The following is a 57,671-nucleotide window of genomic DNA, read 5'->3' as shown; positions in this document are numbered from 1 at the left end:
CATCAGGGCCAAGGCCAATCTTGATTTCACCATGCTTAACTTCTGGATGCTTCTTGTAATAAGCCGCCATTGTCACAATTTCGGCGACTCCTGACTTATCATCGGCACCCAATAAAGTTGAACCGTCAGTAGTAATTAACGTATCACCCTGGTAATTCTTCAAATTAGGAAATTCTGCAGTTGATAAAACATAGTTACCATCTTCATCAAGTTGAATATCACTCTGACCATCATAATCTTCAACAATTTGTGGGTTAACATTATGGGCATTAAAATCCGCTGTGTCAACATGTGAGATATAGCCAATTGTTGGAACATCATGGTCTAAGTTACTTGGAATCGTAGCGTAAACGTATGAACATTGCGGATTAATATGAACATCACTTAATCCTAAATCTTTTAATTCTGCTGCTAATTCATTTAAGAATGCCGTTTCCTTAGGGTCAGAAGGAACAGTATCTGAATCAGGATTAGAACGGGTTTCTGTCTTTACATACTTTAAGAAGCGTGGTAATAAACCTTCATATTTTTCTTCTGTCATTATTAATTCTTCCCTTCATTATTAACCATAAAATTAAATGGATCAGTATTCAGCTGATTTTGTACAATTGTGAAATCCCAATTATTTTCCTGTTTCCACTGGTTAAAAAGTTTTGCCAATTGCGGTTCACAGATCGCCTCAATGTGGTGTCCTGGATCGATTACCATTAGATGATTGGCAACCATGTCATGGGCAAAATGGTAGGTCACATCACCAGTAACATAAGCATCCGCCCCCTTATCAACGGCGACTTGCCAAAAGTCTTGACCAGCACCACCAAGAACCGCGACCCGGTGAATCGGTTTATCCAGATCTGTTGGTGCAGCTACCCACCGTAGCCCATTAACATTGAAAATTCGCATACAGTATCGGGCAAATTCTTTGGCGGTCATCAAGCCATTTAAGGTTCCAATTCTTCCCATCCCAACTGGTTGATCAGATACAGGATCAATGCCGGCTTCAACAAGCGGTTCCAGATTAGTTAACCGTAATCTAGCTGCTAGCCAATCATTCATCCCCCCATTAGCCGTATCCAAATTAGTATGGGCAGCATACACCGTAATTCCATGATTAAGTAGCTGCGCATACATTTCATTCTGCGGAATTCGGGTATCCAGATTTTTTGCTGGATGAAACATTACCGGGTGGTGAGCAAAAATAAAATCAACATCTTGCTTAATTGCTTCATGGACAACTTCTGGCCGAACATCAAGAGTCGTCATCAACCGTTTAATTGGCCGATCAGGATTCCCTAATTGCAATCCGGGATTGTCCCAGCTTTCTGCAAGTTGCGGACTCGCAAATTGTTCAAAGCGCTGAATTAATTCATTTCCTGTCGTCATTAATTGAGGACCTCCCTTATCAAGCTAATGTATTTCTCCTGTTGCTTAATTTTAGCAACTGGTGGTTTACTAGCTCGTTTAATTTGCTGGAGAACATTCTCTTGCCGCTGCAATTCATTTTGCCACTTTTGGGCAAATACGGGAGAACGCTGTTCAAGCAAAAACGGTCCAAAAGTTAACTCATACTTACTATAACGAAACGGAACAATTGACGGCTCAGCAACAATTACTTCATAAATATGACCATCTTCAGCAACCATTCTTTCAGCCATAATTTGAAATTGATGGTTCATTAACCATTCTCTTAAACGGGCCTCACCAACATTCGGCTGTAAAATTAATCGAGTTACCCCTATTAATTTTTCTGGATGAGCATCAAGAATTTGGGTAATTAATGCCCCGCCTATCCCAGCAATTGTAATTGTATCGATTCGATCACTATCTTTAATTGCTGCTAGCCCATCAGCTAGTCGTGCTTGGATAATCTTTGCTAAATCTAACTTCTTAATCTCACTAACTGCATTTTCATAAGGCCCCCTTACAACTTCACCAGCAACTGCGTATTCAATCTGACCTTGCAGTGCTAATGCTGCTGGCAAGTAGCCATGATCTGACCCAATATCGGCTACTCGTGCGCCTTGAGGGACAAATTTAGCAACAGTTGTTAACCGCTGGGATAAATTTTGTGCATCCACTATACCATTTCCTCTCAACATTTCTTTATACATTAAGTATAGCAAATGTTTAACCAAAGAGGAGGGAACTGTGACATAAGGACTTTTACCAAGCCCAAACACGAACAATGCGGTACGCAAATGGGTTCCAGTGCCCGGTATAGCCGAACTCTGGAACCCTATTTGCGGTCGCGGGGCATGAAAGCGAAGTCATAAATGACTTCTATCACGCTCCCCCCTCCCCATTAAATTTCAACCTAATTATTAATTATTCAATTCTTTTACAAACTTACCAATCCGATTAAGGGCTTCATGAAGATCCTCATCAGAGGAAGCATATGAAAGACGAACATAGCCTTCGCCCCCAGCACCAAATGCACTCCCGGGAGTAACGCCGACCTTTGCTTGATGAGCTAATTCAGTAGCAAACTTAACATCGTCCTTACCAAATGATTCTGGAATCTTAGCAAAGATATAGAATGCTCCTTCTGGCGTTGACATTTCAAAGCCAAGATCACGTAGTCCTGCAGTCACAAAGTCACGACGCTTTTCATAGGTCTTACGGAATTCAACTGGATCTTCCTGACCATTATTAAGTGCCTCAACGGCTGCTGCCTGAACATTATCAGTAACAGTTGTTACCAAGAAGGCGTGCATTTTACCAATACTGCTCATAATCTCTTGAGGACCAGCCACATATCCTAGACGATAACCAGTCATTGCATGTGACTTCGATAGCCCTGAAATAAAAATTGTTCGTTCCGGAATCATTGAAGTTAACGAATAATGTTTAACCCCGTAAACAAGATCACTATATATTTCATCCGCAATCGCGTACAAGTGATGCTTTGTCATTACCTTAGCTAACCCCGCCAAAGTTTCCTGAGGATATTCACGACCAGTAGGGTTACTTGGGTAGTTTAGAAGAACTGCCCGCGCACCATGACCTTCCTTTTGCAATACTTCTTCAAGTCTTTCGGGAGTCAGCACAAAGCCGTCTGCTGAAGTGTCAACTTGAATTGGGGTAGCACCGGTCATTGCTACTAATGGGAAGTAAAGTGCAAATACTGGTGTTGGGATAATTACCTTATCACCAGTATTTAATAAAGCAAAAAGAGTTGATGCTAATGCTTCTGTTGCACCAACGGTTACCACAATTTCACTTTCAGGATCGTATTTAACGCCACGAGTCCGTTCAACATACTTAGAGATTGCTTCAAGCAATTCTGGCTTCCCCATTTGTGGTGCATAGTGGGAATCATTATCTTGAATACTCTTAATTGCAGCTTGCTTAACATGTTCAGGGGTATTCATATCCGGTTCACCAAGAGTTAACTTAATGATTCCGGGAATATTAGAAACTGAGCGATCAAATGCCCGGATTCCAGAAGGCGATGTTGCAGCTAATTTATGGTTAATAGTACCTGTTAAGTCTGATGACAACTTTGGCATTATAATGGTTCCTCCTTGTTAACAATTGAACATTATAAATATAATTAAGTTTAAATCCTTAAAACTTAAACAATTTAAGTGTACTGTGGAACATATGCCCAAGTCAAGCACCTTTTAATCTTTTTCTTAGAATTATTTAATTTAATAGGTATTTGATGAAAAACAATTAATAAAATAAAGTCTTAATTATCATTGATAAGTCTTGGTACGATTTCCTGGTAACTAGAACTTAATAGAGCGCGGTGAGAAAATCTTCTCTCACACGCGCTCTATCGTTTATCTATCAATCTTACTTAATTTACTCAAGGAAATCCTTTAATTGCTTTGAACGAGATGGGTGGCGCAACTTCCGCAAGGCCTTTGCTTCAATTTGCCGAATCCGTTCACGGGTAACACCAAAGACTTTTCCAACTTCTTCAAGTGTCCTAGTACGACCATCGTCAAGACCAAAGCGAAGCCGAAGAACATTTTCTTCCCGATCGGTTAATGTATCAAGAACATTTTCCAGCTGCTTCTTCATCATTTCATAAGCAGCATGATCGGCTGGACTAGTTGCATCCTGATCCTCAATAAAGTCTCCCAAGTGTGAGTCATCCTCTTCACCAATTGGTGTTTCAAGGGAAACCGGTTCTTGGGCAATCTTAAGAATATTTCTTACCTTTTCAGTCGGCATATCCATTTCAGCACCAATTTCTTCTGGAAGTGGTTCCCGTCCCAAATCCTGAAGTAGTTGACGCTGGATCCGGATCAATTTATTGATTGTTTCTACCATATGAACTGGGATCCGAATAGTCCGAGCTTGATCAGCGATGGCCCGGGTAATCGCTTGACGAATCCACCAAGTAGCATAGGTTGAGAACTTAAAGCCACGCCGGTAATCAAACTTTTCAACGGCCTTCATTAACCCCATGTTACCTTCCTGGATCAAATCAAGGAACTGCATTCCTCGCCCAACATACCGCTTAGCAATAGAAACAACTAACCGCAAGTTGGCTTCAGCAAGTTCTTGCTTTGCTTCTTCATCACCTTGCTCAATCCGGAGAGCAAGGGCAACTTCTTCGTCAGCACTTAACAGGTTTACCCGACCGATTTCCTTCAGGTACATCCGTACTGGGTCATTAATCTTTACCCCAGTGGGAGCAGAGGTATCCTTCATCGCTTTTTGGGACAGCTTTTCGGTAGCTTTTAATGCCCGCGGATCAGGATCACCATTTTCATCAACAACACTAATTCCTGAATCTTCAACGTTTTGGAGTAAGTTGTCAATTCCATCAGCATTCAGTTCAAATGGTTTAGCAACAAGTTCGGTCAGCTCATCATACTTAATGTGTTTGCGCTTCTTGTAAGTACGAATTAACTTACCAACAGCGGTATCGTACTTTTTTTGATCGAAGTTATCACTATTTGAAATGACGATTTCTTTCTTTTTACTTTTTGCCATATTAATTGGTCTCCTCCGCTTTTAATTCTTGTTGCTTCTTTAAAAGTTTTATTAACTTCATTGTTAACTGGGTTGCTAATTCACTGTTATTCAATGAACTAGCCTCTCTAATCTGCGATTGTAATTCTTTGATCTTTTGTGACAGGGGAATTTGCTCCTGAATCAATTGAACACAATCATCAATAAGTTGCATATTAACTACATCATCAACGTTTAGCTGCTCAATTTGACCAAGAGTTGAACGCAAGCTATCTTCTTTCAGGTAATCCATTAGCCCGGCAGCTGAATACTCTCCATGCTCAGAAAAATAACTCTCCGCTAATAAGTATAACGTTTGATAGCGTTCATGTGCAAAGTGAAAATCATTTATTGCCGCTACATGATCCCAGACTTCCTGATCATGGAACATGTACCTTAGTAGTAATTGCTCTGCTAATTCAGTGCGCTTAATTGGATTCCGTTGTGGTGCTGGCGAGCTAGACGGTACCACCGAAATTGCCGCGGGGCTCCCATCATTTTGCAGTAACGCTGCTGGTTGCGAGTGGCGATTTCTTCTCCCTAATTGCCGACTAATATCTTGTAATTGACTTTTTAACGTCGCCTTATCAAGATCAAACTCCTTAGCAAGCTGCGTAAGGTACATGTCTTGTTCCAGTGACGATGAAAGAGTGGCTAGCAGTTTTAAGGATTGTTCTAAGTACGAAATTAACTCGGTTTGGTTGTTAAGATTCTTATTTAACCGATAAAAACGTAAATAAAAATCAACTGGCGTTTCCTCTTGATCAACTAAATACTTAGCAAACTTATCAGCACCGTTTTGTTGAACATATTCATCTGGATCGATTCCTGCTGGTAATTGAACGACACGCAATTGCATTCCCTGTGGCTGGTGATCGCGAAAAAGCGTCACTGCGCGATCAATCGCATTCTGACCAGCAGAATCACCATCATAGCAGATATCGACTTGTCTAACTGCCCGACCGAGAATGCCAACCTGTTCTTCAGTCAGACTCGTCCCCATCGAGGCAACACCATTCTTAACACCAGCACTATAAGCAGAAATAACATCCATAAACCCTTCAAACAGGTATATTTTTGATGTTCCTCGGGCCTCCTTGCGAGCAATATCAAAATTAAAGAGGGTTCGCCGCTTATTAAAAATTGGTGTTTCAGGACTATTTAAATACTTAGGCGTTTCTGCGGGCACCTTCCCAATTACTCGCCCAGAAAAACCGATCACACGACCATTCTGATTACGAAGTGGGTACATTACCCGGTCGACAAACCGGTCATGAAGACCACCATTATTATCTTCTACAAAAAGACCTGATTTACGTAACAACTGGTAATCATTGATCTTTTGCTCCAAAAAAGGCTTCAAAATTCGTTGTTCCGGGGCAAAGCCGAGATTAAAGTCATTAATTAGTTCATCGGTCATCCCCCGCCCTTTCAAATACTTTAATGCTTGAGCACCGGCAGGAGTGTTCATTAGGATATGATGATATAGTTTTGCAGTCTCTTCATGCATTACCATCAACTTACCATTAGGGGTATTATTCTCTTGACGGGTATTTTGCTCACCATTATTGAGGTATTGTGAAGGTAGATCGACATTCGCCAGTTGGGCGACTTCGGCAACGGCTTCGGTAAATGGAATGTGTTTTAATTCCATTAAAAATTGGAACACGTTTCCGCCACGGCCACAACCGAAACAGTAAAAAAATTGTTTCTGTTCATTAACGGAAAAAGAAGGAGTCTGCTCCTCATGAAATGGACAAAGGCCAACAAATCCCTTTCCTGATTGGTGCAATTGCACATAGTGACCAATTACATCACTAATATCTACGGAATTACGAATTCGATCGATGACCTCTGATGGTATTCTTGCCACTAGCTGACACCCCCCCACTGATACTAGAACAGCTACGAAAGGCCGCAACCCCTGCGGAATGCGACCTCCATAACTATTTAGCCAAAATTAACTAATATATATGATACCACAAGTCATCAATAATACAATCAAAAAGGCTTATTTAACAATTAGTTTATCCAAGTTACCAATTAAGTACGTTTGCCGAGCAAGAATTCCTAGCTGAGTCAAACGATTATTCTTTACGCTTTCATCCTTATCCATGATCATGTTTTCATCGAAGTATTCACTAATAATCGGTGCTAATGACCGCAGAGCAGCAAAGTTATCATCAACCGTCCTCTGTGCATTCTTATCAACTAAGTCATTAACGGCATCATAAAGTTTCTGTTCTGATGGATTTTGGAATAAACCTGGGTCAACCTTTACAGAAGAGTCATCATTCCCCTTTTTAGCAATCCGTAATACCCGAGTTAATGCTTCAACAACACCCTTGAAGTTTTCATCATCATGATGGGCTTTGATTGTCTTTGCAGCGTCCAGAACGTTTTCAATATCATCAGATTGAGTATCAGTAACAGTATCAATCACATCATGTTTCATGTGTTGACCACTCAATAACTGGTGAATTCGATCCATAAAGAAGGAGCGAACCTGGGCCGCATTCTTACTAATATCAATATCGACATCAAGCCCAGCTTCATTAAAGCCCTTAATGATTTCCGGTTGGATATTCAATAGTGGCAAATGCCAATTCCGGTCAGCAATAATCCGCACAATCCCGAACGCTTGACGGCGTAATGCATATGGATCATTGGAGCCGCTTGGAATCATGTCAACAGCAAAGAAGCTCATAATACTATCAAGCTTATCAGCAATTGCTAAAGCAGCGCCAACCTTACTCTCAGGTAGATCCCCTTCAGCTGAAACCGGCATGTAATGTTCCCGAATTGCTTGAGCAACAGCCGGCTTTTCACCAAAGAGCTTAGCATAGATTTCACCCATTACACCTTGCAATTCAGCAAATTCACCAACCATTTGAGTTGTTAAATCAAACTTATAAATATGTGCTGCCCGATCAAGATCAGCTAATTCTTCATCACTAAAGTTCAATCGGTTACCAAGAACTGCTGCAATTACGGCAACCCGTTGCATCTTATCGTACATCGAACTGATCTTATCGTGGAAACTAACCCGCTTTAATCGTTCAACGTATTCATCAATACTAATCTTTTGGTCCTCTTCATAGAAGAATTTTGCATCTTCCAAACGAGGTACCAAGACCCGTTCGTTCCCCTTAATCACGTTTTCTAGGTAATCGGTATTACCGTTACGAACTGCAATAAAGTTTGGTAAGAGATTCCCCTCGTGATCACGAAGATAGAAGAACCGTTGGTTGTCCTTCATTGAAGTAATTAAAACAGCATCTGGAAGAACCAGGTACTTTTTGTCAAATGAGCCAGCAAAAGCGGTTGGCCATTCAACTAAGTTATTAACTTCTTCTAGTAAATCCGGATCCTTATCAATTACCCAATCATTAGCAGAAACAATCTTATCAATTTGTTCCTCAATTAACTGCTTACGCTTTGTCTGATCAGCAATCACAAAATCATCATGCAAGGCCTTTTCGTAATCAGTTGCTTGGTTTAGTTCAACCTCATGGCCAAGGAAGCGGTGACCACGAGTAGTCCGTCCCGCTTCAACATCAAGAATCTTAAATGGAACTACTTGATCGTTCAAAAGAGAAACCAACCAGCGAATTGGTCGGATAAACTGCTGGTTATTGTATCCCCACTTCATCAAGGTTGGGAAGTTCATTGAAGTAATTACGTCTGGTAGTCCTTGAAGGACTTCAGCTACTGGCTTACCACTGATATGCTTTTCAACAAAGACATATTCAACACCCTTAACTTCTTTAAACTCAATATCGTCTACTGATGCACCTTGTCCACGAGTAAAGCCGATTGCGGCCTTAGTCCAATTGCAGTCTGCATCTTGAGCAATCTTCTTTGCGGGACCCTTTACGGATTCATCAACATCCGGTTGCTTGTCGCTTAGTTCATGAATTAACAATGATAGTCGCCGTGGGGTTGCGAATTCCTGGATCTCGTCAAAGGAAATCCGTTGTTCCTTAAGATAATTAGCTACCCGTTCATGGAGCTGCTTAATACTTGGCGTTACCACATGGGCAGGCATTTCTTCAACACCGACTTCTAATAAGTATGAGTTAGCCATGTTACTTGTCCCCCTTTTGAGCTTGCTTTGCTTTTTTAGCAGCTTGCTTTGCAGCCCGCTGCTTAGCCTTTTCTGCTTTCTTTGTGTACTCGTCTAAGGTCTTTTGCCGAAGCTTTTCATCATGGATAAGTGGGAAGCCCCGTTTACGTCGTTCTTCAACAAAGGCCTTGGCAATTGACTTAGCCATGATCCGAATCCGGTGAAGGTAACCGGCACGTTCCGTAACGGAAACTGCACCACGAGCATCTAATAAGTTAAAAGTATGGCTGCATTTAAGAACATAATCATATGTAGGATGAACCAAACCAAGCTTAATTAGGCGCTTTGCCTCAGTCTCATAATTATTGAACTCTGCTAGCAACATATCCTGGTTGCTCTCTTCAAAGGCATACTTTGAATGCTCGTATTCTGGTTCCTTAAAGATATCGCCATAGAGAACCCCGTCTGCCCATTCGAGGTCGTAAACAGAATCAACATTTTGAATATATTCAGCTAATCGTTCAAGGCCATAAGTAACTTCGGCCGCCACTGGATTCATTGGTAATTCACCAACTACTTGGAAATAGGTAAATTGGGTAACTTCCATCCCATCAAGCCAAATTTCCCAACCAACACCAGCACACCCCATTGAAGGATTTTCCCAGTTATCTTCAACAAAGCGAATATCGTGCTCAAGTGGATCGATTCCTAATTCACGTAAACTTCCTAAGTAAAGCTCCTGAATATTATCAGGAGACGGCTTCATGATTACTTGGAATTGGTGGTGTTGGTACAAGCGGTTAGGGTTTTCACCATAACGACCATCAGCAGGACGTCGTGATGGTTCAACGTAAGCAGCATTCCATGGTTCAGGACCAATTGCTCGTAAAAAGGTGTATGGACTCATTGTTCCGGCACCTTTTTCATTATCATAAGCCTGCATTAACATGCAACCTTGTTTTGCCCAGTACTTTTCAAGTGTAAATATAATATCTTGAACACTTAACTTATCAGACATATCGACTCTTCCTTTCAAAAAAGTCCCTGTAGAAACTAGTCTGCGACTAATTTCTACAGGGACGAATTAATTTCGCGGTTCCACCCTGCTTTTTTGTATTACTACAAAACAGCTCAGTTAATACAGCTGCTAAAGTGCCCCACTAATAGGCTAACTCAAAGGCTTGCACTCTCCCTCTGTCGCTCCACATTAACCGTCATTAGCTTTTTCTTTGTCGTTGCTGTAAATATATTTTTATACGTGACTTATGATAGATAAACATTTTCTAAATGTCAATTACTAAATCACTATTTTTTTAATTTCTCTTCCCACTGCCCCATTTGACGAATAAATTTTTTACTTTTTAAATTCAAGCCGACTTCATTGTCATACAACGAGTCCAGCACGAATTGTAACCGTCGTTTTGTTGCGGGATTAATCTTAATGGAATTGAGTTTTTGAAGGTTTAAGGTTGAAAACCGTTGCAAATAATAAACCATCCGTTGATCGAGGTGTAACCGTCGCTCGTCAAGATGCCAATGATTTCGACAAAGCATTCCACCGTACTGCTCAGAAAAATCCAGCGGCAAATCATCACGGCCACAAACAACACAATGATCCCAGGTTGGGGCAACCCCAAAGCGAACAAGTAATTGTGTTTCAATCACATTTGCAATTACTTGTTCATCAAGGCCGCTGTTAATTAGTTCAAGAGCTGCAGCAACCTGGTTAAACCAGCCGCCAATTCCCTGACCGTCCTGAAATGCACTGTCGACTAACGCTAATATGTATGTCGCATATGCATTTTTACTAATATCAGTGGCAATGGAGCGATACTGACTAGTATCACTTGCAGTGTTAATAAAACTTAAGCCGTTATCAGTTAATGAACCAATATATTCACCATGAGTAAAGGGCAAAATATCTGCAGCCAACCGAAAACCGCGCTTTTTGGCTCCCTTAACAAAGAACATTGCCGGGCCAATTTTATCAGTTAAGATTTTTACTAGGAGATCCCGCTCACGGTAATCACGGCGAAACATTACTATTCCCCTAAAATCAGTGGTAATCCGACTCATTGGGGCTCATCCCTTCAATTAATAATCTTTATTACGGTAACCATAGTCTTTAAGCATTGCTGATTTATCTCGCCAATCTGGAACAACCTTTACCCATAATTGAAGGAAAACCTTATCACCCAAAAGATGTTCAATATCTTGTCGGGCCTTGGTACCGATCTTCTTCAGCATTTGTCCCTTTTTACCAATAATAATCCCCTTTTGTCCGGGGCGTTCAACAATAATATTGGCAGAGATGTGAACATGCTCATCATCTTCACGTTTAACAGAGGTCACGTCAATTGCCACTGAATGAGGAACTTCCTGGCGAGTTAATTCAAAGACCTTTTCCCGAATCATTTCCGCAATTACAAACCGCTCGGGGTGATCACTAATTTGATCGCTAGGGTAATATTGCGGACCATTAGGAAGCGTTTCAATTAGCTTATTAATTAGTGGGTTAACATTATTTCCCTGAAGGGCTGAGATTGGGTAAATTCCAGCAAATGGCAACGCATCTTTATATTGCGCAGTTATCTCTGGCAAGTCATTTGGATTAATTTGATCAATCTTATTAATTACCAAGAAAATTGGCTGTTTAACGTTTTTCAACCGGTTAATAATAAAGTCATCCCCTGGACCACGATCCTCAGTAGCTGAAACCAGATACAATACGGCATCTACTTCATCAAGAGCTGACAAAGTGGACTTTTCCATAAAGTCACCGAGTTTTGTTTGTGGTTTATGAACTCCGGGAGTATCAATGAACACTATTTGAGCGTCATCAGTAGTATAAATTCCCTGGATCTTATTCCGGGTTGTCTGGGCAACATTACTCATAATTGCAACTTTTTGACCAACCACATAATTCAAAAACGTTGATTTACCAACATTCGGTCGTCCAATCAAAGCAACAAAGCCGGACTTATAATTTGGATTATCCATTCTTTCTTCTTCCTTTCTAATAACCTAGTAACTTTATTATCCTTGGTAAAAAGATAATTAGTCCCACTAAAACAGCAAATACTGCAGTAATTAACACGCCTCCTGCAGCGACATCCTTCGCCTTCTTAACATTAACATCGTAGTGATGCTCACCAAGTAAATCTGTTACAGCTTCAGTAACCGTGTTCAAAAATTCAGCCGAAAAGACAACTAGGATCGCAAGAAGAAGCCACAACCATTCCAACCGATCAACCCGCAACAGGAAGCCGAAAATAATAACTACGATCGCGGCTGCAAGGTGATAACGCATATTTCGCTCTTGTGAAATCACATCAAAAATACCGTCCATCGCGTGTCCCATTGCCTGAATCAAGTGATGATTTTTCTCTGTTTGCCGATTATCTTTCGAGACCATACTGATCCAATATCTCCCGTTGTAATGTAAACATTTTCTTTTCGTCCTCCGGCTGTTCATGATCATAACCATTTAAATGAAGGAAGCCATGGACAACAAGAAAACCCAGTTCTCGGTCAAACGAGTGACCGAGAAACTTAGCTTGCTCGGCAACCTTATCAATTGAAATAAAGATATCGCCAAGATTTACCGGTAATTCAGCTGCTAATTCAGGTTCCAAAATAATTGGTGTTTCATCACCAGATTCCTCAGCAGCAAAACTCAATACATCAGTTGCCCGGTCAACGTGCCGATATTGAGAATTTAATTCCCGGATTTCAGGGTTATTGACTAAGGTTACTGAAATTTCAGTATCATCCGCTAACTTTAATTTATTTCCCGCAAAATCAAGTAGCTTTTTTATTAATTCAATATGGGCTGTACTAACCTTTTCTGAAGTATGATCAAATATTTCTAATTCCATAAGTTAATCCTTTTCCTCGGCCTTCTTCTTCGTTGCCGCTTCCGTTTCCTCATCCCGCTTAATTAACCGTTTTGTTGCATTGGTTTCGTAAGCATTGATAATCCGGGCGACAACGGGATGGCGAACAACGTCTTCTGCCGTAAATTGAACAAATTTAATTGACTTAATGTCCTTCAAAATTCGTTTTGCGCTTACCAAGCCGCTCCGGGTGCCATGTGGTAAATCAATTTGGGAAATATCACCATTGACTACCATTTTTGAACCAAATCCCAGTCGGGTTAAGAACATCTTCATTTGTGCATTAGTGGTATTTTGTGCTTCATCAAGAATAACAAAAGCGCCATCTAAAGTTCGGCCACGCATATAAGCCAGCGTTGCAATCTCAATTACTCCCCGTTCCATTAAGCGTTGAGTATGATCCGCGCCAAAAATATCATTCAGTGCATCATAAATTGGCCGCAAGTATGGATCGATCTTTTCCTGAAGGTCCCCCGGGAGGAAGCCAAGACTTTCGCCCGCTTCAACCGCTGGCCGGGTCAAAATGATCCGTTCAACTTCGCCACGCTTAAGTGCAGCCACCGCCATTGCTACGGCTAAGTAAGTTTTCCCGGTACCAGCTGGGCCAATCCCAAAAGTAATATCGTTGTGTTTAATAGCGTTAACGTACTGGCGTTGACCAAAATTTTTCACTCGAATGGAACGCCCACGACGATCCCGAATAATTGTTTCACTATAAAGGTCGGCAAAGTAATCTAGCGTTCCTCGATGGGCCATCTTCATTGCACTAACAATATCCGTACTATGAAGGTGAATCCCTTGTTCGCTTAAATTCAGTAAAGCATGGAAAACATCTGCAGTTAATTTAACATCCTCAGGTAATCCCTTGATCCTTAAATTGTCGCCAAAGGGGTTAACGGTAACATTCATTCCTTGTTCATACAAGGAGACGAATTTATCTTGAATCCCTAATAAAGCAACCTCGGATTCTGGACTACTGATTTGAAATGTTTGCTCAATTTCTTCGTTATTTTCTACCAATTAAAATAGCTCCTCTTAGTTAATATAAGTAGATCCTTAGCACATTATATCATAACAAAAACAGCCAAAGGATGACTCATCGTTAAAATCATTCTTTGGCTATTTTATTCCTTTAAGCAAACAATGGCTAATGATTAGCAAGAAGTTCTTTAGCCTGCTTAATTTGTTCATGTACTTGGGTAAAGCTTGTTCCTCCAAGCGACTGTCGACGTTTTACAGCCACTTTGGGTTTCAGGCATTCATAAACATCCTCCTGAATTTTTGAATTAATTTTCTGGTATTTGTTTAACGGAATGTCGCTGAGGTTAGTCCCCGTCTTTAATCCTTGAAGAACTAACTCCCCAACAATTTCGTGCGCCTGACGGAACGGAATGCCCTTAGTTGCTAAGTAGTCAGCAAGCTCAGTAGCGTTAGAAAAATCATTATGAGTTGCATGTTCCATCCGTGCCTTATGGACATGTAACGTTTTTACCATTCCAGTCATAATTTTAGTTGAAGGGAGAATTGTTTTAACGGCATCAAAAATGCCTTCCTTATCCTCTTGCATATCTTTATTGTACGCTAATGGCAAGCTCTTCATTGTCGTCAAAAGGCCAACCAGATCATCATAAACACGACCGCTCTTTCCCCGAATCAATTCAGCCATATCAGGGTTCTTCTTTTGGGGCATAATTGAGCTCCCAGTCGAATATTCATCCGCTAACTCAATATAGTTAAATTCATAGCTGCACCAATAAATAATCTCTTCACACAAGCGAGACAGATGCATCATAAGAATACTAGCATTACTCAAGAATTCTAAGACAAAGTCACGATCCGAAACTGCATCTAACGAATTAGCATATGGCTGGTTAAAACCTAATAATTGAGAGCTTAGTTCACGATCAATTGGAAAAGTTGTCCCTGCTAAAGCGGCAGCTCCTAGCGGTGAAATACTTGTATGCTGTTTATTAAATTCAAACCGTTCAATGTCCCGCTGAAACATTTGAAAATATGCCATCAAGTAATGTCCATAAGAAATTGGTTGGGCATGTTGCATGTGCGTATAACCGGGCATAATTGTCTCCACATTTTCTTCGGCCTTGGCAACTAAAACCCGTTGCAAACTGCGTAAAGCCTGAATAACTAACGGCAAGCGTTCATTAACGTATAAATGTAAATCTGTTGCCACTTGATCATTTCGGCTCCGCCCAGTATGGAGTTTCCCCGCTACAGGACCGATCTCTTCAGTTAGTAATGCTTCAATATTCATATGGATATCTTCATTATCAACTGAAAACGTTAGCTTACCTTGGTGTAACTTCTGTTCAAGTTTTTCTAAACCAGTAATAATTTGGTCAGCGTCATTTTCTGAGAGAATATTAGTTGCTTTTAACATCTTTACATGAGCCAGTGAACCATGAATATCTTCCTCGGCCATCTCCTGATCAAATCCAATTGACGCACCAAAATTGTTAATAAAGTCATCACCGGCTTCTTCAAACCGGCCGCCCCACATTCGCTTAATTGACATCAGCAGTCACACCTTTATTATCAATTTGATCTTGCTTTGTTGCCAATGCTTTTTGCTGAACTTGGGCATAGACCTTATCGGGAAGTTCCCATAGCTTGATAAACCCAGTAGCTGCTTCTTGGTCGAATTCATCTGCTGAAGTATATGTAGCTAGATTCTTATCATAAAGCGAGTTAGGTGACTTCCGTCCTTCACAAATTACGTTCCCCTTAAATAGCTTTACCCGAACAACACCATTGACAACTGCTTGTGCCTGGTCAATAAAAGCAACTAGCGACTTCATTAACGGTGAGTACCAAAGGCCGTTATAAATAATCTCACTCATTTTTTGTTCAACAATTGGCTTGAAGTGGGCTAGTTCACGCTCTAAGGTTAGGTCTTCCAAATCTTTATGAGCGGCCAGTAATACAGTTGCTGCCGGACATTCATAGATTTCCCGTGACTTAATCCCGACCAACCGGTTTTCAACGTGATCAATTCGACCAATTCCATGACTACCAGCAAGGTGATCTAATTTCATAATCAATTCATCAAGCGGCAACTTCTCACCATCAATAGCTGTTGGAACTCCTTCTTCAAAACTAATCTCGATTGTTGTCGGGGTATCAGGAGCATCCTCAATCGCTACTGTTCGGTCGTACGCATCAGCTGGTGCAGCAGCCCATGGATCTTCAAGAATTCCACATTCATTTGCCCGACCCCAGAGATTTTCATCAATTGAATATGGGCTAGCCTTAGTAATTGGAACCGGAATATTATTATCCTTGGCGTATTGGATCTCCTCTTCCCGTGACCAATGCCAATCACGAATTGGGTCCTCGATTTTCATTTCTGGAGCAAGAGCATGAATACCGGCTTCAAAACGAACTTGATCGTTCCCGTTACCAGTACAACCATGAGCAATTGCGGTGGCGCCATATTCATGGGCAACAGCCACCAGTTTTTGAACGATTAATGGACGGGATAGTGCAGAAACAAGTGGGTACTTTTGCTCATACATTGCGTGTGCTTGAAGCGCTGGCAAAACAAATTGTTCAGCGAAGTCATGTTTAGCATCAATTACTACTGACTTCCATGCACCAACTTGCTTCCCCTTTTCTTTAATTGCTTCAAGATCTTTTCCTTCACCAACATCAATACAACATGCAATTACGTCATATCCCTTGTTTTTTAACCACGCAATTGCAACCGAAGTGTCTAAACCACCGGAATAAGCTAATACAATTTTTTCTTTTGTCATCTGTATATCCTCCATCCATTTTAGAAATTGATAATAAATATACACTCGATATTAATTTAAAGCAAGTAAAAATCACTTATTAGCAATTTTTATTCAAAAATAATAATTTATTATGTATATTTTAGTGAATAAAAAATCCCCTTCATTTTAGCTAGCTGAACCTAATTGCTAACCTAAATGAAGGGAATTCTGCTTAATTATTTAATTTTGGAAATTAATCACTTGTTCATTCTGAAGTGGGTATTCCATTAACTCAGTTTGATCTAACCGATCCTTTTCCAATTTGACCGCATTAATTTGTTTATTACCATATGTTGAATAGTAAAAGGTTCCTGTAGTTAGATTAATACCGTCAGAATAAATTGTATATTCAAATTGTCCAGGAGCTACTTGATCGAGCCTCTTTTGTTGTTCAACCGCATGCAGATTATGAAAATAATTAGTAATATTTTCTATTTCTGATTTTCCCTTAGGAGCATGCGCTTTGGTGAAGACTTCTTTAACAAAGCGACTTCCTGAATCCATCCCACCCGGTAAAAAGTGAGAACCAAATCCACGGCTATACGTATTGAGCTTAACTTCAGGAATCAAAGTGTTCTTTGGATAATCCGGCGAAACACTTTGATAGTTGCTCAAGTTTAATAGTTGTTTAGGAAATTCAGGATTATTAGTCAAAACACCGACAGGATTATCGTAAACTTTTAACCCCTCTGTTGTTGACTCAACCGCAATTGCCTCACCGGACTTATCGGCAATAAGCCAGTGAAGCGGTGACAAGTGGAGCTTTGCGGAGAAATCAATCTTAACCAAGTTCAAATTACTAAGTAGTTTACGTGCCTCAACAACGGTTTTACATTGACCTAAAATATAAGGGATAAATTCGAATGGTGTTACGTTATTCTTTGCTGGATCTTCCGGAAAATAATGGCAAGGTCCGTCAAAATTTAAACCAGCCATTCCCAATCCTTTTTCATTTGCTCCATCAAAATACAATGGATAACCATCCTCAACCAATGCCATCCCGGTAATTGCATAGTGCTGATCTAGCGATGGTCCTTTGCGGAATTTAAATGGATAATTTCGTGGTGTCACAACTACTTCCTGGCCAAAAGAAACTTCCAAATCAAGATTCCGACCGAAATAGCTGTCACCAGCTGTATAAATAATCGATGTACACATAATTCTTATCCCAATATAAAGCTACTTATTCAATTCTTCCTTAACGGTTTGGTTAACTAATTTACCATCAGCTTGTCCCTTAACTTTAGGCATCACAGCACCCATAACCTTACCAAAATCCTTCATGCTAGAAGCATTAACCGCCTTAATTGTTTCATCAACAATCTTCTTAACATCAGCAGCAGAAAGTTGTTGTGGCATATATTTTTCGACAACTTTCATTTCCGCCTTTGTTTTGTCAACCAGATCTTGACGCCCTGCTTGTTCAAATTCCTCAAGTGATTCTTTTCGTTGTTTATATTCACGAGCCATTACCGCAACTTCTTCATCTGGAGTTAAATCATGGCCTTGCTCAATCTGTTCATTTTGAACAGCAGCCTTCAACATCCGGACCGTTACCAATGTTTCCTTATCACGATTTTTCATAGCAGAAACCATATCTGCAGTTAGATCATTTAATAAACTCATTATCCTGCTCGCTCCTTTGACTAAAATTAAAATGAAAAAACTCCCACCTGACATGGAGAGGTAGGAGTTAAAAAATTAATAACGACGGCGCTTGTTCTTACGCTTCCGTGCCGCTTCAGATTTCAACTTACGTTTTACACTTGGCTTTTCGTAAAATTCACGTTTACGGTATTCTTGCAAAGTTCCGTTGCGTGAAACTGTACGTTTAAAGCGTCGAAGAGCGTCATCCAAAGATTCATTCTTACGAACGACTGTTTTTGACATGTTGATTCCCTCCCTCCGAGCTTAAAGTTACGTATTAGAACGGTATAACCCCGTTCTTTCACTACAAAAGCAATTGTAACCAATTAGATTCTGGGTGTCAATATTACTTCCTAAATATTTAGGATAAATTTTCTTACTATAATATTAATCTGATCTCTGCATTGAAGGCGACTTTATTCATTTTTATTTGAATTATTCGAAATTATTGAATAAAATACGCTATTTTTTAAATAACCATTGCATATTTAATCATATCGTCGTATATTACATACCAATGTATTTATTTTAAGAAATTGAAGGAGTTATTGATTATGAAATGTTTCAAACATTGGTTAATGCTAATAATCATCGCGTTCCCAATACTGTGCGCACCAGTATCAGCATTAGCCGCCGATGAAAGCGGCAGTTCAAGTTCAGCTACGAATACTTCACAGGTAGCTGAAAATGATTCACTGCAAAAGATTAAACAAAAAGGAACACTCGTTGTCGGGACAAGTGCCGATTATCCGCCATATGAATTTACGACCAAGGAACATGGCAAAACAAAGTATGTTGGCTTTGAAGTATCGCTCATGAAGCAATTTGCTAAAGATATTGGGGTTAAACTAGTAATTAAAAATATGGACTTTGATTCACTTTTAGTTGCTCTAGAAACCGGAAAAATTGACTGCATTGCTGGGGCAATGAACATCACCAATGAGCGGAAAAAGAGTGTTGACTTTTCTGATGTCTACTATACCGGTGACAGCTACTTCCTAATCAATAAGAGTGACAAGGATAAGCTGGTTAATGCCAAAAGTTTTAATGGTAAGACTGTTGGTGCCCAAAACGGGACCTTACAATCAACAATGATTTCTAAGGACATGCCACAGGCTAATGGTAAAGGATTAGCAAAGCTTTCTTCATTGGTAATTGGTTTACAGTCCCATAAATATGACGGTATTTTAATGGATGCGGCGACTGCAAAGGCATACGCATCTAATAATTCTAACCTCTACGCTTTTAACTCAAAGTTACCGGTTACTGCTGGCGGAATCGCCCTCGCCTTTCCAAAGGGTGACACCTCCCTCGTAAATGCCGCTAACCAAACGATCAAAAAAGTCAACGACGAAGACTTAATTAATAAGAAATGGATTCCAGAGTCAGCCCAATATATGAAGAGCTACAAAAAGCAAAATACTGTTCTTAGTTACTGGCGTTACTTTGCAAAGGGGCTCGAATACACACTAATTATTACTATCGTCTCAGTATTCTTCGGCTTCATTTTAGGAACCCTCTTCGCTCTCATGCGTCTTTCAAAGAACAAGCTTCTGCATACAATTGCGGTTTGCTATATTGAATTCCTCCGGGGAACACCAATGATGGTTCAAATCATGTTTGTTTACTTTGGTATTGGTGCAATTATCCAATCCCTCCCCGCCTTGCTTGCCGGGATCATTGCCGTTTCGTTAAATTCTGGAGCCTACGTTGCTGAAATCATTCGTTCTGGAATTCAGTCAATTCCACTTGGTCAAACTGAAGCAGCTCGGAGCTTAGGAATGGATAAAAACAAGGCTTTCCGTTATGTAATCATGCCGCAAGCGCTTAAGAATATTTGGCCTGCTTTAGGAAATGAATTAATTACCTTGTTAAAGGATAGTTCACTAGTTTCCGTTATTGGTGTAACTGAATTAATGTTCCAAACACAATTAGTTCAGTCAGCAACCTACAAAGGAGTTCTCCCACTATTCATTACTATGATGATTTACTTCATCTTAACGTTTACACTTTCCAGAATTCTACTTTACTTTGAAGGGAGAATGAAACATGTCCACTAAAATGATTGAAATTCAAAATTTGCAAAAAAAGTTTAAGAATAACACTGTCCTTAAAGATATCACTGAACATGTCGATAAGGGTCAGGTTATCTGTGTCATTGGTCCCTCTGGTGCTGGTAAAAGTACCTTCCTTCGTTGCCTGAACTGTCTCGAACAGCCAACTAGCGGCAAGGTATTCTTTGAGGGAAAAGACTTAACTAAGATCAACGATAAGCAACTTAATCAGTTACGGGAAAAGATGGGAATGGTTTTCCAGGGATTTAACCTCTTCCCAAATATGAACGTGATTGAAAACATTAAACTAGCACCAATGAAGGTTAAAAACATTCCCGAGAAGCAGGCCGAAGAAACTGGAATGAAACTTTTGGAGAAAGTCGGTCTAGCGGAAAAGGCAAAGCAATATCCTGACCAGCTATCTGGTGGGCAAAAGCAACGGGTAGCAATTGCTCGTGCTTTAGCGATGGATCCCGAAGTAATGCTCTTTGATGAACCAACAAGTGCCCTTGATCCAGAAATGGTTGATGAAGTGCTAACTGTAATGCATGATCTCGCTGATTCTGGAATGACAATGGTAGTTGTTACTCATGAAATGGGATTTGCTCATGAGGTAGCAGATCAAATCTGGTTTATGGCCGATGGTTATATTCAGGAAACTGGTAAGCCAGATGAATTTTTTGCCCATCCAACAAGTGACCGGGCAAAGGAATTCTTAAAGAAGATTCTAAAGTAATCAAGGCTCTATAATAAGCATTGATAATATCCAGTAAAATTAAAAATGGACAGAAAAAACAAACCGTTTTCTCTGTCCATTTTTAATTTGATCCTGCTAATTATTTATCCTGCTTATAATCAACTTGATCATCAAACTGAACCTTTAAGTCATCCAACTGTTGTTGACTAACCTTACCAGGTGCGGCCGTTAATGGTTCAACAGCCTTAGAATTCTTAGGGAATGGAATGACATCACGAATATTATCTGCTTGTGCAAGTAACATTACCCAACGATCTAACCCGAAGGCTAATCCACCTTCAGGAGGCATTCCCATTGTTAATGCCTTGAGGAGGAAGCCAAAGCGAGCTTCTGCGCGTTCCTTAGTGTAGCCCAATGCCTTCAGAACTTTTTCTTGAACTTTTGGATCATGAATCCGGATTGAGCCACCACCAATTTCTTGACCATTAAGAATAATATCGTAACTCTGGGCATGAGCCTTGTGGGGATCTTCACCATCTTCAAGATAATGAAGATCTTCTTCGTTTAACATGGTGAATGGGTGGTGAGCTGCAATCCACTTTCCAAACCCTTCATCATATTCAAACATTGGCCAGTTAACAACCCAGAGATAATTCCACTGGTTAGGCGCAATCATATCTTGCTCCTTAGCAATCTCACGACGTAAGTAGCCAAGAGCATCACAAACAACGTGGAATGAATCAGCAACAAAGAGAATTAAGTCTCCCGGCTTAGCACCCATTTCTTCATTGATTGCATCAGCATTATCATTAATAAACTTTGCAATTGGACCAGAATAGCCGTCTTCAGTAACCTTGACCCAGGCGAGACACTTAGCACCGAAACGCTTAATATACTCTTCCTTCTTAGAAATGTCTTTCCGGGAGTACTTGTCAGCCCCACCAGGAACACAGATTGCCCGAACAAAGTTTCCTTTGGCTACAGTTCCAGAAAAGACCTTAAATGAACTGTCCTTAACAATTGATGATAAGTCATGGATTAACATCCCAAATCGAGTATCGGGTTTATCAGAACCATACTTATCCATTGATTCCTGCCACTCCATCCGTGGAAATGGAGTTTTAACATCGACACCCAAGACTTCCTTCATAACCTTCTTAATTAATCCTTCAGTTACCGTTTGAATATCCTCAGGAGTAGCAAAACTCATTTCCGTATCAATTTGAGTAAATTCAGGTTGGCGGTCACCACGTAAATCTTCATCCCGGAAGCATCGTGCGATTTGATAATACTTATCAACTCCAGCGGCCATAAGTAATTGCTTAAATAATTGTGGCGATTGTGGCAAAGCGTAGAAATGTCCTGGATAAACACGTGATGGGACAATATAATCACGAGCACCTTCTGGGGTAGAACGGGTTAAGTCCGGTGTTTCAACGTCCATGAACCCTTGATTATCATAGTAATGGTGAACAACAGACGTAACCTTACTTCGCAGCATCAAATTCTTCATCATTTCAGGACGACGGAGATCAAGGTAACGGTACTTCATCCGTAAATCTTCACTTGCATCAACGTCATCAGTAATGTCAAATGGCGTTGTTTCAGACTTTGCCAGAACCTTAATCTGATCAACCGCAACTTCAACTTTCCCGGTCTTCATCTCAGGGTTAATTTCTTTTTCAGCCCGCAATTGAACCTTTCCCTGAACTTCAAGAACATATTGGTTCCGAACCGCATTGGCAACCTTAAATGCTTCAGGGTTTTCTTTTTCGTTAAAGACCAACTGAACGATTCCTTCTCGATCCCACAGATCAATAAAAATCAAGCCACCAAGATTACGACGTTTAGCAACCCAGCCTTTAAGAACAACTTCTTGGCCTACTTGTTTTTCACTGGTTTCACCAGCGTAATTAGTTCTCTTCATTCTCTAATTACCTCTTTAACCATTTTTAGATTGGTAGTGTTAATACTAATTTCTAATAAAAAAAGCACCCCTATCTTTCATAAGGGTGCTTTATGCACGGTACCACCTTAGTATCACTCATTGGTAACGTCGAACTACCGACGGGGACAAATGCCCAGCCTCAAAAGCGTCAATTATCGCCTAATGTCATGGGCTTCCACCACTTCCCACTCGCTGCTGACTAAGGTAAATAAGCATTCTTTATCATTGGCTATTAGTATTAAAATTACATTCTTACAGTACCCGAGTTCACTAAAAATGTCAATAGTTACCGTTCCATTGGCTTTCTCCCAGTAAAAGTTTAAAATATAGGTCAAAAGAAGGTGTTCATTTTGATTAATCATCAATTATCTAGTAGCTGGTTATCACAGTTACCGCTAGACAATATTACCAGTTGCCAGTCAGTTAGCGGTGGCGATATTAATCTAGCCTACCAAATCACTACTAACCAGGCGACATACTTTGTCAAAGTTCAGCCAAATCATCAGGCATCATATTTCGATCATGAAATCGCCGGATTACGAGAAATCGGCAAAATAGCTAATGTCCCTACCCCTGTTGCTAATGGTGAAATTGATGGTGATGCTTACCTAATATTAAATTGGATCAATAGTGGTGTCGGTGATCAATACGCACTTGGTCAAGAAGTTGCTAAAATGCACCAACAGCGAAGAGAAGAATTTGGCTTTATGGACAACCATCAAACAAAGGTATTGGTTAAAAATAACCAGTGGAATCCCAGTTGGCGTGATTTTTACATTAACCAACGATTAAAGCCAGAGATCTCGGCAGCGATAAAGCAAGATCGCTGGAATAAGTGGCGACAAGAACATTTTGACCGAATGATTGCCAAATTTGACAATTACTATTCTACACATGAGGTTCAGCCTAGCCTGCTACACGGTGATCTCTGGGCCGGAAACTTTATGTTTAGCCAAACTCACCAGCCATACTTAATTGATCCAGATTGCGTTTATGGTGATCGTGAATTTGATCTAGCTATGACAACAGTCTTCGGTGGGTTCGACGATCAATTTTACCGCGGCTATAATGCCATATATCCAATCACCCCAGGAATTAACGAACGACTTCCCTGGTACAGGTTTTATTATCTCTGCATGCACCTAATCTTATTTGGTGAAAGTTATGGTCCCGCAGTCGATAACATTTTAAGCAGCTATTAATAATTAATGTAAATGGTCTCCAAAGTTCGGCTTTACCGTCCTTTGGAGACCATTTTTCGTACTATTTATTTCTCATAAATTATCGTCGTTGGTCCGTCATTTTCCAGATCAACCTTCATTTCGGCACCAAACTGACCAGTTTCAACATGAACACCAGTAGCAGCCAGTTTTTCATTAAATCGCTGATAAAGCGGCTCGGCAATTTCTGGACGAGCTGCATCAGTAAACCCGGGGCGATTACCATGTCTTGTATCAGCATACAAGGTAAATTGTGAAATGGAAAGGATCGCACCGTCAACATCTCGAAGGCCAAGGTTCATTTTACCATTTTGATCCTCAAAGACGCGGAGATTAACAATTTTATGAACAAGGTAATCTAGCTGTTCATCCCCATCATCAGGAGCAAAACCAACTAATAACATATAGCCACGCTTAATTGCCCCAACGACTTCACCGTCAATTGAAACTGAAGCATGGTTGACTTTCTGTAAAACTACTCTCACTACTTTTCCTCCTCACTAACGAATGGTTCGCTTAACTACATAAACATCCTTAATATTCTTTAACGAATCCATAATAAACTGCAATTGATGAAGGTTACGAACACCAATTGTCATACTAATGGTGACCATCTTATTGTGGTCAACCTTCCCGTTTACGGAGTTTAAGAATTTTGTAGTGTTATTTACTGAACGAAGGACATCGTTTAATAAGCCGCTCCGATTATAACCCTGAACTTCAATGTTCGAGTTATAGTTCGTCTTATCCCCATTTGGATTAGCCCAATAAACATGAATAATTCGTTGACCACTCTTCTCGGCAGCTTTAATATTGGGGCAATCTGAACGGTGAACCGATACACCACGTCCTTTAGTAATATAACCAACAATGTCATCACCGGGAACTGGACTACAACAGTGACTAAGACGAGTCAATAAATTATCAACGCCTTCAACAACAATGCCTTCACTCGTCTCCTTAGCCTGTTTCTTTTTCTCTCGTTGATCAGGCTTTTCTAACGTTGCATGTTCTTCAAGGACGGCTTTCTCAGCAGCCTGTTTCCGTGAATCTTCTTCCTTTTTTCTTACATCAGCGGTGAACCGATTCCGCACGCCAACCGGTGCCATATCCCCAAAGCCAATTGTAGCGAACATATCATCACTGTTTTGATAGTGCATCTGGTTGGCCACTTCTTCGTTCTTTTCTTCAGTCATCAAAGCAAACGGGTCAAAGCCGGCTTCTCGGATCTCCCGTTCAATCATTCGCTTACCTTCTTCAATATTTGCTTCTCGATCATGAGCTCTAAAGAATTGCCGAATCTTATTCCGTGCCCGTCGTGTGGACACAAGCTCCAACCAATCACGACTCGGTCCGGCAGATGAAGAAGAAGTCAGAATATCCACAATATCGCCGGTTTTGATTTCGTAGTCTAGAGGGACAATCCGACCATTAACCTTGGCTCCTGTTGTGTGGTTACCAACTTCAGTATGAATTTGGTAAGCCATATCAAGCGGTCCTGACCCTTGTGGCAATTCAATTACATCACCCTTAGGCGTGAAAGCATAGACCTTATCAGCAAAGATATCACTTTGGACCCCCTGCATAAATTCATCAGTACCATCACTTTCGCTACGTAGTTCGAGAATTTCCTTAACCACGTTCAACTTTTGGCTATCGCGAGTTTGTTGAATTCCGTTAGTTTTTCCTTCCTTATAAGCCCAGTGTGCTGCAACCCCATATTCTGCAACTTGATGCATATGGTGAGTTCTAATCTGAACTTCTAGCGGTTTACCTCCAGGGCCCATGATCGTCGTATGCAATGATTGGTAGCCATTTGCTTTAGGCATTGCAATATAGTCCTTAAACCTTCCTGGCATCGGCTTCCAGTTAGTGTGGATTGCTCCTAAGGCTGCATAACAATCCTTAATCGAATCAACAACGATCCGTACTGCCAACAGATCATAAATTTGACTAAACTGTTTATGCTGGTTAACCATTTTGCGGTAAATTGAGTAAATATGTTTAGGCCGACCATATATTTCAACGTTTGGTCCTAAGTTGAGGTCACTAATTGCCTTTTTAATTTCTGTAATGGCCTCATCAATATATTCTACTCGCTGATCCCGCCGCGAATTCATTAAATGGACAATCCGGTAGTATTGTTGCGGATTAAGGTAACGAAGAGAGAGATCCTCTAACTCCCATTTAATGGTACTAATTCCTAATCGATCAGCAATTGGCGCATAAATTTCTAAAGTTTCGTTTGAAATCCGCCGCTGCTTATCCGGCCGTAAATGCTGAAGGGTTCGCATATTATGAAGCCGATCAGCAAGCTTAACAATCATCACACGAATATCTTTAGACATTGCAAGCAGCAGTTTACGGTGGGTAGCAGCCATCTGCTCCTTATTTGATTTATACTGGATTTTTCCTAACTTAGTATCACCATCAACAATCAGGGCAATTGTTGGCCCAAACAGCTCCTTAATGTCATCTAAAGTTGCCCCAGTATCTTCAACAATATCGTGAAGGTACCCAGCACAAACCGTCTCTGGATCCATATGAAGATCAGCTAAGATTCCCGCAACTTGAATTGGGTGAATGATATACGGCTCACCTGATTTTCGCCGCTGGTCTCGATGACAAACAGCAGCAAACCGGTATGCCCGTTCAACTAAAGCGACATGCTCATCATTCATATATGAAGAAACCATTTTAAGGACATCTTCATGTGATAACTCTTTAACCTCTGACAATGTGCCACCCTCCAATCTAAACTACTTTGGCTGGCCCTGTGAACTAATCGACCAAGCTAGGTAAGTAACTCCTAAATAGAATAGAGCAAAATAAACAGTGTACCTTGGCATAAATACGTATGAAACAAAGAGGTATAAAACTGGAAATACCAACAGGTTCCACCATTTCAGGCCATTTTTCTTTATATATTGACCGAGCCAAATACCAAAAAGCATATTAACCAAGAACAGGAAAAAACCAACCATCCATACACGATGAATTAACCGAAATTTATCGCTAAATAATGGAAGAATAATTCCAAAAAGGATCCCAAATCCCCATACAGCAATGCTTTTACTATTTTCAACTTTTTTTAGCCAATCCATAACCTAACTTCCTATACTTAATATGATGAAAATAATTGTACCACAAACCGCTAACTATTCTTCGACAATTCAGTAACAAAGTGGTGGCTCTTTAATTCCCGTTCAACCAAGTCTGCCTTATCTTTAATAATTCCAGAAACGAGGAACCGACCACCTGGTTTTAAATTTTCAAATGCCTGAGGAATTAATGGAACAATTATTTCCGCTAAAATATTTGCAACGATTAGGTCCACCTGGGTATGAATTCCATCGAGCAGACTATTAACACCAACCTTAACGTCAGCAGCAACCGGATTTAAACCAATGTTCTTCTTTGCGGATTGGACAGCCACCTCATCAATATCATAAGCATCTATCCGTCCTACCCCAAGTTGTTTTGCTGCAATACTCAAGACTCCAGAACCCGTACCAACATCAATCATTGATTCACCACCACGAGCAACAATTTCGAGTGCTTCAATCATTAAGCGCGTCGTTGGGTGAGTTCCCGTTCCAAAGACCATCCCTGGATCCAAAACGATTAATTTCTCATTAGCGGAATGTGGTTGATAGTTCTCCCATTGAGGAACAATTGTTAATTGGTTGGTTACTCGCAATGGGTGATAGTATTTTTGCCAAACAGTTGCCCAATCCTTATTATTAACTGCTTCTGTGATCACAAGGCCTGCTCCCGGATCAAGTTGGTAGTCCTTAAGTTTAGCAACTCGTTCCTTAATTGTTGAAACAAGTTCGGGAACAAAAACATTTTGCGGGAAGTATCCGGTAACCGCAGCCTCGCTTTCCCGGTGGGGGATTTCCTGTGGATCAATGATTTCTCCATATTTTCCATAGCGGCCAGGCTTTAAATTAGCGAAATCCTTTGCATCATCAATTTGAACTCCGACCGCTCCCTCATTAGTTAAAATATAACTTACTGCTTCAACTGCTTCACTAGAAGTAATTACTTTTACCGCTGTCCAATCCATATTGTTCTCCTTTATTAAATAAAAAATGACCACCAATATGATGGTCACAGTAATATCGCTCACCTATTCTTCATTCTCAAAATTAGCAGGCTGCGATGAATTCTCCTCATCATCTTTTTTGGTAAAGTGACTTCTTAAATATTCAATCAAGTCAGCTTCAGTCCGAAAAATTCGTGGATGATGTTGGTGGTGCAGGCGAACATCGATCTCATTAATCTTCAATCGCCCCGTCCATGTATGGGAGTAACGAATGATTACCCGATTGTTCAATCGATGCTTCCCAAACCGAAAAACATATACATGCTGTGGCGTCATCATCGGCCGAATATATTCTTTCTTGTACATCAAGTCATTGTCACGCATAAAACGCTTCGTTTGATTCAACACGGTAATCACCTCCTCCTTTTATATAATCAATTCATTAACATATGTTCCATTTTATCACATGGTTAAGATTGTGCAAAAGGTTAACGTAAATTAATCTTTTCAATTTGAAAAATGCTATAATTCCCTCATTAATTGAGAATAGGAGGTTACTAAATTTGGGGATTTTGATCACGCTATTAATTCTATGGATCATGTGGAAATTAGGTGTTTTTACACTCAAAATTTTGGGATTGCTCTTTTTAATTTTCGTAGTCGGCTTCATTTTTCATGCCTTGCTAATCCCTGCAATCGTAATTGCCCTTTTTATCATACTAATCAGTGGTCTTCAATCATAAGTAAAGCTAGCAATTATTAGCTAGTTTCCACAAAAAATGACAATAATTCCGAATTTAATAGCTTTTTTCACAAGGAATGTTATAATTAGTCATGTGAGAGAAATCTCAAATAGCATATTTACTGGATGAAAGGGAGACTGTTTAATTATGTCTAAGAATCATCAAAAAGTTGTTCTTGTTGGTGACGGTGCTGTAGGTTCAAGTTATGCTTACGCATTAGTACAACAAGGTTTGGCTGAAGAATTAGCTATCGTTGATCTTGTTAAGAAGCGTACTGAAGGTGACGCTTTGGTGCAGTGAAGATGCTACTGTCTTCACTGCACCAAAGCAAATTTACTCTGCTGATTACGACACTTGCAAGGATGCTGACTTAGTTGTTATCACTGCTGGTGCACCACAAAAGCCTGGTGAAACTCGTCTTCAACTAGTTGACAAGAACTTGAAGATCATGAAGTCAGTTGTTGAACCAATTGTTAAGTCTGGCTTTAACGGTATCTTCTTGATCGCTGCTAACCCAGTTGACATTTTGACTTACGCTGTTCAAAAGCTTTCTGGCTTCCCAAAGAACAAGGTTATTGGCTCAGGTACTTCACTTGATTCATCACGTCTTCGTATCGCTTTAGCTAAGTTGTTCCATGTTGACCCACGCGATGTTTCAGCAAACATTCTTGCTGAACACGGTGACTCCGAATTTGCTGCTTACTCAAGCGCAACTATTGGTGGTAAGCCACTTCTTGACATTGCTAAGGAAAACAATGTTTCAATGGACCAATTACTTAAGATCGAAGACGATGTTCGTAACAAGGCTTACGAAATCATTAACCGTAAGGGTGCTACCTTCTACGGTGTTGCTACCTGCTTAATGCGGATTACTTGCGCTATCCTACGTGACGAACATGCTGTATTGCCAGTTGGTGCTCCAATGAACGGTGAATACGGAATTAACGATCTTTACATCGGTACTCCTGCTGTTATCAGCGCATCCGGTATTGACAAGGTTATCGAAGTTCCTTTGGATGACCGTGAAAAGAAGGCTATGGATGCTTCTGCTGCTGCCCTTGAAAAGGTTGCTAAGGACGGTATGGCTAAGCTCCAAAACAACTAACCTTTACTTATTAATATAAACAATCAAAAAGACTAGGAAGGAATTAATTTCTTCTTAGCCTTTTTTATTACTTATTAAATTCAGCATTATAGTTCTTCTTAGCACCTGGCAAAGCAAAGGTGTTCTCATAGAGATATTTCTTTGTCAGCTTTTCCAAATAACCATCGTTGTATAACTTCTTGATTTCCTTATTCAGTGCCCGCGTTAACTTTTTGTTCTTAGCGTCCTTATGCAAGAGCAAGTAAGCTGAACGCTGATCAATTGATGTTGAAACTGTCAATTTCTTTCCATTCTTGGAATTAGCTACCTGTTTATAAGCAGCGTATGGGTATAGTGCAACGTCATATTTACCATTAGCCACTTGTGCTAAAGCATCAGCTGAAGATTGGTCGCCAATCGCTTTCAAGTTCACTTTTTTACTATGTGATTTATTATAGTCTTCTAAAACACTATAACGGGCATCATCAGTTGAAACGGGAACTAACTTTAAATTTTTCTTAGCAACATCATCTAATGAGTTCGCTTTCTTCCCATTCTTGTTATATACCAACCGTAAGTCGTCAAGGCCAACTGCCTGAGTATGATAATATGTTTGGAAACGTTGCTTATTGTACCAAGAATTATTTAAGGCAACGTCATACTTTCCACTTTGTAATCCTGAAAAAACTGCATTTTGAGACGTAAAGGTGGTTTTAAACCTATATTGAGGCAAGTCCTGATCAACTTTTTTGATTAGTTCACCATAATACCCCTCAGGTCCGTTATCAGTATTAACAATATATGCCGGATTACCGTTTGGTGCAGCAACATTAACCGTCGTCGCTGCATGAACTTCTGTTGCTGAACTAATTGCAGCGGCACTAACTAAACCAATCACTGATAACTTTGTAAATAATTTTGAAATCTTCATAATAAATAACCTCTCTTTGTCTATACAACGAAATATCGCTGTCGTAACTTCTTTTCAACTAACCTAAATAATTGAGCAAAGATCCAGCAAATAATAATGTAAATAATCAATGCATCAGTGTAAGTCTCCAGGTACTTAAATCCAATTGATGAAACAATATTTGCCTGCCCCATAATCTCGACCAAGCCAATATTGTAGATCAATGCTGTATCTTTGACTAAATCAAGGAAGATATTCGTAAAATTAGGAATTAAATTAATAATTAACTGGGGAATTACAATTTGAGTCATTGCTCGAAAAGGGGTCATTCCAATCGATAGGGCGGCCTCGGATTGTCCAAAGTCAACCGAATGATATGCTGCCCGGATGCTCTCTGACAGGTTAGCCATTGCATTTAAACCATAAGCAGAAAAGGCAATGATAATTGCTGGTAAACCATTTGGATTCGTGTTCCAGCCCCATTTATTCATCAATACTAATAATTGAGGTAGTCCATAATAAACAACATATAATTGAACTAAAATTGGTGTTCCCCGAATAAATGACACTAATACCGCTAAAAATTGAGAAAGGAACGGGATTCGCTTTTCTCTGGCAATTACTACTAAAATTGCTAGAACTAGTCCAATAATAGTTGCAACTAAAGCTACAATTAGCGTTAGTGGTATTGCTGCCAGAATTTGATTAAATGAATCCCTAGCAAAATTCAGATCAAACACATAATCACATCCTTCCTAAGCTAGCCACTGGTAACGTCGTCTGATAAAACGAAACATGGCCTCAATTACTAATACCAATCCCCAATAGCTTAACGCTAAAAGAACAAATATTTGTAATTGGTGTAAGCCGGCAGTTTGGTTTGAAAGATTAGACGCCTGATTATACATATCATATAAACCAATAACATAAACTAATGAAGTCGCCTTAACCAGTCCCACTACCAAATTTTCAATATTAGGTAAAGCAATCATTGCTGCTTGAGGCAAAATAATTTGCCAAAAGGTGGTTTGATCTTTCATTCCTACAGAACGACCGGCTTCGATTTGGCCTACATCTACTGAAAAATAAGCTGACCGAAACGCTTCAGCTAAATAACCACTCCAACCTAAGGAAAGGCCAAGGATTCCAAACATTAACCTTGTCCAATGGTCAATATCGATCCCGATCGTCTTAAGTAAGACCGGTAACCCATAGTAAGCAAGTAATAACATTAGCAACGGCGGCGTTCCACGAATCAAATTCAGGTATACCACTGCAATTCCTCGAGCTACCCTACTTTTACGCAAGTCAATCCAGGTTAAGAGCAACCCCAGAAGAGTTGCAAAAATAAAAGAAAAGACTAGTAGCTCAATCGTATTCGGGAAGCCTCGCCAAATAATCTCAATAATTTTCCGATTGTTCATTAATCTGCCTCCCATTCCTAATAATTATCTACCAGAGCATTTAGGAATTGTTTAGTTCTTTGTTCTCGTGGGTGTTCGAAGATTTGCGCAGGCGTTCCTGATTCAATGATCTCGCCATCAGCAAAGAATAACACTCGACTAGCGACGTTTCGGGCAAACCACATCTGGTGAGTAACAACGATCATTGTTTGGCCTTGTTCAGCCAACTGCTGAATATCTTTTAAAACCGTTCCTACTAACTCGGGATCGAGGGCACTAGTCGGTTCATCAAACAATATGATTTCTGGATTAAGGACTGTTGCCCGAGCAATTCCGATTCTTTGCTGTTGACCACCTGATAGTTGCGAAGGATAATAATCTTTTCGTTTATCCAAGCCCAAATTTTTCAATGCTTGGACTGCTTTTTGGTTTGCCGTCTTAGCATTCTCACCATGACCATAAATTAATCCCTCAGCAATATTCTCTTGGGCTGTTTTATTCTTAAAAAGGTTATAATTTTGAAATACCATTGCTGTTTTTCGACGAACCATTTGAATTTCTGGCTTAGTTGCTTGAGCCAGGTTGATTTTTTCTCCAGCAAATTCCATTAAGCCGCTATCAGCTTGTTCGAGGAAATTTAAATTTCTCAACAGGGTTGTCTTTCCTGAACCAGAAGGGCCAATAATAACCACCACTTCGCCCTTGGCAATTGAAAGGTCAATCCCGTTTAAAATTTGCTGACCATGAAACTGCTTTTTCAAATCTGTTATTTTTAATAACATCCCCGATAACCTCCTAGTTCTGGTGAGCTGCTTCAATCGCCCAAGTTAGTCGTTCGTAAGAAATATCACGAGGGACCGTGCAGTCAGCTCCCAAAATAATTCCCCGGTGACCAGCTTCATCAATTAACCTTTTGACCTCTGTTTGAATTTGCTCCTTGGTTCCCCGGTAAAGGATTCCGTTTGTACTGTTATCAAAACCACCCATTACTGGCCGATCACCAAATAACTGTTTCCCCTCACTTAACGAATAACCATCAATTTCTGTTGCCCAGTTAATAACCTGCAACGGATAATTAGTGAACCATTCAAGATGATTAGTTGCACCAGCAAAGCCACAGATATGAAGGATATTCAACCGTAACACTTGGTTAATTCCCTCTTGAACCTTAAGATCAATCGGCTCCATTACTTGCTTAAAAAACTGGGTGTCATCACGTAAACGTGAATCTTGAATTGACTGGGTACTGTAATAAATACCGTCAACCTTAGTGTTAGTCATTATTGCTTGGGCAACTTTGATTTGATCGTCAGCAATTACTTCCAGGACCTGCAAGATTAGTGATGGATCCTGTTTATAAAGATCCGTAAATCGCTGTTCTGCTAACAAAAGTGGTTCCGCATAATGTTTAATTAACGCCCACTTAAAAAGAAGCATTGGGGAAAACATCGTAATAAAGGTTGGCCGATCTCCCGCAATTTGCTGTTGTCGTTGAGCAAGTTTAACCTGACCGGTAATCCACGGATCATTCTGATTTAGTGGCTGAAGTCTTTGAAGATTAGCTAGACTCCGTGGGTTATCAACTCCACGAAACGGGTAAGCAAAATAGCCATCTAACATTGTCTTAGCAAAGTCAACATCTACTGCATCATAGTATTTTTGGTGGCCTCTTAAGTTTGTTTGGAGGATTGCTGGCTCTTGAAAAACATTCGTAAACTCATCTACTGCGAAGTGGCGCCAAAAAGAAATTGGGATTTTACCAGTTTCTTGATTGTTTAAGGCTGCAATTACTTCTTTACGTGCTAATGTCATTATCATCACTCTTTTCTTTAATTCAGCGTACAAAAAAAGCTACTAATCACTGACATGATTAGTAGCTTTTACCACTTATTGCGGAGCAGCCGCCCCTTTTAAGATTTAATCAACCTCAAAAAGAATGGCCAACTGAACTCATGTCAGAATGTCCATTAACTTTTGAAGTTTGACAACAATTAAAATTAAATAAACGGTTAACTAACATGAGTCCTTCTCCTTTCCAAATAACTAATGATTTTAATATACAAACTTTCTTACTTTTTGTCAACATTAAATTTTAATTATTCTTAGATAATTTTAATTTAATAGTGAAGATCATTTTCAGTAAGTGCTTTTCGCCGACCATCTTGCAAGATGTAAACAGCAATAATAACAAGAGCAATCCCAATTATTTCAATTAAGGTTAAGTGAAGATTAAAGAAAATCACACTTAATAACGAGGTGGTAATTGGCTGTAAAGCATCCATAATGCTTACAACATCGGAAGGAGCATATCGAGTGGCAACCATTAGTAAGCTAAACGGTAAAATTGTTCCAAAAAGCACAACAGTCGCAACGGCGGCAACTAACTCACCGCTAATCTGTGGCGGATTAACCCAAAATGGTCGGTAAATATTAAACAGGATACTTGCGATAATAGTTCCCCACCCCAACACAACAATTGGCGGATTTGAATCAGCGGCTTTTTGAGGTAAGACAACATATAGGGCTGCAGTAATTCCTGAACCAAGACCCCATAATAGTGAATCAATCGGAATGTCTAGCTGGGTAAAATTTCCTTTGGTTAAAGCAAAGAAAACCCCTAAAAGGGCTAAAACAAACGCAAGCAGGTCGCTTCTAAATGGGTGTTGACGTTTAAATATCACACCACCAAGCACAATGAATAATGGTGATAAATATTGCAGAATTGTTGCCGCTGAAGCATTTCCCTTTTGAATAGCGTAGTAAAAGGTCAATAAATTAGCCATCAACCCAAAAACAGCATAAGACAGAACAGAAATTGTTGTATCACGTCGTTTAAACACATTGAAGGTTTTTTTGCCGTACATAAACCCACTAATTACAAGTAAGATAATTCCCGCAGAAAATGTTCGAATAGAAAGCATCCACGCTGCCGGGATTGCAAGGTTTTGGGAGATTAGCTGAAGTGTCGTTCCTGAAATTCCCCACATTACTGATGCAGCTGCAGCAATGATAATCCCCTTCATTACCGGATTATTTGTTCTTTGCGCCATAAAGCACCCTTCTTCCTTTAAATTAATTCTTTTTTGTTTGCGAGTTAAGATTAAAAATTGGAATCTTAGGACCCTGAATTTTTCTGGCATCCTGGTGTGAATAATTTGACTTTCGTTCTTCAAATTGACGTTCATGCTCTCGAATATCATGAGCCGACTTCAGTCCTTGTCTGGACCAGTTTCTTAAGATGCGATCCATATACTGAAGACTTAGTGCATTATTCATTACCGCTTGTCTCAGTGCAAGATCAATAATCGCAGCTTTGTAATGATCACGATCAATCCAATCATTGACAATCTGCATTTCCATTGGTGACAACGGTCGACCGACTTCTGCCTCAATTTTGTTGAACGTTTCTTTTCGCTGATTTCCGGTATTAGCATTAACTTGTTCAGTAGCTTCCTGCTCGTTAAACGCACTAAGTTTATTTATCAGCGGTGTGAAATCCCAAAAGGCATCTTCCTTACCATCATCCAACTTACGCATCTGCTGAACTACTAGTTTATTGCTCATCATTTGGTGAAGAAGATCAAAAACTTGATTCTCGTCCGTTTGCAGGTGCTGGGCAATTTGTCGAATGTCAGGATCAATCACGCCCCGATCAAGATAAGACTTAAATTCGAGGTATACAACCAGTTGAGCCGTTGACATCCCCAATTCATGATAATGATGGAGGAGGATGTTACTGATAGAAGTTTCTCCAGCTTTAAGGTATTGGACTAGTGAATTTTCTGTCATCATGAACCCCCCTTAACAAAAATTAACCAAAAAAGATAAGGGCGTAACGATAATAAATCGTCCCCCTATCTTCACGAACTACAAATTATTAATTGTCTGAACAACTTTCCCTGTTTTGAAGTTAATCAGATCATAGCATAATTGTCCTTTGTGGTTACGATAAGTAACTTCCCAAACTACTTTATCATTAAAGACTCCTGGAGCAGCTTTTAACACTTTTTGCGGGTGATGATCCTGCCGAACTTGCTGGATTACCTGCTGCGCTGTTAAGCCACTACTCTGTTTCAATACCCGAACATTACCACCATGCTGAGGAACAACCACTAAAATCGGTTGATTTTGGTTATTTCTTCCAGCAATGGTGTAATAAGTATTTTCCCGATTATAAATATAAAAGCTCCCTGGCTCCTTGAGGTGGGCATACTTTTTTGCAATTGAAACGGTTTGTCGTCTGGCTGCCGAACGTGGCTGGTTACTGATAAGGTAAAAGATCCCCACAATAACAATAATTGCAACAATGACAATTAAAAGATTACGAATCGTTTGTCCAGTAGAACGATGTTGCTTATCACGCTGGACCTCGTGACGACTTTGCATGTAACTTCCCCTCTTTAAAAAATTATTAATCTTAGAAATTATACCAGAAATTCTTACCTTTCGTTATTTGTCCGGTGCTTTTTTAAAAAATTTTTGGCATTTTCTACCAGCTCGGTAGTTGATAATTCCTTTATCGGCAAATCTTTAGGAAGGTTCTTGAGCATTGAACTTCCGTAGCGCCGGGTATTAATTCGCGAATCAAGGATAATCCCTACTCCAAAATCATTTGGCGTTCGTAATAACCGGCCAATTCCCTGTTGGAGTCTCATGGTTGCCTTAGGAAGAGCTGCATGGTAGAACGGATTTTTCCCCTCATGTTTCAGTAAATTATTATGTGCACGCGTCATGATTTCATTTGGCGAATCAAAAGGCAAGCGGGTTATAATCAGTAGTTCTAAGGATGATTTAGGGAGATCAATTCCTTCCCAAAAACTAGCTGCGCCTAGTAAGATCGAACTTGTTCCGCTTGCAAACTGCTTTAATAATTTTTCACGGCGGCCAGTAATTCCTTGAGCCAAAATATCTCGCTGATCAAATAAGTCTGTTTCTTTAAGCTGACTATAAACCTGCTCAATTGTTACTAACGAATTAAAAAGGATCATTGTTTGGCAATGGTTGTTTTTACATAATCGATAAATCGTCTGTGCTAAATAACGAGTGTATTCCTCGTTATTAGTTTGATTCGGAATTGGTGCATCTTTAGCAACCAGCAATTCTGCCTGCTCTGCATAATTAAACGGTGAGGCAAAACGCTTTTGCAATGTGCGTCCTTTTTCTAGATCCAACTGTTCATACAAATAGTTAGAACGACTGGAAGTAAATAGCGTTGCCCCAACAAATAATGGTTGAGCAAAGTATGGATAAACGTTCTCTGTTAAGAAGTGATTAACAGCCAAGAGACCACCACTAAGTCGCATTGAACTGTGCTCAGTAGATTGCTGAACGGTGAGCCAGAAAGCAGCGGATTCACCACGTTCCTCAAGGGTTTCAATAAATTGGTGAAGCTTGTTATCTGCATCAGCAAGAACCATCCACTGACTCTGAAACTGACTCATTAAGTACCGATCACTAAATAACCACCGGTCAGCCTGCTGTTCAAAAAGGTGCCGGAGAGCCATAAAATGAAGCTGAACACTTGCTAATGCCTGTTCAAGCTGCATGATTGGTTTATTACTTGGCGTTAATAGCGAAAATAATTGCTGATTATTCAACGGCTGCTCAATTAATTCATTACTATTATTACCTTGAACATTAAGCATAAATTGACGATACAACGCCTGCTGAAACGCATCAGTGGCTTCACTAAGCGAGCGCAAATCATCTCTCAACAGTTCAACATTGTATGTCCCTAACGCATGATCTTCAAAAATATTTGCAAGGTTTCGTTCCTGATTATCGCTAACTAAGTTCTCCAACACATGGATCGCAGTTCTAATATTTTGAAAATCAAGCGTTTGCCGTGAACGACGAAGAATACTTTCGCTTAAGTGCTGAGCCTCATCAACCACTAGGTATGGTCGTCTAGTGCCATCCCCTAATTCTTGCGCATGAGCAACTAAGTAGGCATGGTTAGTAATAATTACATTTGCAGTATGTAATTGCTTTTGCCGACGAATTAAGAAGTCATCTTTATAAAACTCATTATCTTCGCGCAGAGTTTTAATACCTTGGTGACGAATTTCAGCAAAATATGGTGAACGTTGCGCATTTAAGTTTAACTCGTCAAGATCACCACTGGTAGTTTTTAGCAGCCAGACAAGAATTTTTGCCTTAATTAACTGAATATAGTCAGAATCTTCAACGATACTTAATGAATGAACAAACTTAGCCAGATCAAGATAATGCGAATTCCCCTTAATTACTACTCCATTTAATTCAAATGGTAGGAGTTTATTCAATTGCTTCATTGTCCGTTGCGCTATTTGTTGTTGCAAAAGATTAGTTGCCGTGCTGATAACAATTTTCTTATCTGGATACGCTGCATAGGCTAAGGGAAGAAGGTACCCTAATGTCTTCCCTGTTCCGGTTCCAGCTTCCACAATCATTGATTTAGGCTCATCATGAGTATAGTTATTATAAATACTATTCATCATCTTTGATTGGGTAGGACGAAATTCCAGTAAGTCACCATACAGCTTAATCTTTGCCCGCTTTGTTGATGGATAACGGACATTGGTTGCCTCTCCTAAGCTTGTTGCCGGACGAACCTTGTGGAGAACAATTCCGTGACTAACATATAGACTATCAGCTAATGGCAATGGATGAGCATCTCGCCGTTCTAGCTCCTGTTCCAAAATCATTGTCGTTTGTTGAGGCAGGTTTAATTTAAGTTCAACAAGTTTTTCAAGCGTTAGTGTCGGCAACTCTCGTAATTGCTTCATTAGGTCCACTAGTAAATGAGCAGTTGCTTCTGCATCAGAAACCGCGCTGTGAGGATGATCATGCTCAATTGATAATGAACTTGTCAAGTCTCGCAAGCGATAGCTCTTTGCAGTCGGCATTAATATTTGACTTAGCGTTACCGTATCAATGGCCTTAATTGATAACGGAGGGTAACCAGCACGTTCTAACTCGGCATTCAAAAACGGAAAATCAAAATTAACATTATGCGCCACAAAAACAGTGCCACTGAGGAGACTGTATAGTGTCCCAGCAACATCTTCAAATAACGGTGCATTCCGTACGTCACTATTTTTAATTCCTGTTAATTGAGTAATCTGCCGCGGAACCACTACTCGCGGATTAATTTTTGTTTCAAAGCGATTAATGACCTCGCCATCTTGAACAAGTACACAGCCAATCTGGATAATGCGGTCACCATGATTAACACTTGTTCCGGTCGTTTCCAGATCAACAACCGAATATATTGGTCCACGTGACTTTTTTGCTTTCTGTCGACGTTTTTTCGTTGTTGACAAACTATCACCATGTTTCATTATTTATTCGATCAAAGTTCTGTTTTTATGATACACCATTCGTTTTTTAAATTATAGTAACAATTGCCGTTGTTCTTTGGCAAATCAATAATTTTACGCTATTATTAATAATGGTATTTTACGAAGAAAGTAGGTTTTGATGTGAAAGAACAAGGAATCGGTCACAGTCATGCCAAAATAATTTTAATGGGCGAACATAGCGTGGTCTATGGTGAACCAGCAATTGCCCTTCCGCTTCCAGATGTTACGTTAACGGTAACAATTAAGTTAACGAACAAGGGAGGCCACCAAATTAAAAGCCGTTATTTTGAAGGATCATTAAATCAAATTCCCGAAAAGATGGCAGGAGTCCAACGCTTAATTTCTTCATTAATGCAGCGTTTTAATGGTGAAAGCGATCAATGGACAATGACAATTAAAAGCCAGTTACCAGCAGAACGTGGTATGGGATCATCTGCAGCAACAGCGGTCGCTATCGTTCGCGCTTTTTTTGATTTATACGAAGAAAAGCTTGGCCGCAAGCAATTGCTCCAGCTTGCCGATATCGAGGAAGAAGTAACCCACCGAAGTCCTTCTGGTTTAGATGCGGCAACTGTCAGCTCAACATCACCACTCTACTTCGTTAAGGGTCAAGCTGGAGTACCGTTGAAAATGAACTTACAGGCAACAATGGTCATTGCTGATACAGGGGTTAAGGGAGCCACTAAGGAAGCAATCATTGCTGTTAGACATGAATTAGAAACTAATCATAATGCAGCGTTAAGCCATATTAATCATTTAGGAAAACTGGTTAATCTAGCTAAGGATTATTTAAGTCATAATGAAGCAATGAGCCTTGGCATCGCACTTAATAGCGCGCAAAGCGACCTAGCTGCACTAAATGTTAGTGACGAACACTTGGATCGATTAATCGCTGCTGCTAACCATAATGGCGCATTAGGAGCTAAACTAACGGGAGGCGGTCGTGGCGGTTGCATGTTTGCAATTACCAGAACCGCGCTTGGTGCCAGAAAACTAGCAGGGATTTTAAAAGATAATGGTGCTAAGCAAGTATGGTTACAACCACTTGGGGATACGGAGGAAATAAACTAATGATCACCGCACGTGCACACACTAATATTGCGTTAGTTAAGTACTGGGGAAAAAAAGATCAAAAGCTGATCATTCCGCAAACGGATAGCCTTTCACTAACGTTAAATGAATTCTATGCTGATACAGGGGTTGAATTCAGAGACGACCTAATAGCAGATGACATTGAAATTGATGGTCAACCGATCACTGGTCGTTCTGCCGAAAAGGTTAAGAATTTTCTTGATATTATTCGGCAAATTAGTGGCAACCATAATTATGCTAAAGTTATTTCCACTAATCACGTACCAATGTCTGCAGGGTTGGCGTCTTCCGCTTCCGCATTTGCCGCCCTTGCGACTGCAGCTAGTAAGGCAGCCGGCCTAAATCTTGACCGGCGCTCCCTTTCTCGCCTTGCTCGCCGTGGCTCAGGTTCAGCTACACGTTCCATTTATGGCGGCCTTGTTGAGTGGCACCGGGGAACTGATGATCAATCTTCATTTGCTGAACCGATCATGGAAAAAGTCGATTTTGGAATTGAAATGATCGCGATCCTAATCAATACGACCAAGAAAAAAATTTCAAGTCGTCAGGGAATGCAGTTAAGTGTTGAGTCTTCACCTTATTACCCTACCTGGCGAAAAGTTGTTGCTCACGATATGGTTGCAATGAAAAAGGCTATCTCTGACAAGAAGATTGATCAGATCGGCCACATTGCTGAAGAAAATGCTCTCCGAATGCACGCTCTAACTCTTTCTGCTGATCCAGGATATACTTATTTTAATGGTGATACGATCCGCGCAATTCAGGCAGTTAATGACTTGCGTTCACACGGGGTAAGTTGTTACTATACTATGGATGCTGGTCCAAACGTTAAAGTGATTTACGATCAAAAAGATCGTGAAAAAATTGTTCAATATTTGGGGAACCTTTTCAGTAAGCAAAGGTTAATTATTTCACAGCCTGGACCAGGAGTAAAAATTATCGATAAATAGGATTTGATTGAGAGGTTTTGTAAAATTGATTACTGAAAAAGCACCTGGCAAACTTTATATTGCTGGTGAATACGCTGTTGTGGAAAATGGTTATCCGGCGATTTTAGTAGCATTGGATCAATTTGTCACTTGTTCCATTGAAGAAAGTGCTGCAGAAGTTGGTAAAATCATTAGTCGACAATATCACAATAATGCTCTACAGTGGCATCGTCTTGGGGAACAAATGGTTGTTGATAATCGTGATAACCCGTTTTCTTATATTTTGTCCGCAATCAAAGTAACTGAGGAATATGCCCGTAGTTTCGCGCGTGAATTACGGATATTCGATCTCCATATTGATAGTCAGCTGGATAGCGACTCAGGAAAGAAATACGGCCTTGGTTCTTCCGCTGCCGTTACGGTTGCCACGGTAAAAGCCCTTTGCCATTTCTATAACCTGCCAGTTACTAAGGATGAAATCTTCAAATTAGCCGCAATTGCTCACTTTGAAGTTCAAGGAAATGGATCACTGGGAGATGTGGCCGCTTCCGTTTATGGTGGTTGGATCGCCTACCATTCATTTGACCGCCAATGGCTTGCTCAGCAACGAAAATATCTTGACTTGAGAACCCTCGTTGATCTACCATGGCCTGATCTCAAAATTGAATCCTTAAGGGCGCCAAACAACCTTCAGCTCCTTATTGGATGGACTGGAAAGCCGGCATCGACTTCACAATTAGTCGATAAGATTTCCCTGTTCAAGGCTCGCCAACAAAAAGAGTACCGACAGTTTTTGGAAGATAGTAAGCACTGCATTCAGCGAATGGTTGAAGGTTTTCATAATGCTGATTTGGAGTCAATTAAAAATGAGATCCGGTATAACCGGGAATTGTTAAAGCAACTCGGTACGAACTCCGGTGTTCATATCGAAACCCCCGTCCTAAATAAACTCTGCCAAATTGCTGAAGATTTTGGCGGAGCAGCAAAGACATCCGGTGCTGGTGGTGGTGATTGTGGAATCGTTGCTATCGATCGTGATAGTAACTTCAAACAAGTATTGAAGAAGTGGGCGGCCAATAAAATCGAGCAACTCCCCCTTTCGGTTCACTTCATCGAAAATGTTAAGGGTGAGATCAAGTACCACCTCATCAAAAAATAATAGTTAATGATAAAAGAGTGTGATAATTGATCGATCATGATTCAAAAGTCACACTCTTTTAGTTAATTTTAAGTATTATTAATTCGGAAAGTTATTTTAAGGAGAAAAACTATGGAATCAAGTCATGCCCAACGAAAAAATGAGCACCTTTCGTTAGCAACTAAGCTTTATAACCAGGTCCACACCAATTCATTTAACAGTATGCAGATCATTCACAAGAGTCTTCCAGAAATTAGTCTTGATCAGGTGAACCCCGTTACTAACTGTGGAACTTTAAAGCTGGCGGTTCCCTTTTTCATTGAGGCAATGACCGGTGGCAGTCAAAATGCATTTAAGATTAATCAAGAACTTGCAATGGTTGCTAAAAAACACCACCTTGCAATGGCACTTGGCTCAGCAAGTATTATTTTTCATGATCCAACTGCTAAAAAGAGTTTTAAGGTTGTCCGTGACATTAATCCGGACGGAATTGTTATTGCTAACCTCAGTGCCAAAGCCAGTTTAGAACAGGCAAAAACGGTTATTGACCTGCTAGATGCCGATGCCCTTGAACTCCACGTTAATACTACTCAAGAATTAATTATGGATGATGGTGATCGTAACTTTCACTGGTTAACTAATATTGAATCTTTGGTTAACCGCCTTAATATTCCGGTTATTGTTAAGGAAGTTGGTTTTGGTATGGATAGTTCAACAATTAACCAGCTGCAATCAATCGGTGTTTCCATAATTAACATTAGTGGTCGCGGTGGAACTAACTTCGCTACAATCGAAGATCGACGGAATCACACAGCAGATTTTAGTTTTCTCAATTATTGGGGGCAAACAACATTAGAATCAATGTTGGAGGCCCGTGAAGCGCGTACTAAGGATACCCAAATTATTGCTTCTGGCGGAATCTGTTCCCCGTTAGACGTTATTAAAGCGGGAATCCTTGGTGCCAATGCTGTTGGCGTTGCCGGCTATTTTCTTAATATTCTCATCCATGATGGAATTGATGCACTCGATAAAGAAATTACTAATTGGCAAATGGCCCTTCCGCGACTTCTCGCCCTCCTTGGTTGTAAGTCCTTTAATGAGTTACCGTCAACTAATTTTGTCTTACACGGTGAAGAACTCGAATATGCTCAACAACGTGATTTAATTTAAGGATGGTGATTATCGAATGACAGCGTATCAAAACATTCTTTTTGACCTTGACGATACACTATTAGATTACGGAGCCGCCGAAAGCCACGCCTTAAAACAACTCTTTAGTGATTTCAACCTGAAATTAACACCAACCGTTAAACAAACATTTCAAAATTATAATGTCGGGATGTGGCAACGGTTCGAACGGAATGAACTCACCTGGGATCAACTTATGGAACACCTTTTTGCCGACTATTTTAAGGCTTACCACCAGCTAAATGTTCCTGGTAGAAAGACAATTCAAACCTACCTCAAATACCTCAGTAATAATCATCAACTGGTTTCCGGTACGCGAACAGTAATGGAGTACCTAAAGCAAAATAACTACCACGTATATGCAGTTACCAATGGGCAAAAGATAGTGCAAGATCAACGCCTGAAGGATGCTAAATTACTCCAGTATTTTGATGATATTTTTATTTCACAAGTGATTGGACTCCAAAAGCCGAACAAAGAAATGTTTGATTTTGTACTTCACCACATTAACGGTCACCGTAATAACACTTTAATGATTGGAGATTCATTAAGTTCTGATATTCAAGGCGGCATTAATGCTCATCTTGATACAGTCTGGTTCAACCCCCATTCATTGCATAATTCAACCCGCTTAAAGCCAACCTTTGAAATCCACCGTTTAACCGAGCTTAAAGCAATTCTTTAAAAAGCTGGGAATTAACCCATTTAAGAGCCTGGTGGGCTAACCTAGAACGATGAATGATGATGAAATCATCAGAGTCGTTCGTAGCCGAATAGGCTTGCTCCGCTACGTTAGACTCGAAGGCTCGGGCTACGAAACGAAGTAAGCCTATTTGGATTCCCGCGATTAGACTTAGTAAATTCAAAAATTACTGGTAATAGTAAGGGACTGGAAAAAAACAAATGTTTTTTTCCAGTCCCTTTTTATTACTACTTAATCAGGTAGTTAACTAAACCAACTTTAGTCATCCCGTCAGTAGCAATTTTTTTCAAAGCTTCAGCTGACTTAGTCATTGCTTCGCTTTCACGTTCATTTAATGGAACTTCGATAACCTTTGAAATACCAGATGCATTGATAACAGCTGGGGTTCCAAGATAGTTATCCTTAATACCATATTCACCATCAATGTAAGCACCAACTGGTAATACAGCATTTTCATCCCGGAGAATTGCCCGTGTAATTCTCATTAAGCAAGTTGCAACACCATATGCAGTAAAGCCTTTTCGGTTGATGATTTCGTAAGCCTTGTGACGTACGTCATCTTCAATCTTTAGCAATTCATCATTGCTGATGCCTTGTTCTTCACAGATTTGAAGAAGTGGCTTACCACCAACTGTTGCACTTGAGTATGCAGCAAATTCTGAATCACCGTGTTCTGCCATCACATTAGCACTAATATCAAGTGGACTAACACCCAACTTCTTTGCTAACGCAACACGTAAACGTGCTGAATCAAGCGAAGTACCGGATGAGATAACCCGGCTAGCAGGTAATCCTGAAATCTTCTGAACTGCATAGGTTAAGACATCAACTGGGTTTGTTGCAAGTAAAAGAATCCCGTCGAAACCGGTAGCCATAATACTCTTCGTAATTTGCTTCATGATTTCAAGGTTCTTTCCAACTAAGTCAAGGCGAGTTTCACCTGGCTTTTGAGCAGCCCCAGCACAAATTACAACTAGGTCTGCATCTGCACAAGCATCGTAATCAGCTTGATAAACTTGCTTCGGGGCAGTGAAAACAGTTGCGTCTTCTAAATCGAGGGCGTCACCTTCAGCTTGTTCCTTTGACAGGTTAACAATTGCTAATTCTTCAGCCAACCCTTGTTGAACTAATGCATAAGCATAAGCTGAACCAACTTGTCCGTCACCAACAAGAACAACTTTTTGATGATTTTTTGACATAATTCAGTTTCTCCTTAATGATAAATTAAATTACATGAATAAGTGGGCGTAGATTGGAACCAAGATATCCATTGCTAATGAAATAATCAGAACAGAAACACCGGCCATGGCACCTTGAACTTCACCAAGTGAAAGAGCCTTAACGGAACCAACGGTGTGCCCTGCAGAACCTAAACCTAAACCAGTAGCAACGGCTGAAATCTTCTTCAAACCAAGAACCTTAATAAGGAATTCGGCCAAAGCGTAGATAACAACGGCGTTAAGGATACATGCCATTGCAGTAACGGCTGGAACACCATGAACACCAGCAGCAATTGGCATGGCAACAGCAGTAGTTGCGGCTTGTGGCAACATTGATGCAGTTGAAGCGGCAGAAAGACCGAATAACTTACATACAAGGTTGATAAGGAACAATGAAATAAATCCACCAACGAAGCAGATTACGATAATATCGAACCAGTACTTCTTGAAAATGTTGTTAACACGGTAAACTGGAATAGCGAAGGCCATAGTAGCTGGGTTCAAGAACCAGAAAATCATGTTACCACCAGGAAGGTAGAACTTCTTGTAAACAGCAGCGGTAGTGGAACCAGTGCCCTTAGCCCAAATTGCTAAGACAACGATACCAAGTACCATTCCAACAAGTAATGGGTTAAAAAGGAAGAATCCATTACTAATCTTTGTTAACCACATACCAATTAGGTAAACAATCAATGAAATGAAGATACCAGTAAATGGTAATGCTAGATTTGTAACAATCGTATTAGCCATAATTATTGTGCCTCCCTAGTCTTCTTTAGTACCAGTGATCTTGTGGTGAATGCTCATAACAAGGGCACCAACGTAGGCAATAACAACAAGAATGATAATCGTAGCAATGATAATTACGATAACATCTTGAAGTCCTTCCTTCTTCATGATGTCAAGGTGAGCAGCTAATTGGATACCTGATGGAACGAACAGGAATGCAATTAGTCCGATCATAAAGTCACCAAACTTAGCAACTTGGTGAAGCTTAACAATATGAGTAGCCAACAGAATGTAAAGCAATACCATACCAATTAAAGGAGTTGGTACAACAAAGCTCTTTGGAAAAAGATCAGAGATCAATTGAGAAACAAATAAAATAGCAGCAAAGATTCCCATTTGAACATAAATGTTGGAATCCTTAGGTTGTTTGCCCTTTTCCATAACTTATTCCCTCCCACAGAAATAAAAATAAATTTTGTTCGGTACCGTTTTCACAGCGCCTCTTCAGTTATTTAATTTACACTTTTTTTACCATTTGTGTTGAATTTCACACTTGAATAGCCATATTTGAGGATGAAATGCCCTAACCAATAGATGAAATGCCCTCGAGATTGTTAATTTATTTACAATTAATTACTATTCAACCGATCTTTAACCATTAATTCTTTGTTAATCTTTTTCTAAATTACTGTTATATCGGCAGTTTTACTATCTTTCATCTACTTTGTACATTACTGATCGAATGATTAACTAGAAACGGGGCACGAAAAACAAAATGTTTTTCTGCCCCGTTTATTATCTTTTTAATATTCCAAAATGATTAACGCATAATCGCAGGAATTTAATTTGTTAACTATACCCCTAACGCCTTCTTAGTAGTAGCAACAAATGACCGGCTCACAGGAATTTTGCTCCCATCATCAAGGGTTAATTCGTAAGTATGATTGAAGCTTGGTTGTAATTCATGAACCTTATTAAGATTAACAACAAAGCTCCGGTGAACACGAATAAACCGGTTAGGGTCTAACAAATTAATGATACTATTGAGAGTTTGCTTACTGACGATTTCCTGATCTTCAGTATGAACAACAGCCTTTCCTGCTTGTGCTTGAATATAAAGAATATTTCGCTTCTGAATAACAATTGTTCGTTCATCATTAGTTAGTGAAATTCGTGGATTCTTCTGTTGAACGGTCACTCCATGACTGCCATTCTGGTTATCCATTAGCCTAACAACTCGTTTAACCGCGTCATTAATTCGCTCTGCCTCAAAGGGCTTTAACACATAGTCAATTGCGTCCGCCTCAAAGGCATCTAATGCATACTGGTCATAAGCAGTAGCAAAAACAATGTAAGGACAATTTTCCTTTTTCTTCAAGCCCTTGGCAAATGCCATTCCACTACCATCATCCAACTGAATATCCAAGAAGATTAAATCTGGTCGATTGTTTTTCACTTCTTCTCGAGCAGATTTAATTCCATCAGCCTCATTTATTTCGTCAATCAGGTCATTTTGTTCTAATAGATAACTAAGCTCGTCACGTGCTAATGGTTCATCATCCACAATTAAGACTTTCATTTACTTGTCCTCCCTTTTTGGTAAATGGAATGGAGATACTAACTGTTGTCCCCTGACTACTACTGGTAAAGTGAAGGCCGCTTTTCTTATCATACAATCCGATTAATCGCTGGTTCAAATTATGCAATGCAGTCCCTGAACCATGCTCAGATGGGACTGCCTGTTGGCCGAGACGCTTGATCAAGTCTGGTGAGATTCCCTGACCATTATCTTTAACCATAATTATTAACCGATCCTCTTGCTGGTAGACATCAACGGTTACGTAATTACCGATTTTCCGTTCCCCAAACGCGTGTTTTAATGCATTTTCAACCAAAACCTGAATTGTAAATGGAGGTAGCAAAACATCATCACTAACGGTCGTATGTAGTTGGACATCATATTTTCCTGGAAAACGAGTCATTTCCAAGCTAAGGTAAGCATTAACCTGTTGCCGCTCTTGAGCTAGAGTAATTTGCGTCTCTCGAGCACCAATTAAATTTGAGCGAAAATAGGTACTTAACTGCAGGAGCAACTGACGCGCCTTATTACTATCACGACGCATCATCGCACTAATCGTATTAATCGCGTTAAAGAAAAAGTGCGGGTTAACCTGTGCCTGTAGCGATTTAATTTCAGCATCACGAACTAGCCGGGCCTGCATTTCAGCATCCCCTAAGGCAATCTGGTTAGCAAAGATTCCGCCCAAACCGGTTGCTAACTGAATTTCAACCGGTGTTAGCTTCCAACTATCGGTATAATACATTTTTAAAGTCCCGACTACCCTATCTGTAACTCGCAGCGGGACAACAATCGCTGCCTGTAAGGGACAATCAATATGCGAACAGCCAATCTCCTCAGCATTCCGTGCAACTTTCACCTGACCACTCTGAATTACTGATTCAGAGAGCGTTGTCACCATCGTTTCTCCCGAAATATGGTGATCACTCCCTGCACCAATATGAGCAAGGATCGTGTTCCGATCAGTAATACTAATTGCGTCAAAGTTGGTGTATTTTTTGATAATGCGAACTACTTGCTGGGCTGATTTAACATTAAGCCCGTTACGGAAATAGGGTAGCGTCTGGTTAGTTAGCTTTAGTACCGAGTGAGTCTGTGTAGCCCGAGTTTCTTCTTCCTGACGAAGATACATCGTAATAATTGAAATGAAAATTGATGTCCCTAACGAACTGATTAAAATCATTGGAACCGCGATGTAACGGACCAATAACCATCCCGTTGGACTAAACAGAAAGACGAAAATCATCTGAATTGATTCCATCGATAAACCAACAATAAAGCTCCGCCATGGCGTCATTACCGTAAACGAACTATTTTTATCCTTATACAAATAACCAGACAACAATCCAATCAGTGTTGAACTGGGAATATAAAACCAAGCTTCACTAGCAAAGCCAGCTTGAAAAGCCCGGTGAAGTCCAGCGATCAAGCCGACCGAACCACCAACCCATGGTCCACCAATAATTCCTGCCGTAGTTACGGCAAGGATTCTGGCATTAACAACCGAATAGTCATGAGAAACAGCCGTTAGCAAAACTTTATTATGCAGCTCATTAGCCGGGTCAATTTCAATTCCCGTAATATTTGCCATAATTGCAAATAGTGAGAAGATTACCACTAACTGTAACTTTGCCGTAAGTGTTTGAGCAAAGAGGCAACGACGAAACGCTGGAATGTTAACCAAGAGGAAAGCACAAATAATAACAAAGCCGACCCGCTCGGTCATTAAAATTGTTAGATATAACATGCGCTTATTAACTCCACTTATTGCTGCGTTCCAGTATTAATTACTGGTTGCGTTCCTCGTTCACTAATGATCGCAACCATAATATTATTAATAATTTGTAAACGCTGTTCGTCCGTTAATTCTAAATCCGCTTCCTTTGCCAAGCGATCTATTGCATTCTCAGTAATTGATACAGCGCCCTCAACAATAATCTTTCGGGCAGATAAGATTGCTGATGATTGTTGCTTTTGCAGCATTGCACTAGCAATTTCAGTGGCATAAGCAAGGTGGGTCAACCGAGTTTCAACAATTTTTACTCCGGCAACATTTAACCGTTCCTGTAACTCACTTGCTAACCGGTTAGATACCTCAGTTGGGTTACTTCGCAGAGTCAATGCATCCTCATTTTCAAATGTATCGTAAGGATATTCACTGGCAACGTGACGAATGGCTGACTCACTTTGAATTTGAACAAATTGTTCGTAATCATCAACCGAAAAGAGGGCCTTAGCGGTATCAACTACTTTAAAAACAATTACCGCAGCAATCTCAACCGGATTTCCTTTTGAATCATTCACCTTAAGAATTTGACTATTAAAGTTCCGAACCCGAAGAGAAACGGGTTCCTTATCGGTAAACGGTACGGTCATGAATAGTCCTGCATCCCGAATTGTCCCGATGTAATTACCAAAGAACGTTAATGCCTTGGCTTCATTCGGCTGAATAATCGTTAAACTACTCGAAAGGACTAGAATAAGCACCACTAACACAATACCTACTATCATGCTTATTAAGTGACCAAATCGAAAGCCACTATATATGAGCCAAAGTCCTACTAGTCCACCAAGAATTGCTATTAATAAACCCAAATAACCATTAACATGAAATGCTTGTTTTTCTTTCATTTTATTTAACTCCTCTAAAATCTTAACCCCTTTGGATAAAAGTTTTTCACCGTTTTTTGCACTAATTTTCCAAACCCACATGAATGTTTATTACAAACCAGCAGGTACCAGCCACTAGCTAACTCTTTATCAATTGCGATCGTATCACCATGGACATATTGCCGCCACTGCTCTTCACTCAATTCGAGCGTTGTTTTAACTTCAGTTGGCTTTAACGCTAGCGCTAATGCTAACGATGGTTCAAATCGTCGTTTCTTAAATGTCCCAAGATGCAATCCAGGCCGAAGAATATTGAGATCATCAATTTCATCAATTCCGACTGGCAAATCATATAGCTGTTCACCAAACAAAACTAATCTAGTGGGTTGATAGTTAGGAATAACTGCGTCCCGGAAACTATTAAACAGTGCTTGCTGATCCTTAGTCAAGGAATACGAGTTTGCGTGTTTTTTCTTCCGTCGCTTCTTTCGTAAAGGCTTTTCAGTAACAGGAGTACCATAACGAAACTTAGCAATAAAGTGCCCCTCGCCTTTGATATGATGAGGGAAAAGACGAATTGTCTTTGCTAATTTCTGATTGCCATCTGCCCATTCAGGACGACCATGATCCATCCCCGGATATGCTTTAATCTCTTCCATTTGCATTGCAGGATAATTTTTAAGAATCCAACTAGCATTCTGTTCATCTTCTTCAGGAGCAAACGTACAAGTTGAATAAACCAAAGTACCACCCGGCTTTAACATTCTAATCGCTGAAGCAATAATTTTACGCTGACGATTAGCACATTCCGCTGGATAATCTGAATTCCAATATTCAATCCCAGCCGGTTCTTTTCTAAACATTCCTTCGCCAGAACACGGAGCATCGATTAATATTCGGTCAAAGAACTTTGGGAACTGCTTTTCTAGTTTTTCTGGACTTTCATTCATCACCACTGTATTCCGAGTACCCCATCGTTCCAAATTCTCCGCTAAAATCAAAGCCCGCTTCCGAAAAATTTCATTAGCAACCAATAATCCTTGATCCCTCATCAAAGAAATTAAGTGGGTCGATTTTCCTCCTGGCGCCGCACAGAGGTCAAGGACCCGTTCTCCTGGTTGTGGGTTCACCACTTCTCCTACATACATTGCGGAAGGTTCCTGACTATATACCCAACCAGTAACATGATCCAGGGATTTCCCATTAACTTGACCATAATATCCGGTAGGGACGTACGGCACTTTCCCCTTGGCTTGACTAATTGTCTCCTGTGGCAAGCCATCCTTCAGTGGGTTAACCCGAAAGCCGCTAAAACTTTGTTCATTCAATGCTGCTAAAAATGCTGAGGCTTCACTCCCCAACAATTGCTGATACTTAGTTTTAAATGCACTTGGTAGCTGCATTCTCTTAATCACTCCATCACTTTAATCTTAAACAAATTATAACTTATTTTAATCCGTTCCTAAACATTTCCCGAAAGCATTCTTGGAATTCATTTAACTTTTTCTTAATTCCAGGTATAATAGTTAATTATTCGTAATAAAGGAAAGTGACACGCTTAATGGATCAACACCTCATTGCCATCGATCTGGATGGAACCACTCTCAATAATCAGTCAAAATTAACTGCTGAAACTGTTAATACGTTACGGGCTGCTGCTAAGGACGGTCACATTGTTAGTATTATTACCGGCCGGCCTTACCGAATTGCTCAACACATTTACGATCAAATCGGGATTCAAACGCCAATGGTTAATTTCAACGGTGCTCTAACCCATATTCCCCACCAAAACTGGGATAAGGAATATGAAATTGAATTAACAAAAGAACTGGCATTAGATCTTCTGGCACATAGAGAAGAATTGGGAATTGATACCATTACCGTTGAAAGTAAGGAGCATTTCTGGGCGAACCAGGCAACTAAAGATGTCCCTGAATTTCTTCCCAACCACCTTAAGCCTAGTCAGTTACTGAGTGAAAGGAATCTTAGTGATAATCCGATCGCAATGACAATCGAATACCAGCCAGATAGTAAAGAAAAGATTATCCGCGCAGTCAACGACAAATACGGTGACTTCGTTGAACCTCGAGTCTGGGGCGGCCCATATAATATTCTTGAACTAATTCATCGTGGGACCCATAAGGAATCAGGGATGTTCTATATTGCTAAGCAGTACGGGATTGACCGTACCCACATTATTGCTTTTGGGGACGAGAAGAACGATCAAGAAATGATCGCTGCTGCCGGTCGTGGTGTTGCAATGAATAATGCAATTCCTGAAATCAAGGCCATTGCAGATGATGTTACCCCAATCGATAACGAACATAATGGTCTCGCAGAATACTTAAGAGATTATCTGAAATTAGCTTAAAAGCCGCTATAGTAAAAAAGCAACCTAAGATTAACTCAAAATGAGGACAATCTTAGGTTGTTCTATTTTAAATGATTTGCCTAAAGAAAATTAAACTTCAGGATCACCAGTAAATTTACCAATAACTGGCAAATCCTCAAGAACCCGCTTCATATGAAGTGAGCGTTGAATTGCAGCGCTAACGTCATGACCTGCTAAATTGCCATGATGCTTACCGTTACGCCAAGCCGGGACATTACTGACGTCATAAACCACTCCATCAATTGCGACATAAGCTGGGTTGCCATCTTGGCCATTGTATTTTGCAAGTTCTTCAGCAGTAAAGGTTCTTGTAGTCATACTAAAATATTCCTCCCGATACTCATTGTTGATTTTATTATAGCACTTTTAATTTACCGATTAAGACAATCTCAATCAGCACTTTAGTAATAAAACAAAAATGAGATGAAAATTAATTTTATCGTAAATAATACCTATATTATATAACAACTATCAAAAATATTGTTATAATATAAAAGAAGGTGATTCTGCAATCATTTTCGCTAAATACTTCTACTTGGGGATCACGGTGTGTCATGTTATCGCGATCCTCAATTTTTATTTGATCAGGTTGTCTAAAAAGGTCACGATGTAATACAGTAACATTGCAGCGATAATAAGGGAAAGAACATCTCTAACCTGGCGCCAAATATTTTTCTTCATTCCATAACCCCCTTGAATCAATATTTCATATTATACACCACCTTTCATGCTCAATCGCTAAACTTTTAATTGCATTTTAAATTAAGGCGTGTATAATGCGTTGTCAAACAGGGATTTAATAATCCCAAAGCAAAATAATCGATGTCAGTGAGCATCATTTTGGAGGAATTAAATATGGAACAGACAAGCAATCATGTCGGCCAAGCAATGACCAAAAACCAGAAATGGGTTCTAGCATCTACTGCATCTGGGTTTTCATTAGAAAATATGGATATTATGTTTTTGTCATTTGCCCTTGCACCAATTATCGCTAGCCTACATATTTCAAGTACGGCTGCCGGATGGATTGGTTCTATTACTAACCTTGGAATGTTAGCGGGTGGTACGATATTCGGCCTTGTCGGTGATCGAATCGGTCGTGTAAAAACATTTACTTACACGATCTTTATTTTTGCCTTGGCAACTGCTGCAATGTTCTTCGCCCACTCATTACCAGCTATTTACCTTTGCCGTTTTCTAGCTGGGATTGGTGCTGGTGGTGAGTACGGTGTAGGGATTGCGCTAATTGCCGAGAACTTTGAACCTCACCTTATCGGCCGATTGACTTCTGTTGCAGCTATTGGTGGCCAAGTCGGTGCGATTTTTGCTGCTATAATGGCTGCCTACATCATCCCCCATTTTGGATGGAACGCCCTTTTCCTTTTAGGTATTATTCCAGTAATCCTCACCTTCTTTATTCGACGTCACGTTCACGAAAGCCAAGAATTTATTGTTGCCCACCAAAAGACGATTGCTAATCACCAAAGAATTTCTGTTGGTCGTCTTTTTGCTACACCACGATTAGCCATGCAAACTCTTGGCTTAATGATAATGACGATTGTTCAAATCGCTGGATACTTCGGTCTAATGAACTGGCTTCCATCCATTGTCCAAAAGCAGCAAGGACTGTCCGTTTCGGGGTCATCAATTTGGATGATCGCGACCATCATTGGAATGAGCATCGGAATGCTGGTCTTTGGAACAGTAATGGATAATTGGGGACCACGCTGGGCCTTTGGCATCTTTCTTCTTGGTTCCGCTACGGTAATGTTTACCATTCTCATGGTCCAAAGCTCCCTTGCCCTCATCCTTGTCGGTGCACTAATTGGCTTCTTCTCTAATGGAATGTTCGGCGGTTATGGTGCAGTTATCAGTCAGCTTTACCCAACTGCCATTCGTTCCACTGCCAACAGTATCATTATGAATGTTGGTCGAGCAATTGGCGGATTTTCATCAGTAGTTATTGGATTGCTGATGGATCACTACTCATTAGGAGTAACAATGGGTTTCTTATCAGCACTTTATATTCTCAGTTTTATTGTTATGTCTTCATTACCTGGGATGCGAAAAATTGCTAATAATCATTAACAACAAACGAAATAAGGTTCAGAGCTCAAACAAGCGAACTCTGAACCTTTTATTATATTGATAATAAACCTTATTTCTCGTCAACTTCCTCATCAGTCTTAAGGACAGCCATAAACGCTTCTTGAGGAATGTCAACTTTACCAACAGCCTTCATCCGCTTCTTTCCGCGCTTTTGCTTTTCAAGAAGCTTAGCTCGCCGATCAGGATCCCCCGTATGGATTCGTGCAGTAACATCTTTGCGGTAAGCTTTAATATTAGTCCTGGCAATGATTTTTGAACCAATTGCTGCCTGAATTGGGATCTCAAAGTTTTGCCGTGGAATAATCTTCTTAAGCTTAGAAGTAATGTCACGACCCCGTTCCGCAGCAAAGTCTTTATGGGCAATAAAGCTTAATGCATCTACCTTATCGCCATTTAGCAAGATATCAATCTTGACTAACTTGCTTGGCTTATAGTCATCAATCTCATAGTCAAGAGATGCATAGCCACGAGTCGAGCTCTTCAGCTTATCAAAGAAGTCAAAGATAATTTCTGACAATGGAATATGATAGATTACGTTTACCCGCGTATCACTTAAGTATTCCATCGTTTCAAAAATTCCCCGTTTTCGCTGACAAAGTTCCATTACTGGTCCAACATAATCATTCGGAACCATAATTGAAGCTTTAACATAAGGTTCCTTAATATCCTTAATCGATGATGCATCCGGCATTTCAGCAGGATTTTCAACTTCCTTTGTAGTCCCATCTGCTAAGTCAACATGGTAAGTAACGGATGGCGCTGTGGTAATTAAATCAAGGTTAAATTCCCGTTCAAGCCGTTCTTGAATTACATCCATGTGCAACAAACCTAAGAAACCACAACGAAACCCAAAGCCCAACGCTTGTGATGATTCAGGTTCAAACGTTAGTGCTGCGTCATTCAATTGCAACTTTTCTAAAGCATCACGCAAATCATTGAACTTGGCATTATCAGTTGGGTATAGACCAGCATAAACCATTGGGGTCATTTGCCGATAACCTTCTAGCGGTTTAGCAGTTGGATTATTAGCATCCGTAACAGTATCACCGACCCGCGTATCTTTAATATCCTTAATCGCGGCGGTAATATAACCTACATCCCCGGCCATCAGAACATCGCGCGCTAATGGCTTAGGCGAGTTAATCCCGACTTCAGCAACCTCATACTCGGTACCACTATTCATTAGCCGAATCTTATCGCCCTTTTTTACGGTTCCTTCAAATACCCGAACACTAAGGACTACTCCACGGTAATCATCATATTTTGAGTCAAAGATCAAAGCCTTTAATGGGGCCGTCAGATCACCAGTTGGTGCCGGAACCTTCTTCACAATTTCTTCTAGGACCTGATCAACTCCTAATCCAGTCTTTGCACTAACATCCAGCGCATCATCTGTATCAAGACCAATTTCATCCTCGATTTGCTTCTTTGTTCCTTCAGGATCCGCAGATGGTAGATCAATTTTGTTAATTACCGGTAAAATCTCCAAATCATTATCCAAAGCCAGATAAACATTCGCTAAGGTTTGTGCTTCTACTCCCTGAGTAGCATCAACGACTAACACTGCTCCTTCACAAGCAGCTAATGATCGAGAAACCTCATATGAAAAATCAACGTGACCTGGAGTATCAATCAAATGAAAGATATAGTCTTGGCCGTCCTTAGCATGATAAGTTAGGGCAACCGCGTTTAACTTGATGGTAATCCCCCGTTCACGCTCTAGTGGCATATCATCAAGGACCTGATCCTTCATTTCCCGCTTACTAATTGAATCCGTCATTTCCAAAATACGGTCGGCAAGGGTCGATTTACCGTGATCAATGTGGGCCACAATTGAAAAGTTACGAATCCGCTTTTGCCGTTCTTTCATTTCATCAAGATTCATTGTCATGAATTAGTTCACTACTTTCTAAACTTGTAAATACTAATACTAGTATACCAAAGACCATCCGCGCTTGAAAAGCCAATCAAACCAGCATTTAACAAAGCTAAATAAAATAGAATAAGCCAGCAATTCCGCTTCAAAGGTCGGATATTACTGGGTATACACTTTCTGGTATTGATAAAAAATCAATGCCAGTTTTTTTGTACACAAAAAGGACAACTGCTGTCCTCGTGTTGTACAATCAATTCACCACAAAAATCATGTAAAGAAGGTTAT

At 40.1% G+C, this 57,671-nt stretch carries 52 protein-coding genes and 2 pseudogenes (1 of these 54 running past the window's edge); 12 read left to right on the top strand and 42 right to left on the bottom strand.

The annotated features are described in order from the left end of the window. The 18 genes and pseudogenes from pepT to rpsU form a co-directional block, all read right to left on the bottom strand. Window positions 1-541 (bottom strand): annotated as a pseudogene (gene pepT, locus HUK45_RS04335) (peptidase T); it reaches 693 nt to the left of the window's first position. A 2-nt stretch (window positions 542-543) separates the two neighbouring features. Continuing rightward, window positions 544-1,383, bottom strand: a complete 840-nt coding sequence (locus HUK45_RS04330) for a Nif3-like dinuclear metal center hexameric protein (RefSeq protein ID WP_191911248.1) — start codon at window positions 1,381-1,383, stop codon at window positions 544-546. Beyond that, on the bottom strand, window positions 1,383-2,078 hold the full coding sequence (locus HUK45_RS04325) for a tRNA (adenine(22)-N(1))-methyltransferase (protein ID WP_328797152.1): 696 nt from the start codon (window positions 2,076-2,078) through the stop codon (window positions 1,383-1,385). The genes HUK45_RS04330 and HUK45_RS04325 overlap by 1 nt, the downstream gene beginning before the upstream one ends. Window positions 2,079-2,321: 243 nt before the next feature. After that, window positions 2,322-3,509, bottom strand: a complete 1,188-nt coding sequence (locus HUK45_RS04320) for an aminotransferase class I/II-fold pyridoxal phosphate-dependent enzyme (protein ID WP_191911246.1) — start codon at window positions 3,507-3,509, stop codon at window positions 2,322-2,324. A gap of 298 nt (window positions 3,510-3,807) precedes the next feature. Beyond that, the gene (gene rpoD, locus HUK45_RS04315) at window positions 3,808-4,950 is read right to left on the bottom strand and encodes an RNA polymerase sigma factor RpoD (protein ID WP_191911245.1); all 1,143 of its coding nucleotides are present in this window, start codon (window positions 4,948-4,950) and stop codon (window positions 3,808-3,810) included. Between the two features lies 1 nt (window position 4,951). After that, the gene (dnaG, locus tag HUK45_RS04310; RefSeq protein WP_191911244.1) at window positions 4,952-6,841 is read right to left on the bottom strand and encodes a DNA primase; all 1,890 of its coding nucleotides are present in this window, start codon (window positions 6,839-6,841) and stop codon (window positions 4,952-4,954) included. Window positions 6,842-6,979: 138 nt separating this feature from the next. Then, the gene (gene glyS, locus HUK45_RS04305; protein WP_191911243.1) at window positions 6,980-9,055 is read right to left on the bottom strand and encodes a glycine--tRNA ligase subunit beta; all 2,076 of its coding nucleotides are present in this window, start codon (window positions 9,053-9,055) and stop codon (window positions 6,980-6,982) included. Window position 9,056: 1 nt separating this feature from the next. Continuing rightward, entirely contained in the window at window positions 9,057-10,052 is a 996-nt protein-coding gene (gene glyQ / locus HUK45_RS04300) for a glycine--tRNA ligase subunit alpha (protein ID WP_191911242.1), read from the bottom strand. 287 nt (window positions 10,053-10,339) lie between these two features. Continuing rightward, entirely contained in the window at window positions 10,340-11,110 is a 771-nt protein-coding gene (gene recO / locus HUK45_RS04295) for a DNA repair protein RecO (RefSeq protein ID WP_191911241.1), read from the bottom strand. Window positions 11,111-11,128: 18 nt separating this feature from the next. After that, window positions 11,129-12,034 (bottom strand): GTPase Era, encoded by a 906-nt coding sequence (gene era / locus HUK45_RS04290; protein WP_191911240.1) that lies wholly within the window; start codon window positions 12,032-12,034, stop codon window positions 11,129-11,131. A gap of 16 nt (window positions 12,035-12,050) precedes the next feature. Beyond that, a complete protein-coding gene (locus HUK45_RS04285; RefSeq protein ID WP_191911239.1) occupies window positions 12,051-12,449 on the bottom strand; it encodes a diacylglycerol kinase family protein in 399 nt (132 codons plus the stop codon). Continuing rightward, a complete protein-coding gene (gene ybeY / locus HUK45_RS04280; RefSeq protein WP_191911238.1) occupies window positions 12,433-12,912 on the bottom strand; it encodes an rRNA maturation RNase YbeY in 480 nt (159 codons plus the stop codon). The genes HUK45_RS04285 and ybeY overlap by 17 nt, the downstream gene beginning before the upstream one ends. A 3-nt stretch (window positions 12,913-12,915) precedes the next feature. Continuing rightward, window positions 12,916-13,950, bottom strand: coding sequence for a PhoH family protein (locus HUK45_RS04275; protein ID WP_191911237.1), 1,035 nt, complete (start codon window positions 13,948-13,950; stop codon window positions 12,916-12,918). Window positions 13,951-14,077: 127 nt separating this feature from the next. Then, a complete protein-coding gene (gene argH / locus HUK45_RS04270; protein WP_191911236.1) occupies window positions 14,078-15,463 on the bottom strand; it encodes an argininosuccinate lyase in 1,386 nt (461 codons plus the stop codon). Then, complete coding sequence (locus tag HUK45_RS04265) at window positions 15,453-16,703, bottom strand: argininosuccinate synthase (protein ID WP_191911235.1); 1,251 nt, start codon at window positions 16,701-16,703, stop codon at window positions 15,453-15,455. The genes argH and HUK45_RS04265 overlap by 11 nt, the downstream gene beginning before the upstream one ends. Before the next feature lie 201 nt (window positions 16,704-16,904). Next, window positions 16,905-17,882 (bottom strand): choloylglycine hydrolase, encoded by a 978-nt coding sequence (gene bsh, locus HUK45_RS04260; RefSeq protein ID WP_191911234.1) that lies wholly within the window; start codon window positions 17,880-17,882, stop codon window positions 16,905-16,907. A gap of 21 nt (window positions 17,883-17,903) precedes the next feature. Then, window positions 17,904-18,350 carry a GatB/YqeY domain-containing protein gene (locus HUK45_RS04255; RefSeq protein WP_191911233.1) on the bottom strand — a complete coding sequence of 149 codons (447 nt, stop codon included), beginning with the start codon at window positions 18,348-18,350 and terminating at the stop codon, window positions 17,904-17,906. Window positions 18,351-18,425: 75 nt separating this feature from the next. Continuing rightward, window positions 18,426-18,614: a 30S ribosomal protein S21 gene (gene rpsU / locus HUK45_RS04250; RefSeq protein WP_003716981.1), complete on the bottom strand. Its 189-nt coding sequence runs from the start codon at window positions 18,612-18,614 to the stop codon at window positions 18,426-18,428. A 311-nt stretch (window positions 18,615-18,925) separates the two neighbouring features. On the opposite strand from rpsU, the gene HUK45_RS04245 reads away from it, so the two are divergent. Then, a complete protein-coding gene (locus tag HUK45_RS04245) occupies window positions 18,926-20,431 on the top strand; it encodes an ABC transporter substrate-binding protein/permease (RefSeq protein WP_191911232.1) in 1,506 nt (501 codons plus the stop codon). Beyond that, window positions 20,421-21,161 carry an amino acid ABC transporter ATP-binding protein gene (locus HUK45_RS04240; RefSeq protein WP_277956502.1) on the top strand — a complete coding sequence of 247 codons (741 nt, stop codon included), beginning with the start codon at window positions 20,421-20,423 and terminating at the stop codon, window positions 21,159-21,161. Before HUK45_RS04245 ends, HUK45_RS04240 begins: the two co-directional genes overlap by 11 nt. Before the next feature lie 100 nt (window positions 21,162-21,261). Here the strand turns inward: HUK45_RS04240 and aspS are convergent, their stop codons facing one another. Further along, complete coding sequence (gene aspS, locus HUK45_RS04235; protein WP_191911231.1) at window positions 21,262-23,049, bottom strand: aspartate--tRNA ligase; 1,788 nt, start codon at window positions 23,047-23,049, stop codon at window positions 21,262-21,264. A 92-nt stretch (window positions 23,050-23,141) separates the two neighbouring features. Between aspS and HUK45_RS09695 the strand changes: the two genes are divergently transcribed. Together HUK45_RS09695 and HUK45_RS04230 are read left to right on the top strand one after the other, a co-directional pair. Then, a complete protein-coding gene (locus HUK45_RS09695) occupies window positions 23,142-23,273 on the top strand; it encodes a hypothetical protein (protein WP_268890007.1) in 132 nt (43 codons plus the stop codon). Between the two features lie 147 nt (window positions 23,274-23,420). Further along, on the top strand, window positions 23,421-24,272 hold the full coding sequence (locus HUK45_RS04230; RefSeq protein ID WP_191911230.1) for a fructosamine kinase family protein: 852 nt from the start codon (window positions 23,421-23,423) through the stop codon (window positions 24,270-24,272). A 65-nt stretch (window positions 24,273-24,337) separates the two neighbouring features. Here the strand turns inward: HUK45_RS04230 and dtd are convergent, their stop codons facing one another. The 5 genes from dtd to HUK45_RS04205 form a co-directional block, all read right to left on the bottom strand. Continuing rightward, on the bottom strand, window positions 24,338-24,775 hold the full coding sequence (gene dtd / locus HUK45_RS04225) for a D-aminoacyl-tRNA deacylase (RefSeq protein ID WP_191911229.1): 438 nt from the start codon (window positions 24,773-24,775) through the stop codon (window positions 24,338-24,340). Window positions 24,776-24,790: 15 nt separating this feature from the next. Beyond that, window positions 24,791-27,028, bottom strand: a complete 2,238-nt coding sequence (locus HUK45_RS04220; protein WP_191911228.1) for a RelA/SpoT family protein — start codon at window positions 27,026-27,028, stop codon at window positions 24,791-24,793. A gap of 21 nt (window positions 27,029-27,049) precedes the next feature. After that, complete coding sequence (locus tag HUK45_RS04215) at window positions 27,050-27,394, bottom strand: hypothetical protein (RefSeq protein WP_191911227.1); 345 nt, start codon at window positions 27,392-27,394, stop codon at window positions 27,050-27,052. Between the two features lie 50 nt (window positions 27,395-27,444). Beyond that, window positions 27,445-28,359 (bottom strand): 50S ribosomal protein L11 methyltransferase, encoded by a 915-nt coding sequence (gene prmA, locus HUK45_RS04210; RefSeq protein WP_191911226.1) that lies wholly within the window; start codon window positions 28,357-28,359, stop codon window positions 27,445-27,447. Between the two features lie 63 nt (window positions 28,360-28,422). Continuing rightward, complete coding sequence (locus tag HUK45_RS04205) at window positions 28,423-28,722, bottom strand: hypothetical protein (protein WP_191911289.1); 300 nt, start codon at window positions 28,720-28,722, stop codon at window positions 28,423-28,425. Between the two features lie 506 nt (window positions 28,723-29,228). Between HUK45_RS04205 and HUK45_RS04200 the strand changes: the two are divergent. After that, window positions 29,229-30,186: pseudogene (locus HUK45_RS04200) on the top strand (L-lactate dehydrogenase). Between the two features lie 67 nt (window positions 30,187-30,253). Here the strand turns inward: HUK45_RS04200 and HUK45_RS04195 are convergent. The 9 genes from HUK45_RS04195 to HUK45_RS04155 all read right to left on the bottom strand — a co-directional run bounded on the left by HUK45_RS04195 (window position 30,254) and on the right by HUK45_RS04155 (window position 39,782). Next, the gene (locus HUK45_RS04195; RefSeq protein ID WP_191911225.1) at window positions 30,254-31,096 is read right to left on the bottom strand and encodes a transporter substrate-binding domain-containing protein; all 843 of its coding nucleotides are present in this window, start codon (window positions 31,094-31,096) and stop codon (window positions 30,254-30,256) included. A 20-nt stretch (window positions 31,097-31,116) separates the two neighbouring features. Beyond that, window positions 31,117-31,815 (bottom strand): amino acid ABC transporter permease, encoded by a 699-nt coding sequence (locus tag HUK45_RS04190; protein ID WP_191911224.1) that lies wholly within the window; start codon window positions 31,813-31,815, stop codon window positions 31,117-31,119. Window positions 31,816-31,830: 15 nt separating this feature from the next. Further along, complete coding sequence (locus HUK45_RS04185; protein ID WP_191911223.1) at window positions 31,831-32,499, bottom strand: amino acid ABC transporter permease; 669 nt, start codon at window positions 32,497-32,499, stop codon at window positions 31,831-31,833. 17 nt (window positions 32,500-32,516) lie between these two features. After that, window positions 32,517-33,260: an amino acid ABC transporter ATP-binding protein gene (locus HUK45_RS04180; RefSeq protein ID WP_191911222.1), complete on the bottom strand. Its 744-nt coding sequence runs from the start codon at window positions 33,258-33,260 to the stop codon at window positions 32,517-32,519. A 13-nt stretch (window positions 33,261-33,273) separates the two neighbouring features. Next, on the bottom strand, window positions 33,274-34,290 hold the full coding sequence (locus HUK45_RS04175; RefSeq protein ID WP_235971994.1) for a uroporphyrinogen decarboxylase family protein: 1,017 nt from the start codon (window positions 34,288-34,290) through the stop codon (window positions 33,274-33,276). A gap of 305 nt (window positions 34,291-34,595) precedes the next feature. After that, window positions 34,596-35,528 (bottom strand): DMT family transporter, encoded by a 933-nt coding sequence (locus tag HUK45_RS04170; RefSeq protein WP_191911220.1) that lies wholly within the window; start codon window positions 35,526-35,528, stop codon window positions 34,596-34,598. Window positions 35,529-35,550: 22 nt separating this feature from the next. Further along, window positions 35,551-36,267 (bottom strand): DnaD domain-containing protein, encoded by a 717-nt coding sequence (locus HUK45_RS04165; RefSeq protein WP_191911288.1) that lies wholly within the window; start codon window positions 36,265-36,267, stop codon window positions 35,551-35,553. Window positions 36,268-36,345: 78 nt separating this feature from the next. Beyond that, complete coding sequence (locus HUK45_RS04160; RefSeq protein WP_191911219.1) at window positions 36,346-36,864, bottom strand: cell wall elongation regulator TseB-like domain-containing protein; 519 nt, start codon at window positions 36,862-36,864, stop codon at window positions 36,346-36,348. A 53-nt stretch (window positions 36,865-36,917) separates the two neighbouring features. Next, on the bottom strand, window positions 36,918-39,782 hold the full coding sequence (locus HUK45_RS04155) for a helicase C-terminal domain-containing protein (protein ID WP_191911287.1): 2,865 nt from the start codon (window positions 39,780-39,782) through the stop codon (window positions 36,918-36,920). A gap of 159 nt (window positions 39,783-39,941) precedes the next feature. Between HUK45_RS04155 and mvk the strand changes: the two genes are divergently transcribed. The 5 genes from mvk (at window position 39,942) to HUK45_RS04130 (ending at window position 44,853) form a co-directional block, all read left to right on the top strand. Then, a complete protein-coding gene (mvk, locus tag HUK45_RS04150) occupies window positions 39,942-40,892 on the top strand; it encodes a mevalonate kinase (protein ID WP_191911218.1) in 951 nt (316 codons plus the stop codon). After that, entirely contained in the window at window positions 40,892-41,863 is a 972-nt protein-coding gene (mvaD, locus tag HUK45_RS04145; RefSeq protein ID WP_191911217.1) for a diphosphomevalonate decarboxylase, read from the top strand. Before mvk ends, mvaD begins: the two co-directional genes overlap by 1 nt. A 25-nt stretch (window positions 41,864-41,888) precedes the next feature. Continuing rightward, a complete protein-coding gene (locus tag HUK45_RS04140; RefSeq protein WP_191911216.1) occupies window positions 41,889-43,001 on the top strand; it encodes a phosphomevalonate kinase in 1,113 nt (370 codons plus the stop codon). A 111-nt stretch (window positions 43,002-43,112) separates the two neighbouring features. After that, window positions 43,113-44,150 (top strand): type 2 isopentenyl-diphosphate Delta-isomerase, encoded by a 1,038-nt coding sequence (gene fni / locus HUK45_RS04135; protein WP_191911215.1) that lies wholly within the window; start codon window positions 43,113-43,115, stop codon window positions 44,148-44,150. A 16-nt stretch (window positions 44,151-44,166) separates the two neighbouring features. Further along, entirely contained in the window at window positions 44,167-44,853 is a 687-nt protein-coding gene (locus HUK45_RS04130) for a YjjG family noncanonical pyrimidine nucleotidase (protein WP_191911214.1), read from the top strand. A gap of 245 nt (window positions 44,854-45,098) precedes the next feature. On the opposite strand, the gene HUK45_RS04125 is transcribed toward HUK45_RS04130, so the two are convergent. The 7 genes from HUK45_RS04125 to HUK45_RS04095 all read right to left on the bottom strand — a co-directional run bounded on the left by HUK45_RS04125 (window position 45,099) and on the right by HUK45_RS04095 (window position 52,412). After that, window positions 45,099-46,070 carry an L-lactate dehydrogenase gene (locus HUK45_RS04125; protein ID WP_003716953.1) on the bottom strand — a complete coding sequence of 324 codons (972 nt, stop codon included), beginning with the start codon at window positions 46,068-46,070 and terminating at the stop codon, window positions 45,099-45,101. A 30-nt stretch (window positions 46,071-46,100) separates the two neighbouring features. Next, on the bottom strand, window positions 46,101-46,841 hold the full coding sequence (locus HUK45_RS04120; protein WP_182581543.1) for an LrgB family protein: 741 nt from the start codon (window positions 46,839-46,841) through the stop codon (window positions 46,101-46,103). A gap of 15 nt (window positions 46,842-46,856) precedes the next feature. Beyond that, entirely contained in the window at window positions 46,857-47,261 is a 405-nt protein-coding gene (locus HUK45_RS04115; protein ID WP_191911213.1) for a CidA/LrgA family protein, read from the bottom strand. Window positions 47,262-47,673: 412 nt separating this feature from the next. Next, a complete protein-coding gene (locus HUK45_RS04110; protein WP_191911212.1) occupies window positions 47,674-48,399 on the bottom strand; it encodes a LytR/AlgR family response regulator transcription factor in 726 nt (241 codons plus the stop codon). After that, window positions 48,377-50,146 (bottom strand): sensor histidine kinase, encoded by a 1,770-nt coding sequence (locus HUK45_RS04105; RefSeq protein ID WP_191911211.1) that lies wholly within the window; start codon window positions 50,144-50,146, stop codon window positions 48,377-48,379. Before HUK45_RS04105 ends, HUK45_RS04110 begins: the two co-directional genes overlap by 23 nt. Window positions 50,147-50,163: 17 nt before the next feature. After that, window positions 50,164-51,030 carry an SPFH domain-containing protein gene (locus HUK45_RS04100; RefSeq protein WP_191911210.1) on the bottom strand — a complete coding sequence of 289 codons (867 nt, stop codon included), beginning with the start codon at window positions 51,028-51,030 and terminating at the stop codon, window positions 50,164-50,166. 14 nt (window positions 51,031-51,044) lie between these two features. Continuing rightward, complete coding sequence (locus HUK45_RS04095; RefSeq protein WP_191911209.1) at window positions 51,045-52,412, bottom strand: RsmF rRNA methyltransferase first C-terminal domain-containing protein; 1,368 nt, start codon at window positions 52,410-52,412, stop codon at window positions 51,045-51,047. Window positions 52,413-52,570: 158 nt separating this feature from the next. Between HUK45_RS04095 and HUK45_RS04090 the strand changes: the two genes are divergently transcribed. Further along, window positions 52,571-53,380, top strand: a complete 810-nt coding sequence (locus HUK45_RS04090; RefSeq protein ID WP_191911208.1) for a Cof-type HAD-IIB family hydrolase — start codon at window positions 52,571-52,573, stop codon at window positions 53,378-53,380. Window positions 53,381-53,470: 90 nt separating this feature from the next. Here the strand turns inward: HUK45_RS04090 and HUK45_RS04085 are convergent, their stop codons facing one another. Further along, window positions 53,471-53,719, bottom strand: a complete 249-nt coding sequence (locus HUK45_RS04085; RefSeq protein ID WP_191911207.1) for a cytochrome b5 domain-containing protein — start codon at window positions 53,717-53,719, stop codon at window positions 53,471-53,473. A 537-nt stretch (window positions 53,720-54,256) separates the two neighbouring features. Here HUK45_RS04085 and HUK45_RS04080 point away from each other — a divergent pair. Beyond that, entirely contained in the window at window positions 54,257-55,489 is a 1,233-nt protein-coding gene (locus HUK45_RS04080; protein WP_191911206.1) for an MFS transporter, read from the top strand. A 70-nt stretch (window positions 55,490-55,559) separates the two neighbouring features. Here the strand turns inward: HUK45_RS04080 and lepA are convergent, their stop codons facing one another. Beyond that, window positions 55,560-57,395, bottom strand: a complete 1,836-nt coding sequence (lepA, locus tag HUK45_RS04075; RefSeq protein ID WP_148444538.1) for a translation elongation factor 4 — start codon at window positions 57,393-57,395, stop codon at window positions 55,560-55,562. Window positions 57,396-57,671: the final 276 nt, after the last annotated feature.

Source organism: Limosilactobacillus urinaemulieris (assembly GCF_014838745.1).
Taxonomy (GTDB): Bacteria; Bacillota; Bacilli; order Lactobacillales; family Lactobacillaceae; genus Limosilactobacillus; species Limosilactobacillus urinaemulieris.
Note: the sequence above shows the minus strand (reverse complement) of the source record. Positions and strands in the feature narration are given on the sequence as shown.

Coding starts and splice junctions, on each gene's coding strand:
- HUK45_RS04205 (WP_191911289.1), bottom strand. CDS start 28,722: ATGCGTGACAATGACTTGATGTACAAGAAAGAATATATTCGGCCGATG.
- aspS (WP_191911231.1), bottom strand. CDS start 23,049: ATGAAGAGAACTAATTACGCTGGTGAAACCAGTGAAAAACAAGTAGGC.
- glyQ (WP_191911242.1), bottom strand. CDS start 10,052: ATGTCTGATAAGTTAAGTGTTCAAGATATTATATTTACACTTGAAAAG.
- HUK45_RS04085 (WP_191911207.1), bottom strand. CDS start 53,719: ATGACTACAAGAACCTTTACTGCTGAAGAACTTGCAAAATACAATGGC.
- HUK45_RS04175 (WP_235971994.1), bottom strand. CDS start 34,290: ATGACATTAGCACGTAAAGAAGTAATTGCAGCCTTAAACAATCAAGAA.
- HUK45_RS04265 (WP_191911235.1), bottom strand. CDS start 16,703: ATGACAAAAGAAAAAATTGTATTAGCTTATTCCGGTGGTTTAGACACT.
- HUK45_RS04130 (WP_191911214.1), top strand. CDS start 44,167: ATGACAGCGTATCAAAACATTCTTTTTGACCTTGACGATACACTATTA.
- HUK45_RS04125 (WP_003716953.1), bottom strand. CDS start 46,070: ATGTCAAAAAATCATCAAAAAGTTGTTCTTGTTGGTGACGGACAAGTT.
- HUK45_RS04195 (WP_191911225.1), bottom strand. CDS start 31,096: ATGAAGATTTCAAAATTATTTACAAAGTTATCAGTGATTGGTTTAGTT.
- HUK45_RS04120 (WP_182581543.1), bottom strand. CDS start 46,841: ATGGCTAATACGATTGTTACAAATCTAGCATTACCATTTACTGGTATC.
- HUK45_RS04160 (WP_191911219.1), bottom strand. CDS start 36,864: ATGCAAAGTCGTCACGAGGTCCAGCGTGATAAGCAACATCGTTCTACT.
- recO (WP_191911241.1), bottom strand. CDS start 11,110: ATGAGTCGGATTACCACTGATTTTAGGGGAATAGTAATGTTTCGCCGT.
- HUK45_RS09695 (WP_268890007.1), top strand. CDS start 23,142: ATGCACGGTACCACCTTAGTATCACTCATTGGTAACGTCGAACTACCG.
- HUK45_RS04180 (WP_191911222.1), bottom strand. CDS start 33,260: ATGTTATTAAAAATAACAGATTTGAAAAAGCAGTTTCATGGTCAGCAA.
- HUK45_RS04115 (WP_191911213.1), bottom strand. CDS start 47,261: ATGGAAAAGGGCAAACAACCTAAGGATTCCAACATTTATGTTCAAATG.
- HUK45_RS04285 (WP_191911239.1), bottom strand. CDS start 12,449: ATGGTCTCGAAAGATAATCGGCAAACAGAGAAAAATCATCACTTGATT.
- prmA (WP_191911226.1), bottom strand. CDS start 28,359: ATGGATTGGACAGCGGTAAAAGTAATTACTTCTAGTGAAGCAGTTGAA.
- fni (WP_191911215.1), top strand. CDS start 43,113: ATGGAATCAAGTCATGCCCAACGAAAAAATGAGCACCTTTCGTTAGCA.
- bsh (WP_191911234.1), bottom strand. CDS start 17,882: ATGTGTACATCGATTATTTATACAGCTGGTGACAGCTATTTCGGTCGG.
- HUK45_RS04330 (WP_191911248.1), bottom strand. CDS start 1,383: ATGACGACAGGAAATGAATTAATTCAGCGCTTTGAACAATTTGCGAGT.
- HUK45_RS04090 (WP_191911208.1), top strand. CDS start 52,571: ATGGATCAACACCTCATTGCCATCGATCTGGATGGAACCACTCTCAAT.
- HUK45_RS04215 (WP_191911227.1), bottom strand. CDS start 27,394: ATGGATTGGCTAAAAAAAGTTGAAAATAGTAAAAGCATTGCTGTATGG.
- HUK45_RS04110 (WP_191911212.1), bottom strand. CDS start 48,399: ATGAAAGTCTTAATTGTGGATGATGAACCATTAGCACGTGACGAGCTT.
- glyS (WP_191911243.1), bottom strand. CDS start 9,055: ATGGCTAACTCATACTTATTAGAAGTCGGTGTTGAAGAAATGCCTGCC.
- HUK45_RS04185 (WP_191911223.1), bottom strand. CDS start 32,499: ATGAACAATCGGAAAATTATTGAGATTATTTGGCGAGGCTTCCCGAAT.
- argH (WP_191911236.1), bottom strand. CDS start 15,463: ATGTCAATTAAGCGAATGTGGGGCGGCCGGTTTGAAGAAGCCGGTGAT.
- era (WP_191911240.1), bottom strand. CDS start 12,034: ATGGATAATCCAAATTATAAGTCCGGCTTTGTTGCTTTGATTGGACGA.
- mvaD (WP_191911217.1), top strand. CDS start 40,892: ATGATCACCGCACGTGCACACACTAATATTGCGTTAGTTAAGTACTGG.
- HUK45_RS04255 (WP_191911233.1), bottom strand. CDS start 18,350: ATGAGTTTATTAAATGATCTAACTGCAGATATGGTTTCTGCTATGAAA.
- HUK45_RS04100 (WP_191911210.1), bottom strand. CDS start 51,030: ATGAAAGAAAAACAAGCATTTCATGTTAATGGTTATTTGGGTTTATTA.
- ybeY (WP_191911238.1), bottom strand. CDS start 12,912: ATGGAATTAGAAATATTTGATCATACTTCAGAAAAGGTTAGTACAGCC.
- lepA (WP_148444538.1), bottom strand. CDS start 57,395: ATGAATCTTGATGAAATGAAAGAACGGCAAAAGCGGATTCGTAACTTT.
- HUK45_RS04095 (WP_191911209.1), bottom strand. CDS start 52,412: ATGCAGCTACCAAGTGCATTTAAAACTAAGTATCAGCAATTGTTGGGG.
- HUK45_RS04105 (WP_191911211.1), bottom strand. CDS start 50,146: ATGTTATATCTAACAATTTTAATGACCGAGCGGGTCGGCTTTGTTATT.
- HUK45_RS04245 (WP_191911232.1), top strand. CDS start 18,926: ATGAAATGTTTCAAACATTGGTTAATGCTAATAATCATCGCGTTCCCA.
- HUK45_RS04170 (WP_191911220.1), bottom strand. CDS start 35,528: ATGGCGCAAAGAACAAATAATCCGGTAATGAAGGGGATTATCATTGCT.
- HUK45_RS04165 (WP_191911288.1), bottom strand. CDS start 36,267: ATGACAGAAAATTCACTAGTCCAATACCTTAAAGCTGGAGAAACTTCT.
- rpoD (WP_191911245.1), bottom strand. CDS start 4,950: ATGGCAAAAAGTAAAAAGAAAGAAATCGTCATTTCAAATAGTGATAAC.
- HUK45_RS04320 (WP_191911246.1), bottom strand. CDS start 3,509: ATGCCAAAGTTGTCATCAGACTTAACAGGTACTATTAACCATAAATTA.
- HUK45_RS04080 (WP_191911206.1), top strand. CDS start 54,257: ATGGAACAGACAAGCAATCATGTCGGCCAAGCAATGACCAAAAACCAG.
- HUK45_RS04240 (WP_277956502.1), top strand. CDS start 20,421: ATGTCCACTAAAATGATTGAAATTCAAAATTTGCAAAAAAAGTTTAAG.
- rpsU (WP_003716981.1), bottom strand. CDS start 18,614: ATGTCAAAAACAGTCGTTCGTAAGAATGAATCTTTGGATGACGCTCTT.